Raw genomic sequence first — 56272 nt, 5'->3', positions numbered from 1 at the left:
CCCGCAACGGTTCGACGACGGTGAACTGACCGAGCAACCCCAGGAGGCCCGCGATGCCGCGTGAACGACTCGACGAGCCCGGCCTCGGCCTCGGTGGGATCGCCTGGCAGCGGGTGTCCGCGAAGCTCGTGTGGACCGAACTCATCGCCACGCTCGTGATCGGTGTCGTGCTCACCGCGGGCTGCGTGCTCATCGGGATCGTCACGGGCGGCTTCGGTTCCGGAGCCGGCACCGTGTGGCTCACCATCGGCATCGTGGTCGCGGTCGTCACGGCGATCACCGCTGCGCTCACACCCCGACGGGTCCGGGCCATCGGCTACGCGCTCCGCGACGACGACCTGGTCGTGCGCCGCGGGCTCATGTGGCAGCGGTTCACGGCGGTCCCGTACGGCCGGATGCAGCTCGTCGACGTCGCCCGCGGGCCGCTCGACCGGGCGCTCGGCATGAGCGAGCTGAAGTTCGTCACCGCCGCCGCCGCCACGAACGTCCGGATCCCGGGTGTCCCGGCAGCGGACGCCGACGAGCTGCGCGACCGCCTCGTCGAGCTCGCCGAGTCCCGTCGCGCCGGACTGTAGGGGTCGTCCGTGACCTTCCGACCGGGCACCCCGCCACCCGCTCCGCCCGCGCCGCCCACCCGGGGCAACGCGGCCGCCGCGGCACCCCTGACCGACGGCGAGTGGCACCGCCTGCACCCGCTCACCCCGCTGCTCAAGGGCGGGATCTTCCTCATCGTCATCCTCGGTTACGTGCTGAACAGCCTGCGTGACCGGCTCGTCGAGTTCTTCATCCCGGGCGAGCAGCAGGAGGACGGCGACCCGGTCCGGTACGTGTACGAGCACGGCGTCGTCGGCTGGGTCCTGCTCGGCATCGTGGTGCTGCTCGTGGTGCTGATCGGGCTGTTCTACCTGTCCTGGCGCATGCACGAGTTCCGCGTCACCGGCGAGATCGTCGAGGTGCGCTCGGGCGTGCTGTTCCGGAACCACCGGAAGGCCCGGCTCGACCGGATCCAGGGCATCAACATCCAGCGGCCGCTCGTGCCCCGGGTGTTCGGCACCGCCAAGCTCGAGATCGCGCAGGCCGGCAACGACGCCAACGTGCAGCTCGCCTACCTCGGGGCCCGTGCCGCCGACGACCTGCGGCAGCGGATCCTGGTGCTGGCGTCCGGCGCGAAGGACGACGACGGCCACGGTGGTCCGTCGCGGCAGTCGCACGGAGCACTGCAGGACCGCGTCGACGAGATGTTCTCGCCCGAGCTCGACCCGGCAGCCGTGCACGCCACCCGCATCGTCAAGGTGCGCCCCGGTCGCCTCATCGCGTCGATGCTGCTGTCCGGCACGACGCTGTTCCTCGTGCTCGTCATCACCGCGATGATCGTCAGCGTCGCCGTCACCGGCGAGTACGGCCTGCTGTTCGGGCTGTTCCCCGCCGTGCTCGGTGCCGGTGGCTACTACGTCCGCAAGTTCTCCCGCTCGTTGCAGTACACGATCGCCGAGACCCGCGACGGCATCCGGATCGGCTTCGGGCTGGTCTCGACGTCGAACGAGACGCTGCCGCCCGGCCGCATCCACGCCGTCAGCGTCGCGCAGCCGCTGCTGTGGCGTCCGTTCGGCTGGTGGGACATCCGCATCAACCGTGCGACGAGCGCCGGCAACGGGGCGTCGAGCAACCAGCAGGTGTCCTCGATCGTGCTGCCCGTGGGCACCACGGCGGACGTCCGCGAGGTCCTCGACATCATCCTGCCCGGGCTCGTCGGCGCCGTCGTCGCCGGCCCGGAAGCGTCGCAGGAAGCCCTGCGCGAGGGTGCGGCCGAAGCCGTGGACGTCGTCGACGACAGCCTCACTACCTCGGGCGACCGCGGCGGCTTCGTGCACTCCCCACGACGTGGCGCCTGGCTCCGTCCGTTCGCGTTCCGGCGCAACGGCTACCGGTTCGTGCAGGGTGCGGTGCTGCTGCGGCTCGGTGCCGTGTGGCGCTCGCTCGTCATCGTGCCGCTGCCCCGGGTGCAGAGCGTCAAGGTCGAGCAGGGTCCGCTCGAGCGTGCCCTGCGGCTCGCAGCCGTCCACGTCCACACCGTGGCCGGTCCGGTCTCGGCCCGTGTCGGCGCGCTCGACGCGCGTGACGCGCAGCGCCTGTGGTCGGAGACGACGCAGCGTGCCGTCCAGGCCGCAGCGGTCGACACGACACACCGCTGGCGCGAACGGGAGGCCCGTCCCGCGACGGCCACGCACGCTGCGGCCGACACCGTGCCCGGGTCCGGAGCCCCTGCCGGACCGACGGCGGACCACCGGTCCGGTGCCGTCCCTGCCGGCTGGGGCGACGTCCCCCCGACCGGAGCCGCACGATGAGGGCCGGGCGTCTCGGGGTCGGCATCGTCGGCGCCGGACGGGTCGGACCCGTCCTCGGAGCGGCTCTCGCGAACGCGGAGCACGCCGTCGTCGGGGTGACCGCCGTGTCCGACGAGAGCCGTGACCGCGCCGAGGCCATGCTGCCGGGCGCCCCGGTGCTCGCGACGCCGGACCTGGTGGAGCGGAGCGAACTCGTGCTGCTCGCGGTGCCGGACGACCAGCTCGCCTCGCTCGTGCAGGGTCTGGCGGACGCCGGGATCTGGCAGCCGGGGCAGCTCGTCGTGCACACCAGCCCGGACCACGGCGTCGGCATCCTCGCCCCGGCGATGGCTGCCGGTGCGATCCCGTTGGCGATCCACCCCGCGATGGCCTTCACAGGCACGAGCGTCGACCTGTCCCGGCTGCGCGACGCGTACTGCGCGGTGACCGCACCGGCGCCCGTCCTGCCGATCGCGCAGGCGCTCGTGGTCGAGATGGGCGCCGAACCGTTCGTCGTGGCCGAGGGCGACCGGCCCGCCTACGCCGATGCGGTGGGGGCCGCCGTGAGCTTCTCGACCGCGATCGTGGACCAGTCGGCGGGCACCCTGTCCGGCATCGGCGTCGAACACCCGGGTCGTGTCCTCGGTGCGCTCGTCCGCTCCGCCGTCGACAACGCGCTCACCGCCGCCGACGGGCAGTCGACGCTCTAGCGGTTCGGGGGCGGGCCGCGGCGCGGGGAGGAAGTCGGGGCCGGGCGCTCGAGAGGTCGCGACTCCCCGCTCAGTTCCGCCGAATGGTCACGACCTGTCGGCTGCGCGTGCTCAAGTCGACAGATTGTGACCGGTGGGCCTGACGCATGCGGGGAGTTGTGACCGCGGTCTCGGCTCCTGTTCCGGCGGGCTCGGGAACTCCGGCTGGTCAAGACTCCCCGCTCAGTTCGCCCGAGTGGTCACGACCTGTCGGTTGCGCGTGCTCAAGCCGACAGATTGTGACCGGTGGGCCTGACGCATGCGGAGAGTTGTGACCCCAGTCTCGGCTCCTGTTCCGGCGGGCTCGGGAACTCCGGCTGGTCAAGACTCCCCGCTCAGTCCGCCCGAGTGGTCGTGAAGTGTCGGTCGGGGGCGCTCCGGGCGGCGGATCGTGACCGGCGGGCGTGGTGCGGGCGGGGTGTCGTGACCGCGGTCTCGGCTCCGGCAGCCCGGCAGCCCGGCAGCCCGGCAGCCCGGCAGCCCGTAGCTCTGCAGCCCGGGGTGGTCGGGACCCACCGCTCAATTCAGCCGAGGGGGCGGGAACTGTGGGCCGGGCGGCCACGGTTCGGGGGCGGGACCGCGGCGCGGGTAGCATTTCCCCCGACCCCCACGACCATCGGAGCCGCACCCGCATGACCGACGAGACCGTCACCCCCGACACCGCGATCGCCGCCGCCGCCGCACTGGCCGAGCAGGAGACCAGCGAGCAGCGACAGGTCCGGCTCGACAAGCGGGCGAAGCTGCTGGAGTCGGGCATCGAGGCGTACCCCGCCGAGCTCCCCATCACCACGACGATCCCGGCCGTGCGCGAGCAGTACGCGCACCTGGAGACCGGCGAGGAGACCCAGGACGTCGTGGGCATCGCTGGTCGTGTGGTGTTCTCGCGCAACACCGGCAAGCTCTGCTTCGCGTCCCTGCAGTCGGGCGACGGCTCGCGCATCCAGGCGATGGTCTCCCTGGCCGAGGTGGGAGACGAGTCCCTCGCCCGCTGGAAGGAGTTCGTCGACCTGGGCGACCACGTGTTCGTGCACGGGCGGGTGATCTCCTCGCGCCGCGGCGAGCTGTCCATCATGGTCGACGACTGGGCGATCGCGGCGAAGGCGATCCTGCCGCTGCCGAACCTGCACAACGAGCTCAACGAGGAGACGCGGGTCCGCCAGCGCTACCTCGACCTCATCGTCCGCGACGAGGCCCGCGCCACCGTGCGTGCCCGCGCTGCCGTGATGGCCTCGCTCCGCCAGACCTTCACCGCGCACGAGTACCTCGAGGTCGAGACCCCGATGCTGCAGACCCAGCACGGCGGCGCCTCGGCCCGACCGTTCGTGACGCACTCGAACGCCTTCGACACCGAGCTGTTCCTGCGCATCGCACCCGAGCTGTTCCTGAAGCGTGCCGTCGTCGGTGGCATCGACCGGGTGTTCGAGATCAACCGCAACTTCCGGAACGAGGGCGCCGACTCGTCGCACTCGCCCGAGTTCGCGATGGTCGAGGCGTACCAGGCGTACGGCAACTACGAGCAGATGGCCGACTTGACGCAGGAGCTCGTGCAGAACGCGACCCGCGCGGTCACCGGTGGTGCGCTCGAGGTCACCCTGCCCGACGGCAGCACCTACGACCTGGGTGGCGAGTGGCCCCGCATCGACATGTACGGCTCGCTGTCCGAGGCCGCGGGGCGCGAGATCACCCCGGAGACCCCGCTGTCCGAGCTGCAGGCGCTCGCCGAGGCCGAGGGCGTCGAGGTCGCCCACGCCACGCACGGCAAGTACGTCGAGGAGCTCTGGGAGCACTTCGTCATCGACTCGCTCGACCGCCCGACCTTCGTGATGAACTTCCCGGTCGACACCTCGCCGCTCACCCGGCAGCACCGCACGCGTCCGGGCGTCGTCGAGAAGTGGGACCTGTACGTCCGCGGCTTCGAGCTCGGCACGGCGTACTCGGAGCTCGTCGACCCGGTCGTGCAGCGGGAGCGGTTCGTCGAGCAGGCGAAGCTCGCGGCCGGCGGTGACCTCGAGGCGATGCGCGTCGACGAGGACTTCCTGCGGGCACTGGAGCACGCGATGCCCCCGTCGGGCGGCATGGGCATGGGGATCGACCGCCTGCTCATGGCCATCACGGGCCTGGGCATCCGCGAGACGATCCTGTTCCCGCTGGTCAAGTAACTCCCGGTCCACCGGGGTACGATGCTCGGGTGCCTGAAGGAGTCGTAAGCGGGATCGTCTTCGCCCTGACGCCGACCATCGTCGTCGGCCTGATCTTCTGGTTCGTGATGCGCGCGATCATGCGTGCCGACCGGACCGAGCGTGCCGCGTACGCCAAGGTCGAGGCCGAGGAGCGTGCCCGCTTCGAGCGTGAGCACGGTCGCCCCGCGCCGGCTCCGACGTCGGCCGAGTAGCCACAGCCGCAGCACCTTGCTCCCCGCGCGCTGTCCGGCGCGCACGTCCTTTCGCTGACTTCACCCGGCGTTCACCGCGCGGTGTGACGCTGTCGCGCATGCCGACCTTCCCGGAACCCGTCGAGGACCTCGACGACCTCGACGACCTCGACGTGGAGGACGCTTTCGGGCACTCGGTGTCCCGCGCGTCCGGCCTGCCCGACGGTGCCGATCGAACCGACCGCGGAGCCGACGGCGGAGCCCCCGACGACGAGGGCGACGTCGACGACCTCGACGTCTGAGCGCCGACGGACCGTCACGCACCGTTCACCTCGCCGACGCGTGCCGGGGTGAGCATCGTCCGCATGGCAACCACCGCACATCCCTTCACGGGCCGCAGCCTCGTCGGCGACATCGAGAGCGAGTACGACGAGTTCGACCGAGACGCAGACCTCGAGGTCTCCAAGCGCCGGGACGGGTGGCTCGAACCCTCCTGGTGACCCCCACCCATTCGGTATTCGGGGTACGACGACCAGATCGCACTGATCCGGTCGGACGTACCCCTTTTGCATGTCCGGAGTACGCAGTCGCCTGGGGTACACGATCGGAAACGCTGGTGAAACACGCCTGCAACGCCGGAAACACGGCGTTATCCGCTTGAACTAGGGCCGAATGGGGGACCAGACTGTCGGTGGGCTGTACCCCGCGGGGGACGCTTTCGATGACGAAGCACGGAGAACCCTGAGAATCGCTCCGAACGATTTGTGGGGTACACCTCCGGGCCGCTTTACTCATCAGCACCCCCCGGCAACGCCCCACGAAGCCATCACCGTCGAACGCAGGGAGAAACACCATGACGATCGCAACGGCTGCACCCAGCACCACCCGCCGCACCGCCACCAAGAAGGCATCGGCATCGAAGACCGCGACCGCCGAGTCCGCCACCACCTCCCTCGACACCGAGGTCGAGGCCGACGAGCAGCTCGCCGGTGTCCGCGGCGCCTCGGTCGACCAGGTCGGCGACTACCTCCGTCACATCGGCCGTCTCTCGCTCCTCACCGCCGAGGAAGAAGCGCAGATCGCACGCCGCATCGAGGTCGGGCTCTTCGCCGAAGAGAAGCTCGCCACCGAGAAGGGTCTCGCGAAGACCCTGCAGCGTGAACTCCGCTGGCTCGTCCGTGACGGTGAGCGCGCCAAGGAGCGCATGATCACCTCGAACCTCCGCCTCGTCGTGAGCATCGCCAAGCGGTACTCGCAGCGCGGCCTGCCCTTCATGGACGTCATCCAGGAAGGCAACCTCGGCCTGGTCCGTGCGGTCGAGAAGTTCGACTTCACGCAGGGCTACAAGTTCTCGACCTACGCCACCTGGTGGATCCGCCAGGCCATCTCGCGTGGTCTCGCCGACAAGGCACGCACGATCCGCATCCCGGTGCACACCGTCGAGCTCATCAACAAGATCTCGCGCACCGAGCGTGACCTGACCGTCGACCTCGGCCGTGCGCCGATGCCGGAGGAAGTCGCCGCCGAGCTGAGCATGAGCGTCGAGGAGCTCGTCGACCTCAAGGGCCGCTCGCACGAGCCGGTCTCGATCCACACCGTGGTCGGCGACTCCGACGACAGCGAACTCGGTGACTTCATCGAGGACGAGGACGCCGCGAGCCCGAACGAGCTCACCGAGACGACGCTGCTGCACCGCGACATCCGCTCCATCGTCGCCGAGCTGCCCAGCGACGAGGCGAACGTCATCCGCATGCGCTACGGCCTGGACGACGACAAGCCGATGACCCTCGACGAGATCTCGAAGATCGTGCACACGACGCGCCAGGCCGTCAGCCGCGTGGAGTCGCGCGCCAAGCTGCGTCTGTTCGCCAAGGCGGTCTCGCAGGACATGCAGCTGTACCTGACCAACTAGGTCAGCGGACTTCGGCCGGTACGTTCACCCGTGCCGGCGCGGGGAAACCGGGTCGTTCTGTGGGAAGACGATCCGGTGGGGTGATGGGACGGCCCGCTCGAGCACTGCTCGAGCGGGCCATTCACGTCCCCGGGGCCCGGGCCGGTCCCAGGGCCAGGGCCAGGGCCAGCACCGACGCGGCGTCAGTCGTCGATCTCGCGCCGGAGCTTCTGCCGCAGGTCGCTCGGGATGAGCTCGACCAACTGGTCTGGCCGCACCGGCAGGTCGAGCAGGCTGAGCTTCACCCGCCCGGTACGCCCGTGCCGCTCGGCGTCGAGGCGCACCACACTGCCGGCGTCCTTGCGGAGCCGCATGTCGATCTGCGCCCCGGTGGCCACCTCGCCGACCACGAGCCCGTCGACCTCGAGCGCTGCGCTCCTGGTGCCCTCGGCGATGTCGAACCGGTAGCGCTCCCGCGCGGCGAGCACCACGGATCGGTCGATCCCGGCCATCGGCGCGACCGGCGTCACCACGGAGCCGGACAGTGCGGGGGAGAGCACGGGCCCACCGGCGGCGTAGTTGTACGCGGTCGAGCCGGCGGGGGTTGAGGCGACGATGGCGTCGGCCCGGTAGTACCCGTACCCGAGGCCCCCGACGCTGAGGTCGGCCGAGACCTGCCCGGCGCCGGGCCGCCGCACGATGGTCAGGTCGTTGAACGCCAGGTAGTCGGTGCGGGCACCGCCCCAGGACAACCTGGCCTCGAGCGCGTGGTGCGGCTCGAGCTGGTACTCGCCGGCGGACAGTCGTTCGAGCGCGCTCTCGAGCTCGGGCGGCTCGATCTCGACCAGGAACCCGACGTTGCCGTAGTTCACCCCGAGGACGGGCACCGGGCGCTTCGCCACGAGCCGCATCGCGCCGAGCATGGTGCCGTCGCCGCCGAGGGCCACGACCAGGTCGACGCGGTCGGTGAAGTCGTCGTCGTCGACCACGTCGACCCCGCCGCCGATGCGCTGGGCGTCCGCGCGGCGGGCGAGCAGCTCGCCCTGGCCGGACGCGTTCCAGCGCTGCAGGGTCGTCACGGACTCCTGCACGTTCTTGGTCGGGTGGACGACGAGGCCGACGACGGGCTGCTCCATGACCGGATCGTACCGAGCGGACCTCCGATGCGGGCGGGTCGTCCGCAGAGGCATGAGATATTCTGAATACATGCAGACCGCTCAGCTCTCCGTCGCCCTCCCTTCCGTCCGGCACGGCCGCGAGATCGTGCTGCTCGCCGACCTCGAATCCCACGAGTCCGGCTTCGGCTTCGTCGACGCCGAACACCTGCTGTTGGCCGCCGTCACGCTCTGCGCCGGCATGCCCCGTTTTCGGCCCGTCCTCGACGCTCACCGGATCACCCCCGACGCCGTCCGCTCCGGCATCCGCGCCTTCGTCGGCGCCCACACCACCTGCCCCGGAGAACACGACCGCGTCGCGTGCACGCCCGCTGCGATGCGCGTGCTCGCCCGCGCCGCGACGACCGCCGGGCGTTCGGAGCGCATCCGACCGCCGCACGTCGTCCTCGCCGTGCTCGACTCGGTCGACGATCCGCTCGCCGGATCGGCGCACGACGTCCTCGACGCCCTCGGCGTCGACGCGCGCCGTTTCCGACGTGACCTGCGTCGCGCGGTGCGGCGCGCCTGACCCAGCGCGACCGGCAAGCGGACTGGAGGCCCGTGGCGGGATCGCCACGGGCCTCCAGTCCGTCTCGTCGTTCGCTCACTGCGCACAAGACGCACCCTGGTCACGCCCACGGCGAACAGGGGCAGCCCCCGGGGGGAGCGCTGGTTACTCTCGAAGTACTTGGCCGGACTCACACGAGACCGGCACAGCGTCGGCTCCGCTCATCAGGGGCCAAGGGAGAGCACATGTTCGAGAGATTCACCGACCGGGCCCGTCGTGTTGTCGTCCTCGCTCAAGAAGAAGCGAAGATGCTCAACCACAACTACATCGGCACCGAGCACATCCTCCTCGGCCTCATCCACGAGGGCGAGGGCGTCGCCGCCAAGGCGCTGGAGTCGCTGGGCATCTCGCTCGATGCCGTGCGCGAGCAGGTCCAGGACATCATCGGGCAGGGCCAGCAGCAGCCGACCGGGCACATCCCGTTCACGCCGCGCGCCAAGAAGGTGCTCGAGCTGTCCCTGCGCGAGGCGCTGCAGCTCGGCCACAACTACATCGGCACGGAGCACATCCTGCTCGGCCTGATCCGCGAGGGCGAGGGTGTCGCAGCCCAGGTCCTCGTGAAGCTCGGCGCCGACCTGAACCGGGTGCGCCAGCAGGTCATCCAGCTCCTGTCCGGCTACCAGGGCAAGGAAGCGGTCGCCGTCGGCGGCGAGCAGCAGCAGAACGCGCAGCAGGGTTCGCAGGTCCTCGACCAGTTCGGCCGGAACCTCACCCAGGCCGCGCGCGACGGCAAGCTCGACCCCGTCATCGGGCGCGAGAAGGAGATGGAGCGGGTCATGCAGATCCTCTCCCGCCGCTCCAAGAACAACCCCGTCCTGATCGGTGAGCCCGGCGTCGGCAAGACCGCCGTCGTCGAGGGCCTCGCCCAGGCGATCGTCAAGGGCGACGTGCCCGAGACGCTGAAGGACAAGCAGCTCTACTCGCTCGACCTCGGGTCGCTCATCGCCGGGTCCCGCTACCGCGGTGACTTCGAGGAGCGCCTGAAGAAGGTCACGAAGGAGATCCGCACCCGCGGCGACATCATCGTCTTCATCGACGAGATCCACACGCTCGTCGGTGCCGGTGCAGCCGAGGGCGCGATCGACGCGGCCTCGATCCTCAAGCCGCTCCTCGCCCGCGGTGAGCTCCAGACCATCGGTGCCACCACGCTCGACGAGTACCGCAAGCACTTCGAGAAGGACGCCGCACTCGAGCGTCGCTTCCAGCCGGTGCAGGTCAACGAGCCGTCGCTGCCCCACGCGATCAACATCCTCAAGGGCCTGCGCGACAAGTACGAGGCGTTCCACAAGGTGTCCATCACCGACGGTGCGATCGTCGCCGCGGCGAACCTGGCGGACCGTTACGTGCAGGACCGCTTCCTGCCGGACAAGGCCATCGACCTGATCGACGAGGCCGGCGCTCGCCTGCGTCTGTCGATCCTGTCGGCGCCGCCGGAGCTCCGCGAGTTCGACGAGAAGATCTCGACGGTCCGCGGGTCGAAGGAAGCCGCCATCGAGGAGCAGGACTTCGAGAAGGCCGCGAGCCTGCGCGACGAGGAGAAGAAGCTCCTCGGCGAGCGTCTCCGCCTCGAGAAGCAGTGGCGTGCGGGTGACGTCGCCGCGTCCGGCACCGTCGACGAGGGCATCATCGCCGAGGTCCTGGCCCAGGCCACGGGCATCCCGGTGTTCAAGCTCACCGAAGAGGAGACCTCGCGTCTCGTCTTCATGGAGAAGGCACTGCACGAGCGCGTCATCGGTCAGGAAGAGGCCATCTCGGCCCTGTCCAAGACCATCCGTCGTACCCGTGCCGGCCTGAAGGACCCGAACCGTCCCTCCGGCTCGTTCATCTTCGCCGGCCCCACGGGCGTCGGGAAGACCGAGCTCGCCAAGGCCCTCGCCGAGTTCCTGTTCGACGACGAGGGTGCGCTGATCTCCCTCGACATGTCGGAGTTCGGTGAGAAGCACACCGTGTCCCGCCTGTTCGGTGCCCCTCCCGGGTTCGTCGGGTTCGAGGAGGGCGGCCAGCTCACCGAGAAGGTGCGCCGCAAGCCGTTCTCCGTGGTCCTGTTCGACGAGATCGAGAAGGCCCACCCGGACATCTTCAACTCGCTGCTGCAGGTGCTCGAGGAAGGCCGTCTGACCGATGGTCAGGGCCGCGTGGTCGACTTCAAGAACACCGTCATCATCATGACCACGAACCTCGGTTCGCAGGGCATCGCCGGTGGCCCGGTGGGCTTCCAGGTCGAGGGTGACTCGGCCGTCGGCTACGACCGCATGCGCGGCAAGGTCAACGAGGAGCTCAAGAAGCACTTCAAGCCCGAGTTCCTGAACCGTGTCGACGACACGATCGTGTTCCCGCAGCTGTCGCAGCCCGAGCTGCTGCAGATCGTGGACCTGTTCGTGAAGCGTCTGGCCGACCGCCTGCTCGACCGCGACATGACCGTCGAGCTCACGCTGCCGGCCAAGGAGCAGCTCATCAAGGTCGGGTTCGACCCGTCCCTCGGTGCTCGGCCCCTGCGTCGCGCGATGCAGCACGAGGTCGAGGACCAGCTGTCCGAGCACATCCTGCAGGGTGAGCTCAACGCCGGTGACCACGTGAAGGTCGACTTCGTCGACGGTGCGTTCCACTTCGAGACCGGGCGTCAGCCGGGCCGTGAAGAGGTCCTCGCCGGTGCAGCCGCGGTCGAGGCCGCGACCGACACGCCCCAGGGCGAGATCGAGTCCTAGGACCTGACACTCCACGGACAGGAGGCTCGGTGCCAGCTGGCACCGGGCCTCCTGTCCGTTCGCGGGTCGCGTTCAGATCCCGCATCACCGATCTGCGCGTCCTTGCGGGCACGGACCCCCGTCCGGGGGTACTGTGATGGTCACGCGCGAGACGTTCCCCCCAACTCCTCGCGCGTCGCGCTCGATCGGTTCCCCCCAACGGATCGAGACGCAGCCGGCCCCGGTCTGTTCGCAGACCGGGGCCGTTGCACGTCCGGGGTGGAGCCGCGTCAGGAGGCGTCGGGCAGCTGTCCGGCGAAGTCGCGGACTGCGCGCTCCCAGCGCTCCGGGTCCTCGTTCCACTCGAGCGTGTGCGGTGCCGTGCGGAACGTGACCGTGGTGGCGCCCTGCTGTGCCCCGACGGCGGCGACGTCGTCGACCGCGACCAGGGCGTCGGCCTCGGAGTGGATCAGCAGCGTCGGCGTCGACGAGGCCTGCCAGGTGGTCGTCGTCACGGGAGTCGGGGCCCCGGCGAGCCGTGACAGCACGTTCGTGGTCGCGATGCGGGCGGCGACCGTGCCGATGAACGCGGGCAGGCGCGCCCCACGGACGGCCCCGCGGAGTGCCGAGGCGACGTCAAGCAGGGGCGAGACGGCCACGAGTCCGTCGACGTCGACGCGCGCGGCGGCGACGGAGCAGGCGAGCGCGCCGGCGGACCAGCCCTGCAGCACGACGCGCTGAGCACCGCGGGCCCGGGCGGCGCGGACGGCGGCGACGATGCGGTCCGCTGCCCCGGCGTCGAGGGAGCGGAGCGGCAGGTCGGTGGTGTCGACGACCTCGGACGAGGCGCCGAGCGACCGCCAGACCCCGACACCGCGCAGGACCTGGCGCGGCCCGAGGGACTGCCCGTGCACGTGGACCACGTGGGTCGTGGCGGCCTCGGGCTCGGTGCCGGGCACGTCGTCCGGTCCGTCGTACCGCAGGGCGTCCCAGCCCCAGTCACCGGTCGCCACGGTGCCGGTGACGCCGCGGCGGACGGTGTCGCCGTCGCTGCCGGCCCCGGTCGCGGCGACGATCGGGCCGACCTGCACCCGGGTGTCGTCTCGCTGCAGGTCGTAGGTGCCCGGCAGGCGGGTGTCGCGGGTGGCGGTCAGCTCGACCTCGGTGTCCGTGGCGCTGCGGACCGTGGCGGTCGCCGCGTACGGCGTCGGGAACAGCAGCCGCCGTGCGACGAAGGCGCCGAGTCCGAGCGTGCCGACCGCCCCCGCCGCGGTGCCGAGTGCCGTGATGCGTGCGCCGGTCATGTGATCTCCCTGAGTCGTGCCGTGGTGAGCGTCGCAGCGGCCGGAATGTCCTGCCCGGCCTCGCGCGCGCGGTCTTCGATCTCGACGGAGAGCCGGTGCTGCCGACTCCGCCACTGGCGACGCTGCCACACGATCGTGAAGTAGAGCCCGGTGTTGCCCGATGCCGTCTCGAGCCGCCGGAGTTCCGGTTCGAGCGCCCGGAACCGGCGTCGGGCGGCCCGCCAGTCGCGGAACTCCCGTGCGGCGTCGGGCAGCACGCCGCCGGCCGCGCCGATTGCGAGCAGGACCATCGAGCCGAGGAACACCGGGGTGTAGAGCTTCGACAGGACCCCGACCGCTTCGTCGGCGCCGGCGACGTGCACGGCGTCGAGGGCGATCGCGATGCCGGCGAGCAGCACGAGGCCGGCGGCACCGACGACGAAGAGCCAGTACAGGCGGCCGAGTCCGTCGTCGCTCCGGAACCCGCGCAGCACGGCGACGGCCGACCGGGCGATCACGATGGCGATGTAGGTCATCTCGACCGCCGAGTACAGCGCGGTCGGCACCTGGTCGCCGTAGACCACCATGAACTGCGCCGTCGGGGTCGGTGCGTCGATCAGGCCGAACAGCACGACGAGGGCGATGAGCACGAGCACGCAGCCGATGATGCGGCTGGCGCGCAGGAGCTTGGCCGAGCGTGCGGCGGCCTCGACCGACTGCGCGAGGGCGAACATGCCGCACACCATCAGGCAGCGGCCGATCAGGTCGGCGATATTCGGCACGTGCGTCACACCGGCGAGGAACGTCGTGACGTCGGGCTGGTTGATCGTGAGCCCGACGGCGACGCAGCTGCAGCAGACCATCAGCCAGGTGACGCTGGCCGACTGGGTGCGCACCAGGATCAGCCGGACGACCAGCGCCGCCAGGATCAGCCAGACCGGGATCGACCCCCAGACGTGCAGCGTCACCGCGTCACCGGAAGATCCCGGGCTGGCCCTCGGGGTCGAGCAGGCCGATCCGCAGCGCGAGCTGATCGGCGACGAGTTCGACGGCCTGCTCGTGCGGGGTGTCGAGCGAGCGGGTGAACGCCGTCCGGCCGGTGAGCAGCCCCGTGTACGCCTGGTGGTCGCAGCCGGTGTCGTCCATGAACACGTGGGCGAGCTCGTGCAGCACGCAGGCCACCCTGGAGCGCTCGGACAGGCCGGGGCGGGTCTCGAGCAGGGCGTGGTCGATGCGCTGGATGAGCCGCGCGGACAGGTCGCCCGGCAGCTCGGTGGTGCGCACGTGGATCGGCTTGCCGAGTGCCGCCTCGGCCCGCGCGGTCAGCTCCGGCAGGGACAGGCGGCGGGGGAGTCCGAGGCGCTGCACGCGGCGACGGGCCTCGGTCTGCCGACGCAGGGCGCCGAACCGGTCGCGGTACCCGCTCACGATGTGCCGCCCGACTCGTCCAGGCGACGCAGGTGGTCGGTGAACTCGCGGATCTCGTCCGCCGAGGCGAACTCGCCCAGACGCCGGGTGGCGAACGCCACGACCTCGCGCTTGCGGAGTTCGAGCACGAGCTCCAGCTGCGCCTGCACCCGCTCCGGCACGTCCGTGTTGCCGGCCGCGTCGGTCAGGTACTCGGCCGGGACGCCGAAGTAGGCCGCCAGGGCCGCCAGGAGTCGCTGGTCACGGACGGCCGGACCGTTGCCACCGAGCATGTAGCCCCAGCGCGGGCGGCTCATCGACGCGCCCTGCGCCTCGATCTCGGCGGCGATCTCCTTGTACGGGGGCCGGTGGCCGGAGTTGGCCTCGACGACGTCCATCAGGAGCTGCAGTTTGCGCGACAGTTCCCGACGGTGCGCGTCGTCGTCGTTGTACTCGATCACGTGTCCCCACTCTCACATCTGTCTCAGACATGATAAAACTGACCCAGCGCGTCGGCCGGTGTCACCACTCTGCCAGGCTCGCGCTCGCTCGTCAGGTCGGCATTTCGATGGGGGGATGCCGAACGGGGGACGAACGAACGGGAGGCGCGGTGCCGACTGGCACCGCGCCTCCCGTCCGTCGTGTGGTGCGGACTACGCCTGCACGTCGCCGCGCCAGCCCGGCTGGGTCGGCGCGTTCTCGACGCGCTCCTTGTAGTTCTGCAGGTCCTTCTTGACGGCGTGGCCGCCGACGCCCACGGCGGAGCCGAGCTTCTCGAGGATGCCGGAGGGCTCCCAGTCGATCTGCACGGTCACGCGCGTCTCGGTGTCGGAGAGCTTGTGGAAGGTGACCACACCGGCGTGCTCGGTCTCGCCGTCCTTCACGGTCCAGGCGACACGCTCGTCGGGGTGCTGCTCCGTGATGAGGGCGCGGAACTGGCGCTCCTGGCCGGCGACCTTGACGGTCCAGTCGGTGGTCTTGTCGTCCACCTGGACGATCTTCTCGACCTCGTCGAGGAAGTGCGGGAACTCCTCGAAACGGGTCCACTGGTCGTAGGCCGGGCGGACGGGGACGTTGACGTCGACGGTTTCGATGATCTGAGGCATGCACCGGACGGTAGGCCGATCGACCTGGGCGGCACTCAGCAGCGCTGTCCCCCTGCGGTACCGTCCGGGCGTCGTCGCGGACGGCGTGCGCGTCCGGCGTCGCGCAGTAGTGTGGGGCGGATGACAGAGCACGGGAAGCACGCGTTCCACGAGCGCGACGACCACGGGATCCTCGTGCGTCCGGCGCTCGCCTCGGACGTCCCGCACATCCAGCGGCTCATCGCCCCCTACGTCGACCGGCGCATCCTGCTCGGCAAGGAGAACGTCGCCCTGTACGGCTCGATCCAGCAGTTCCGGATCGCCGAAGGGCCCGACGGCACCCCCATCGGGTGCGGCGCGCTCGCCGTCTTCTGGGACGACATCGCCGAGGTGCGCACGCTCGCCCTGGACGAGCAGTGGATCCACAAGCGCGTCGGGCACCGGATGCTCGAAGCGCTCGAGCACGACGCCCGTGAACTCGGGGTCGCCCGGATCTTCTGCCTGACCTTCGAGGTCGACTTCTTCGCGAAGCACGGGTACCTGGAGATCGGCGAGAGCGTCGTCCCGCCGGATGTCTACGCCGAACTGGTCCGCTCGTCGGACGAAGGGGTCGCGGAGTTCCTCGACCTCGCCCGGGTCAAGCCGAACACCCTCGGCAACACCCGCATGCTGAAGAACCTCTGACGCTTTCTCGTGCCGACCGGCGGGGTGGCCGTGTGCGGCCCGCACCGTTGTCTACCCTGTGCGCATGTCGTCGTTGCGTCACCCCGTCGGGCCCGAGAAGCCGGTCGTCTACTGGCGTCGCCGTGCGCTCGTGCTCGGGGCGCTGCTGGTCGTCGTCCTGGTCGTGGTGCTCATCGTCGTCGGGCGGGGGAGCGGGGCCACGTCGGCGGCGCCGAGTGCGTCGGCCTCTGCTGCTGCGGGGTCTGGTGCCGGTGCATCGTCTGCCGGTTCTGAGTCCTCGCGGTCTGCTGCGCCGAGGCCGTCGGGTTCCGCCTCGGCTTCTGCGTCGAAGCCCGCTGCTGCCGACGGCTCGACCTGCACGAAGGACCAGATCGTCCTGACCCCGGTGCTCGACAAGTCGGCCTACGGCCCCACCGAGGACCCGAAGATCGCGATGTCGATCAAGAACTCCGGCACGAACTCGTGCCACCTGGACCTCGGATCGGCGCAGCAGGTGCTGACCATCAGCTCGGGCCAGGAGCAGTACTGGTCGTCGAAGGACTGCCAGACCGGCGGCACGAACCAGGACGTCACGATCAAGTCCGGTCAGACGCTCACGACCCCGGCGATCGCCTGGGACCGGACCCGCTCGTCCACGTCGACGTGCGACTCGTCACGGCCGGCGGTCACCGCCGGGGGAGCGAGCTACCACCTGCAGGTCGCCGTCGGGAACCTCGAGTCGAAGACCTCGGTGCAGTTCATCCTGCAGTAACCGGGTTCTCGGTTCTGATCCGCTCCGGCTGCGCTGTGCCTGGCAGGGTGCCGGGAACAGCAACAGGCCCCGTCGTCCGAAGACGACGGGGCCTGTTCAAGCTGATGTGATCAGCCGAGGACGGTGATGTTCTCCGCCTGCGGGCCCTTGCGGCCCTCGGTGATGTCGAACTCCACCTTCTGGTTCTCCTCGAGCGACTTGTAGCCGTTGCCAGCAATCGCAGAGAAGTGCGCGAAGACGTCAGCGCTGCCGTCGTCCGGGGCGATGAAGCCGAAGCCCTTTTCGTTGTTGAACCACTTGACGGTACCGGTAGATGCCATGATGGCGTTTCCTTAGCTTTCTTGCTTCCGCCAAGGTGCAGATGCACCGACGGAGACCCCGACGTACGTCGACGGGGGTGATGCGCCACGCGGGCAGGTGCCGGCGGGACGGGTTCGGGGTCAGGCCTGTCGGCCAGTGACCCTGGGGCCCGGGTTGAGGGGCAAACCACCTCGCCCGGACGTTGAGCGCCGCCGAAGCGGTCCCATCAGGCTAGCGTGCTCTGGGCCGACTGGCTACCCGTGCGTCACGGAACGACGAAAATCTGGTGGAATTGAGCTGATGGCAGACAAGGAACAGCGCTTCCGGAGCGAACAGCTCGAGGAAGCCCTCGCGGAGCAGGACGTCGCTGCGGTGGCGTTCGCGCTCCGCCACGACATCGTGATCGTCCCCCGACTCGTCACCGGCAAGAAGGACATGCAGGTGCGGGTGTTCGGCCGTGAGGGGTCGGACAAGCGCATCCTGCTGCTGTTCTCGTCGGCGGACGCCTACACGGCGATGGTGCCGGACGAGAAGATCCGGCAGGTCATGGTCTACGACGGGCCGCGGCTCGAGGAGTTCCTGGCCGCCCACCTCGACATGCTCGAGGGCGTGTTCTTCGACATCGCCGGCCCGCACACCATGCAGGCCGCGCCGGCCGACCTGCTGGCCGCTTTGCGCGCGTAGCGCCTCAGAACGCGCGGTCGAGTTCGCGTTCGCGCGGGGACTGCGTCATCGAGAACGCCACACGCAGGGCTTCGCGCAGGTGCCCGGAGTCCGAGCCGAGCACCGTCGTGAACCCGAGGCGGGTGGCCTCGTTCACGCGCTGCTTCGTGCCCGTGGCCGGACGGATCTCGCCGGCGAGGCTGATCTCACCGACGGCCGCGAGCGTGTGCGGATACGGACGGTCTCGTGCGGCGCTCGCGAGGGCCAGCGCGATCGCCAGGTCGGCGCCGGGCTCGGTGAGCTTCATGCCGCCCACCGTGGAGACGTAGACGTCGGCGTCGGACAGTTTGAGGCCGGCACGGCGTTCGAGGACCGCGAGCAGCATCGCGACACGCGACGCATCGACGCCGTTCACGACCCGGCGGGGCTGCGGCGCCGAGCTCGGGACGATGAGGGCCTGCACCTCGACCGGCAGCGCGCGACGCCCTTCGAGTGCGACGGTGACGCAGGTACCGGACACCGGGGTGGCGTTCTTCGACATGAAGAGGCCGCTCGGGTCGGGGACCTCGTGGATGCCGTCGCCGCCCATGTCGAAGCACCCGACCTCGTCGGTGGGGCCGAAGCGGTTCTTGAGCGCCCGGACGAAGCGCAGGGCGGTCTGCCGATCGCCCTCGAAGTGGCAGACGACGTCGACCAGGTGCTCCAGGAGCCGCGGGCCGGCGATCGTGCCGTCCTTCGTGACGTGACCGACGATGAGGACGGGCAGGGCGCGGTCCTTCGCGATGCGGATCAGGGTCGAGGCGACCTCGCGCACCTGGGACGTGCCACCCGCGATGCCGTCGATCGAGCTCGACGAGATGGTCTGCACGGAGTCGGCGATGAGCAGGTCGGGCTGCACCTGGTCGATCTGGCCGATGATGACGCCGAGGTCCACCTCGCTCGCCAGGTACAGGTCGTCGTGCATCGCCCCGGTGCGTTCGGCACGGAGCCGGACCTGGTCGACGGACTCTTCGGCGCTGACGTAGAGGACGCGCTTGCCCGAGGCTGCGGCTCGCGAAGCGACCTCGAGCAGCAGGGTCGACTTGCCGACGCCGGGCTCGCCGCTCAGCAGGACCGCCGCGCCTGGCACCACGCCGCCGCCGAGGACACGGTCGAACTCGCCGATGCCGGTCTGCCAGCGCTGCACGGAAGTGCCGCGGGCTTCGGTGATGGGTCGCGCGGCCCGGGCGCCGGTGACGGCGACCGCCGAGGTACCCCGGGTGCTCGCCGACGCCGCCGAGCTGTCTTCGACGGTGCCCCAGGTCTGGCACTCACCGCACCGGCCGACCCACTTGATGCTGGTCCAGCCGCACTCGGTGCAACGGTAGAGGGACTGCGGGCGCGCCATGTCGTCGAGGCTAGGCCGTACGGCCGACATCACCGGCGTGGTCGCCCGGCTCGTCCGACTCGTCCGTCTGGTCTCGTTCGTCGGGCAGCGCGATCGACCCGGTCATCCGGTGGCGCAGGCGCTCGACCGGCCCCGGACCCTGGCGCGAGGCGTGGTCGAGTGCCTCGGCCCCGTCGGTGTCCTGCTCGGCGCGGGCGTTCGCCACCGCCCCGGCGTCACGACCGAGGTTCTCGGCCTCGCGCACGGACAGGTAGTGCCGGATCGCCGCCACCGTGTCGACCCGCGCGTCGACCGCGGGCTCGAACGCGCTCGCCCAGATCTCGTAGCCGCGGTCGTTCGGGTGGAACAGGTCGCCGTAGCTGTTGAAGAAGGTGCGGCGGAGGCCGACCCGCTTGGTGATGGTGTGCAGCGGCGCCACCGTCAGTCCGAACTCGTCGGCAACCCGGTGCACGATCTCGTTCGCCACCGCAACCTTGCGCTCCCGGTCCGGCACGAACATGCACGGCAGTTCGGCCACCACGGCGTGCGAGGGGACCGCACCGTAGATCGCCCGGATGTTCCGCTCGAACTTGTCCGGGTCGAAGTCGGCGATGTCGTTCGCCCCGATCGACACCGTGCAGATGTCGGGCGCGTAGTGCCGGAGCTTCGGCAGCTGATCACGCTTCGCGCCCCACGTGGTCGAACCGGACACGCTGAGGTTCACCACCCGGACCGACATGTGGGAACGGTGCCGGATGCGCCGCGCGAGCAGCCCCACGTAGCCACGCCCGGGTGCGGTCGCACCGACGCCTTGCGCTGCCGAGTCACCGATCGCCACGTAGAGCAGCTGCCCCTCGTGTTGCTGTCGTTCGCGCCACCAGTCGGCGTGGATCGGGAGCATGTCGACGACCCGTTGCGCCGCTGCCCGTTGGCCCTTCACGCCGGCGCGGGCACCGACGGCTGCGGCACCGACGACGCCGAGGCTGCCGACGACGGAGGTGAGGAGTGCGATGAGCGAGCGGGTTCTCATGCCGTGGACGGTACGCCCGCCGGTCTTGCCGGAGACGAGGAGGACCTGTGGGTGTGGGGAGAGCCCTGCAGGTGACGGCCTGTGGAGGGAGAGCCGACCCGCGGTGTCATCACGGGCCTCCCGGATCGTGTAAACTCTTTCCCGGTACCGTGTCCGAGCGGCCGAAGGATCATGTCTCGAAAACATGTGTGGGGGCAACTCCACCGTGGGTTCAAATCCCACCGGTACCGCCAGCAACACGATGAAGAGCCCCCGGCTTGGACCGGGGGCTCTTCTCGTTCCCCGAGGATCAACGACGCGATCTCGCCAGTTCTACCGTGCGGGAGCAGCGTTGCGCTCCCTCCGTCCGGCCGAGGCATCCGCCCGGAACGCCCAGGTGTTCGAGTTGCCCTGGATGAGTGAACCCCTTCAGTGGGCTGCCGCGTAGGCGTCGAACACGTGCTTCGGGAGTCGACCTCGGACGCCCACTTCGAGCCCGGCCGAGACTGCCCACGCTCGGACGGCCGACGGAGACGCTGCGTTCAGCGGGTCGGATGTCGAGACCGGGCTGGGCGAGGCCTTCGCGGTGGCCGTCGCCGAGCTGGACACTGCGGGCTGGAGGTGCCGCAACAACACCTCGAACGTGTCCGGGTGCACGCGACGCGTGTCGAGTTCTGTCGCCTTGGCGAACTTCCCGCCGGAGAAGGACCCGTCCGTGACCAGCATGGCCGTCAGCCGAGACACTGCACCGACGACCCGAACGCCGAGCTCCTCGGATCGCTGCTCGAGTCGCGCACGTTGCCGTTCGTCGCATCCGGTGAAGACGACCTTGTCCCCGACGCGGAGCGGTTCCCCGTGTGGCCACGGGGCGGGCAGCGCGCCCAAGCCTGCGCTCAACCGGGCATGACGAGCGGCATCAGCGCGGTCGAGGACTCGCTTCACCTTCGTTTCCGCGACGCCCAGCAGCGAGGCGATGGTCCTCAGCTCACGGCGCTCGTCGTGAGAGACACGTCCGTCGTCGACCGCCCGGTGCGCCAGCGCCAGGAGAAACGCTTCATGCGCCGCGCTGGTGTCTGCTGGGGACAGCTCGTACTCGGCGCACAGCTCGTGCAGGGCCACTGACTCAGCGTCGGAGATGTCGCCGTCCTCGAGGGCGTCGAAGAGCATCTCGAGGTACGCCGTCGACCCAACGGGTGCCCCTTCCTCGAGTACTTCGAGGAGGGACATCGCGGTGAGCTGTTCGAGCAACGGGGGAGCGGTGGGGCGGGGCGAGGTGATTCGTGCAGGACGTCCGCTGGCGGGCATCCTGCCGGCGCGCGGGCCCGCGACGGACGCTGAAGCAGACCGCGACGGCGACCGCGACGGACCTGACGGCCACCTCGTGCTCCTGGCGAGGTCCTGCGCTTCGGTCAGCACAGGATCCGGACCACCGTTCAGCCCGACGTAGGCACCGAGCAGCCCCGCGGCGGCTCGCGCATCGCCGAGCGCAGAGTGCGCGTCGTCAAGCCGGACGCCCACCGCCCAGCAGCAGTCGGCGAGTCGGCGCCGGTCCATGTCCGGCAGGTACGCGTAGCTGGCATCGAGCGTGCAGTACGCGGCGATCCACGGGACGTCCCACCCGGCGCTCTTCAACTCGTTCCGAAGGAATGCCAGGTCGAACTTGGCGTTGTGCGCGACGACGGCGAGTCCCGAGAGACGTGCGACGATCGTGCCCGCGACGTCAGCGAAACGCGGTCGCCCGACGACGTCGGCCTGCCTGATGCCGTGGATGTGGATTGCCCCGACCGGTCCTTCAGGGTCGATTCGGGTCACCCATTCGTCAACGACTGCACCTGTTGCGTCGAGCCGCACGATCGCAACCTCGAGGACGCGGTCCCGCTGTGGTGACAGCCCGGTCGTCTCCACGTCGACGACTGCGAACGCGGGCGCACCGTAGCTCACTGTCGTCTCTGCAGACGCTGGCGCTACCGGGTGCTTGGCCGGGCGCGCCCGACGTCCGAACAGCCAGTTGAACAGTCCCACCGATGCCTTCTTCCACCCCGCCGCGACGGATGCTCGCGGGGAACGGGAGCGCCGCGGTCTTCCATCTCACGCTAGAAGACAGCCGCCGGCGCGGGGGGCGATCGGGCGTCCCCAGAAGAGGGGCCAGTGTTCGGCCTGGCTGTTCCGGAGGGATCCGAAGGTGGGCCCGCATCGTCAGAACTGCCGGTTCGTCACATCCGCCCGGTGCGACACCGCCAGTATGTCCCGCAGCCGCTCCGCGGGCAACGGTGCTCCCTGATCGGCCAGGTAGTCCGCCGCGAACCCCTCGGCACTCGCCGCGTAGATCCCCGTGTACGCCCCGGACTCCGGCTCGAAGCGCCACGAGTCGGCGAGGCTCCCGGCGTCCACGGTGTCGAACCCGAGCAGCTGCACGAGCTCGGCGACCACGGCCTTGGCCTGCTCGTCGTCGCCCGCGATCGGCAGCGCCGTGCGGGGCGTGGAGCCGGCGAGGTTCGGGATGTGGTGGGCGACGATGTTGTTGAACGCCTTGACGACCCGCGTGCCGGGCAGGAGTGTCTGCTCGTACTCCGCCGTGGTCGTCGCGAGGGTGTCGAGCTGCTCGATCCGGCCGTCGCGACCGGGGTAGTAGTTGCCCGTCGACAGCACGGTCCGCCCGGCGAAGGCGTCGAGGTCGGGGGCGAGTGCCGGGTAGGCGGTGAGCGGGATGGCGAGCACGGGCACGTCGCCGAACTCGACGGCCTGTCGCACGGTGCCGGCCTGGGCCCGCGGGCCGTGCTCGACGACGAGGTCCTGCAGCGACTCGGGGCCGCGCGAGTTCGCGATGAGGACGTCGAGGTCGGCGGCGACGGCCAGGCGTGCGATCGCGGTGCCGATGGCTCCGCTGCCGATGATGCCGATGCGGTTCATGTGGTGCCCTTTCCGGGAGGTGAATGTCAAGGAAGAGGCGGGGCTTCCCAGCCGCGCCGGGCCAGGGCGGAGAGTGCGGCGGACGACGAGTCGTCGGCCATCGCGGCGCCCCGGACCCAGCTGGTGGCCAACGCGGCGAGGAACAGGTCCCGCGCGCGGACGTCGGCACGCGCACGACCGGAACGCTGCGCGGCGCGGAGGAACTCGTCCGTGGTGGTGATGAACCCCTGGCACGTCAGGGCGAGCGGCGACGAGTCGGACGACGCGGCGGCGCGGAGTGGTTCGGGCAGTCCGTCGAACGTGCCGGCCCACTCGGTGACCGCGTCGAGCCAGCCGTGCAGGGCGTCGCCGGTGTCCACGGAGCCGTCGCGCAGTGCTTCACGACGCGCCACCAGGTGCTCGTCGCGGGCGGCGAGGAGCTCGGCGATCAGGGCCTCGCGAGTGGGGAAGTGCCGGTAGAGGGTGCCGGCGCCGACGCCGGCCTGCTTCGCGATCGCGTCGAGCGAGCCGGTCACGCCGTGCTCGGCGAAGGCGCGCTCCGCGACCTGCAGGATGTGGTCCCGGTTCCGCAGCGCGTCAGCGCGCGGGGCGCGCCCGGCGGGAGCGGTCTGCTCGGGCATGGCGGGCCTCCAGGCTGTGGCGTCGGGAAACGGAGAAGCTCTCCGGACTCACCACAGTACAGGAGACCCTCTCCGTTTCGACGCTGAAGCGCGACGCCCGGGCGTCAGGACTCCTCGGCAGCCTCCGCCGCGTCCGCCAGGTCCGTCCTCGTGTTCGCGTGGATCGGTTCGCTGTGCCCGAAGGTCTTCGCGGCGGCGCGCAGCCGCCCGACGAACTCCCCGTTGTCCATCTCGAGTTCGTCCTCTTCCGCGTCCTCGATGACGATCTCGCTCGAGGGCCCGATGAGGATCTTCGTGGTGGTCATCGTCCCGTCGTCGGCGACGGCGGGCACGTCGACGGTGTCGGCCCGGTCGCCCCCGGCGAGAGCCGCGGCGTACTCGATCACGGCGTCGGCGACGTCGTCTCCGACCAGGATCGTGGTGGCGTCGTAGTGGATGTGCTTCATCGCGTACTCCTTCCCGAACCCATACAAACGCGCGGCGCGGGAACCGGCTTCAGGATGACCGCTGTGCGCGGTGGTCCGGGGCCGGCGCGGGCAGGGCGTTCCACACGTCGCCCCAGATGAGTTCGAAGTCGACGGGGCGGATGCGGTCGGCCCGGAGCGCCTGTTCCAGGATCGACAGCGCGTCCAGGGAGCCGGTGAGCAGGCGTTCGTCGCCGTGGACCTCGCGGCGGCCGTCGCCCAGGAACGTCGTCACGGTGACGGACCGCACCCGTGGCCGCAGCGCGCGGGTGGCGCGGGCGAGGACCGCGAAGCCGCCGCCGTAGAGGAGCAGCGCGGTGGTCGTGCCGACGGCGGGGACCGAGACGGCGAGCACCAGGGCAGCGAGGGCGACGACCGCCCCGACGGCCGGCCAGACGTGCCAGGCGCGCAGCAGCAGGCGCTCGCCGGTGGTCGTGCCGGGCGGGAACACGACGAGGGTCCGCGAGCTCCACAGTGTTCGGCCGACGGGCCGGACCGTGTACCGGCCCCACAGGTGGGCGCCGTCGAGCAGCCGGGTGCGGACCGGCAGCGCGACGGTCATCGATCCACCGGCGCGAGTTCCGCCCGGACCGGTTCGACGACGTCGCGGTGCCGGACGGTCGCCAGGCACGGGAAGCAGACCAGGTCGCCTTCGCGGACGTCGGCGGGCAACGGAGCCGGGAGGCGGTGGAACGGACCGTCGGCCTGACCGTCACAGCGGGTGACGACGTACATCGGGGAGAGGGGAGCGGTGCTCCGGCGTCCGATCAGGCGCACCTGGTCGAGCACGGCGCAGGTCGGCAGGACCGCGTCCAGTTCCAGGAGCACCACCCCGGTGAGCGGTCGCCGCACACGGGTGACCGCCGCGACGGCGACGCTCACGTCGCGGGGTGTCCAGCCGCGCGGGCGGTACCGGGGCGGGGACTGCTCGGCGGTGTGCACGGTCGGGGTGCCGGTGAGGTCGGCGAGCCGGACCATCGAGATCGCCGAGACCAGCAGGTCGTCGGTGGTCGCTGTGGTGTGGGCCGGCCAGAGGAACGGGTCCATCGGATCGGGGAGCGACGCGCGGAGCGTCGGCATGATCGCAGTCAGTGTCACGACCACACGCTCTCGCGCGCTCGAACGGCGCGGAAGGCCTCCTGACGGAACCCCTACGGCCGGCGCCGGAGTCCTGACGGAGCGCTCACCGGCGGGTGGCCGAGCGCAGGGCTGCGGTCCACCCGAGGGAGATCACGCCGGCGCCGATCAGGGTCTTCACCACACCACCGAGGACGAACGGGTACAGCCCGTACTGCAGGGTCTGCTGCAGGTCGAGGCCGAGTGCCACCGCGAGCCAGGCCATCCCGGCGACGAAGGTGACGACGGTGCCGAGGGCGAAGGACAGCAGCGCGTTCCGCAGCGGGCGGTCGCCGAAGCGCTCGGCGACCCAGCCGACCAGGGCCGCGGCGGCGACGAAGCCGACGATGTACCCGCCTGAGGGGCCGACGAGCACGCCGACCCCGGCCGAACCGTCCGCGAAGACCGGCAGCCCGACGACGCCGAGCAGCGCGTAGACGAGCATCGACAGGGCACCGCGACGGGCACCGAGGGCACTGCCGACGAGCAGCACGGCCAGGGTCTGCCCGGTGATCGGGACGGGCCAGATCGGCACGGACACCTGCGCGGCACCGGCGGTCAGCAGCGCGCCGCCGAGGACCAGGGCGGTGCTGACGACGGCGGTGCGGGGGAGCAGCGCGTCGGCGAGCGGACGGTGTGCGGCGGGGGTGATCGTGGTCATGGTGTTCCTCGCTGGGGGAAGGAGCCGGGGGAGAAGGAGCTGCGGGAGAAAGGGACGGGGTCAGACCGCGACGGCGGCCAGCAGGGACTCGGCGTCGCGCCGGGCCCCCTCCACGGCGGCGGTGTCGAGGCCGCACGCGCGCAGGCAGGTCGCGACGAGGGCGTCGCGGTCGGCGTCCTGCACGGGGCCGGACCGGCGGAGCTGGATGACGGTCTCGGTGATCTGGATGAGCACGGCACCGAGGCGCGACGGCGCGACACCGGCGGCGACGTCCGGGGTGGCAGCGCGCGAGCCGAGGCGCCCGTAGGCCTCCTGCAGTTCGACGCGCTCGGCCCGGAACCCGTCGTAGCGCTCGCCCTGCACCTCGGGCAGCAGGTACAGCGTGCCGATGTTGTGCGGGGTGCGGGCGAGGGTGTCCACGTCGGCGACGACCAGCGCGGCGAGGGCACCGGCTGCCGAGGCCGACTCCGGCACGAGCTGCTCGAGGCCGCGAACCAGCTCGAGGCTCGGGCGCACCGAGGTCGTGAGCAGCTCGACGAGCAGGTCGTCCTTGCCGGCGAAGTGGTAGTACAGCGAGGCCTGCCGGATCCCGACCCGTTCGGCGATCGCCCGGGTCGAGGTCGCGCTGATGCCGTTCTCGACGAACAGCGCGGCGGCGGCGTCGAGGATCTGGTCACGCGGGCTCATCGCGGAGTCGGCGTTCGGCACGACCCGCGGTCGGCCGGGGCGCACGGGCCGGTCGTCGGGGGACATGCCCCCATCCTGACAGCCGGTGTCCGTCACGACTGTTCCCGGTACGCGCGCCAGCCGCCGTGGTGGGTGATGTCCTCGGCCCCCTGGACCGCGAACGGCTCGACCAGGAACCCGGTGACCTCGGTACCGTCGTCGAGCGCCACGGTGCCGATCGCCATCGGTGCCGGCAGGGCCGCGACGAAGGTGCCGAAGCCGGCGGCGGGCAGGCGCCAGACCTCCCCGACGATGCCCGACCCCGGCGCAGCAGCGCCGGACGCGACCGGACCCACGCGGACCAGCCCGGGCTTGGGCGGCACCGTGTCGAGTGCGTACAGCCGGTAGTCGGGCGCGGTGCGGGCCTCCCGGAGGAACGATCCGCCGGACGCGACCAGCTGCCCGTTCAGCGGCTGCCCGCGCAGATGCGCCCCGACGACCAGCAGGTCGACGGTCGGGGCGGCGAACGCGGCCGCCAACGCCGCCAGACGGCGGTCGCTGAACGCGGGACCGGTGAGCATGACGCCGAACGGCAGGCCGTCGACGAGCCCGGCGGGCACGGCGAGCGAGGCCATGTCGAGCAGGTTCGCGAAGTTCGTGTAGCGACCCATCCGGCTGTTCGCGCCGATCGGGTCGGCCGCGACCTGCTCGAGCGTCGGGTGCCACGTCGTCGTCGGGGTGAGCAGGGCGGTGGTGCCCTCGAGTGCGGCGCGACCGGCTGCCCCGAACGCGTCGAGCCGTTCCTGGTCGGCGAAGAGCTCCGCGGCGGTCGGTCGTGCACCACCGAGCACGATCGCGGCGACCGACGGGTCGAGGTCGGCACCGATCTCGTCGCGGTGGGCCTCGATGTGGGCGCCGACGGCCGCGTACCGTTCGGCGACGAAGGCGCCGTCGTAGAGCAGCGACGCGGCGTCGAGCAGGGGTGCGATGTCGACCTCGACCACCTGGTGTCCGAGCGCGCGGAACCGGTCGACGGCCGCGGCGAACGCCTCGGCCCAGCCGGGTGCGAGCCCCTCGAGCTGTGACGGCAGCGGCACCGCGATGCGCGGGACGGCGGGCAGGTCGGCGAGGGCGCGGTCGGGCCGTGCGAGCGGGTCGACGCCGTCCGGACCGGCCATCAGCTCGGCCGCCGTGCGCGCGAGGTCGAGCGACCGGGCGAACACCGTGACGCAGTCCTGCGAGCGGCAGGCGGGGACGACGCCGGTGTTCGGCACGAGCCCCTTCGTCGGCTTGACCCCGACCAGGTTGCCGAGCGCGGCGGGCACCCGGCCGGACCCGGCGGTGTCGGTGCCGAGCGCGAAGTCGACGATGCCCAGGGCGACCGCCGTGGCGGAACCGCTCGACGAGCCGCCGGAGATCCGCGTGGGGTCCCAGGCGTTCCGGACCGCGCCGAAGGGCGAGCGGGTGCCGACCAGGCCGGTGGCGAACTGGTCGAGGTTCGTCTTGCCGACGACGACGGCGCCGGCGGCGCGGAGCCGGGCGACGGCGGTGGCGTCGGCGGCGGGGTCGTGGGCGTAGGAGCGGGCGGCTGCGGTGGTGGGCAGGCCGGCGACGTCGATGTTGTCCTTCACGGCGAAGAGCAGGCCGGCCAGGGGCAGATTCGGGTCGACGGCCTCGGCCTCGGCCAGCACGTCGGTGCGGTCGCGCAGCGTGATCCAGACCTCGGGCCGGTCGACGGCGTCGATGCGGGCGAAGGCGTCGCGGACGCGGGCCGAGGCGAACGTCGTGGCGGCCGAGCCGGCGCTCGTGCCGGCACTCGCCGCGCTGATCCCGCTCACGCTGCCGCTCCGATCGCGGCGAGGACCTGCCCCGGCGCGACCTGGTCGCCCGGCTTGATGTACACCTCGAGCACGTGGCCCGGCACCGGTGCGTGCACCATCGACTCCATCTTCATCGCCTCCACGGCCAGCAGCTTCTGCCCCTCGTCCACGCGGTCTCCCGGTCGGACGTCCACCTGCCACACGGTCGAGGTGAAGGGGGCGTACACGGCGGTCGACCCCTCGGGCACGGTCACGGCGTCGGCCACCACGGCGGCCGGTTCGTCACGGACGTCGAACTCGCCCGATGCCCGCCACCGCTCCTTCTCCTCGCCGAACGCCTGCGCCTGCTGCGCCCGGAAGCCCGCGATGGACCCGGCGTTGTCGGACAGGAAGCGGTTGTACGACGCGATCGAGAACTCGCCCTCGACGGTCTCGAACGAGCCCCGCCCGGCGTCGGTCTCGGCGCGCAACTCGAGCAGCTCGTCGGCACCGACCGGGTACCACTCGATCCGGTCGAAGAACCGCAGCGCCCACGGGTTCTCCTGGAACAGCCCACCGCGGCGGAACCGGTTCCAGATCTGCACCGTGCGGCCGACGAACTGGTAGCCGCCGGGTCCCTCCATGCCGTAGATGCACAGGTACGCGCCACCGATGCCGACGGAGTTCTCGGCGGTCCAGGTGCGGGCCGGGTTGTACTTCGTCGTGACCAGGCGGTGCCGGGGGTCGAGCGGGGTCGCGACCGGGGCGCCGAGGTACACGTCGCCGAGGCCGAGCACCAGGTAGCTCGCGTCGAACACGGTCCGGAAGACGTCGTCGACGCTCTCGAGCCCGTTGATGCGACGGATGAACTCGATGTTCCACGGGGTCCACGGGGCGTCGTTCCGCACGCCGTTCATGTACCGCTCGATCGCCAGCCGGGTGGCCGGGTCGTCCCACGACAGCGGCAGCTTGACGGTGCGCGACGGCACGACGAGCTGGTCGGTCGGCGGGATCTCGTCCTCGAGCTCGCGGAGCAACCCCGCCACGTCGCGCGCCTTGAGCACGGACGCGTCGGTGTGCACCTGCAGCGAGCGGATGCCCGGCGTGATGTCGAGGATCCCCTTCGGCGTGTGCTCCTGCAGCTTCGTCATGAGCGCGTGCACGCGCATCCGCAGAGCGATGTCGAGGGTCATGTCGCCGTACTCGACGAGCACGTTGTCGTCGCCGTCGCGTCGGTACGCGACGCTCGGCCGCACGTCGGTCGCGTCCAGGTGGGCGATCACACCGTCGTCGCCGTCGCCTCCGGTGCGCGGCACCGTCCTGGAGGCCCGGTGTGCGTCGAGCGCGGCGGCGTCGGCTTCGCGGACCGGGACGAACCGGACCGTGTCACCCGGTCGGAGCTGGCCCAGCTTCCAGAGGTCGCCGCTGGCGACCACGGCGGGGCAGACGAAGCCGCCGAGCGACGGCCCGTCCGGTCCGAGGATGATCGGGGTGTCCCCGGTGAAGTCGATCGCACCGACGGCGTACGGGGTGTCGTGGATGTTCGAGGGGTGCAGACCGGCCTCGCCACCGTCGGTCCGCGCCCACTCCGGCCGCGGGCCGATGAGCCGGATGCCGGTGCGCGCCGAGTTGTGGTGCACGGCGTAGTCGGTGGCGTAGAAGACGTCGAGGTCGGCGCGGGTGAAGAAGTCCGGCGCCGCGTGCGGCCCCTCGGTGACGGCGATCTCCCACGCGTCGGTGAGCGCGGTGCGGCGGTCGGCCGGGGTCGGGCCGCCCACCAGGCCCAGACGGGTTCCGGACGGGAACGCCGGGTGCGGGGCGTCCGAGTCCGGGGAGCCCGGGCGCAGGACGTCGCCGGCGAGCAGGGCCCGCCCGGCGTGGCCGCCGAAGCCACCGAGCGTGAAGGTCGCGGTCGAGCCGAGGTAGGTCGGCACGTCGAAGCCGCCCCGGACCGCCAGGTAGGTGCGGAGGCCCGGACCGGGGGCCGTGCCGATCGCCAGGGTCTGGCCGGCGCCGACCTCGACCGGCTCCCACAGCGCCACGGGTTCGCCGTCGAGGGTGACCGGCGCCGGCGCACCCGTGAGCGCGACCACCGCGGCGGCCGAGAACCGGAGCGTCGGGCCGGTGGCGGTGACCTCGAGCGCGGGGGCGCCGTCCGGGTTGCCCACGGCGCGGTTCGCCTCGGCGAAGGAGGCCGCGTCGAACGGGCCGCTCGGCGGGACGCCCACCTGCCAGTACCCGACCCGGCCGGGCAGGTCCTGGATCATCGTCATGGTGCCGGGCGCGACGACGTCGATGCGCGGGTCCGGGTCCTCGGTCGCGTCGAGCGTCGAGGTGGAGTGCGTGGCGGTGCGGAGCTCGAGGTCGTCGGTCAGCGCGCGGAGGAGCCCGGCGTTCGTGACGATGCCGTCGATGCGGGTGGTCGCGAGTCCGTCGCGCAGCAGGTCGAGGGCGTCGTCGCGGGTCTCCCCGGTGGCGATCACCTTGGCGAGCATCGGGTCGTAGAACGTGGACACCTCGGAGCCGGTCTCGACCCAGCCGTCGACGCGGATGCCGGTGCGCTCGCCGGATGCCGTGGTCGCGCTCGGGAACACGGCCTGGGTGACGAGGCCGCTGGAGGGCAGCGAGCCCTTCGCCGGGTCCTCGGCGTAGACGCGGGCCTCGACGGCGTGGCCGTTCGGGGTCCAGGTGCGGTCGAACACGTCGGGGTCGATGCCGACCGCGCCGTCTCGGGCCAGGCGGAGCATGAGCTCGACGAGGTCGACGCCGAACACTTCCTCGGTGACCGGGTGCTCGACCTGCAGGCGGGTGTTCACCTCGAGGAACGACGCCTCTTCGCGCACCGGGTCGTAGACGAACTCGACGGTGCCGGCGCTGCGGTACCCGACGCTCTCGGCCAGGCGGCGGGCCGATGCGTGCAGCTCGGCGCGGACGTGCTCGGGGAGCGCCGGTGCCGGGGCCTCCTCGATGACCTTCTGGTTGCGGCGCTGCAGGGAGCAGTCGCGGTCGCCGATCACCGCGACGCGGCCCTCGCCGTCACCGAAGAGCTGGACCTCGACGTGCCGGGCCGGCCGGACCAGCCGCTCGAGGAAGATGCCGGCCGACCCGAAGTTCGCGGTCGCCAGGCGGACGACGCTCGTGTACGCCTCGCGGACCTCGTCGAGGGTCGAGCAGGCCTGCATGCCGATCCCGCCGCCACCCCCGGTGGCCTTGAGCATGACGGGCAGCCCGATGCGCTCGGCCTGGGCCACGGCGTCGTCGACGCTGGCGAGCAGCCCGGTGCCGGCGAGCATCGGGACCCCCGCGGCGGCGGCCAGCTCGCGGGCGGTGTGCTTCGCGCCGAACCGGACGATCTGGTCGGCGGTCGGCCCGACGAACCGGATGCCGGCGTCCTCGCAGGCCCGGGCGAAGTCGGTGTTCTCGGACAGGAACCCGTAGCCGGGGTGCACGAGTCCGGCGCCGGTGTCCTTCGCGGCCTGCACCACCGCGTCGATGCGCAGGTACGAGTCGCGGGCGGGGGCGGGACCGAGCCGGACCGCGGTGTCGGCCTCGCGGACGTGGGGTGCCGCGCGGTCGGCGTCCGAGTAGACGGCGACGGTGCGCATGCCGAGCGCCTTCGCGGACCGGATGATGCGGCGGGCGATCTCACCGCGGTTCGCGACGAGGACGGTGTCGGTGCGAAGGGTGGGGGTCTGGTTCACGGTGGCGGTCCCGGTGGGGTCGGGCGCGGCGGTCACGGCTGGACCACGATCATGCGCAGCGGTGTGCAGGAGAAGTCGTTGCAGGGGTTGTTCATCTGCGGGCAGTTCGAGACGACGACGAGCACGTCCCGCTCGGCCCGGATCGCGACCCGCTTGCCGGGGGCGCTCATGCCGTCGACGATCCCCAGGGCGCCGTCGGCCTCGACCGGCACGTTCATGAACCAGTTGAGGTTCGACACGATGTCGCGGGCGCCGAGTCCGTGGCGGCCGGCCTCGGCCAGGAAGTTCTCGCGGCAGCCGTGCTGGTACCGGGTGTGGTGCCCGTACCGCAGGGTGTTCGACTCCTTCGAGCACGCGCCGCCGATGGTGTCCTGCCGGTCGATCTCGTTCGCGACGACGGTCATCAGCGGGCGGCCCTCGTTCGACATCAGCACGGTGCCGGTCCGGACGTACGCGTTGCCCTGCGCGGCGAGGGTGTCCGGCACGCTGTACCGCTCGTCGGGGTCGTGGGCGTCGTAGAGCAGGCAGTCGGCGCTCTGGTTGCCGCCGACGTCGACGATGGTGAGGACCTCGCCGGCGCGGACCACGGCGGACCACGGCGCGAGCGGGGCGACCCGGTCGTCGCGGACCACGGTGCCCGGCACCAGGGACTCGCTCCAGTCGAGGGCGACGTCCGGGTCGTGGACGGCTCCGACCGGGACGGTCGAGGCGGGGGTGTGGGTCGTCGTGTCGGTCATCACAGGCCTCGGGCTTCCGCGTGGTCGATCGAGTTCAGGTAGGCGCGGGTGAGCTCCGGCGTCGCGGTGAACCGCTCGTCGGCCGCGGTCGTCGGGGCCCCGCGCCAGGCGTGCACCCGCAGTGGTCCGACCAGGTAGTCCGGGCGCGGGTCGATCGGGTGCGCGACGTTCGCGACCAGCACGAGCAGCGGCAGCTCGGCGACGAGCGTGACGTGGGTGCCCGCGCCGGCCGAACCGGTGAAGGTCATCGCCCCCTCTGCGTCGATCCGCACGCCCTGGAAGAACGAGATGCTCGGCGGCAGGTCCCGCTTGGTGAGCCCGTGCTTGGCGGCGGCCTTCGCGAACAGCGACCGACCGCTCGGGGTGCGCCCCTCGGGTGCCGCGTCGCCGTACTTCCGCTCGTTCCAGGCGTCGGACGAGGTGCCGCAGAACGCGTCGTGGTGCCCCGAGGTGTCCTCGAGCACGGTCGCGAGTGCCCGGCCGTCCCCGCTCAGCAGGGGCGAGCCCTGGCCCAGGTACGCCTGCCACGGGATCTTCTGGGTGTCGGCGACGTTGAGTCGCTCCCACGGTTCGAGCGCGTTGAACACCAGGACGTTGGCGCAGGCCTGACCCGTCGGGTCGTCGAACCGCAGCCGTGATCCGCGGGCCAGCACCTTGTGCGTGTAGCCGCCCGGCGCCACCGTCTCGGCCCAGACGAGCTGCGCGGGGTCGACGCCCTCGGGGGCGAATGGTGACGACGACGCCGGCAGGTACGGCATGTACTCGGACTGCGAGCCGGCCTGGGCACGTGCGTCGGATCGGGAGGCGAGCACGCTGTCGGTCTGGTGGAGGTCGCGCATGGGGTTCCTTCCGGATCAGGCTTCGACGGAGGCGGCGGTCGGGCTCGCCGCAGTCGCGGCTGCGGGGACGGGGACCGCCGCGGTGGTGGGGACCTCGGCCAGGGTGATCGGCCCGTGCGTCCGGTGACGCCAGCTCGACCACGCCCAGCCGACGAGCAGCACGCCGCCGATGAACAGCAGGGCGCTGTACTGCAGCCACCACGAGGTGCCGGTCAGGTCGTAGATCTCCGGCCGGGGCCAGATGAGGTTGATCGCCATGCCGATCTGGAACGCCACGGCCAGGGCGTTGAGCGGGATGCCCCAGCGACCGAGGGTGAACAGCGGCTTGCCGTCCTCGTCCACCCCGGTCGGCAGCCCCGTGCGCCGGAGCTTGATCCGCTGGACCAGCAGCGGCCCGGTGACCCCGAGGTAGGCCAGGTAGAGCATCGCGATGCACAGGCTCGACAGGGCGGTGAAGATCGCGGACTGCCCGATGTTGACGGCGAGGGCCAGCCCGGCGCCGACCCCGACGACGATCGACGCGGCGATCGGGGTGCCGGTGCGGGGCGAGACCCGGGCGAGGGTGCGGTGGAAGGGCAGTGCCTTCTCGCGGGCCATCGAGTAGACCATCCGGGCTCCGGCGGTCTGCACGGCGAGGGTGCACGCGAAGACCGCGACGGCGACGGTGCAGAGCAGGAGCCGACCGAGGACGTCGCCGAGGGTCGAGGTGATCACCCAGGCGAGACCCTGCGTGGCGAGCTTGCCGTCGGTCAGGCTCGGGGCGGCGACGAGGGCGCCGATGATGAGCAGCCCGCCGCCGAGGCCGGAGACCGTGAGCGCCCGGACGATCGTCTTCGGAGTGGTCCGGCGCGGGTTGTGGGTCTCCTCGGCGAGCTCACCGGCCGAGTCGAAGCCGACCATCACGTACGCGGCCATCAGCGACGACGCCAGGAACGCCCACACGTACGGCTCGGTGCTCGTCGACCCGGTGGTCGTGAACACCACGGACGCGCTGCGGTGCGGCAGGAGGAACAGGGCGCCGATGAGCACGACCACGCCGACGATCTCGATGAGCACGCCGAAGCTCGTCACGCGGGCCATCAGCCGGACGCTCGTGATGTTCACGATCGTCGTCACGGCGAGCATCACCAGACCGAGGACCACCGCGTTCGCGGCACCGGTCGGCGACGCGACGGACGGGTCCGCGCCCGGACCGCCGACGACCTGGAACCCGTCCCAGATCGCGGGGAGCACGGCCTGCACGGCGATGGCCGCCACCGCGACGGTGAGGATCTGGCCGATGATCATCGTCCAGCCGGTGAACCACCCGAACCGGGCTCCGGCCAGGCGGCTCGACCACTGGAAGATCGCGCCGGAGATGGGCCAGCGGGCCGCGAGCTGCGCGAAGTTCAGCGCGACGAGCAGCTGCCCGCCGAAGACGAGCGGCCACGCCCAGAAGAACGCGGCACCGCCGAGCCCGAAGCCGAGTCCGAACAGCTGGAAGACCGTGGTGAGGATCGAGACGAAGGAGAAGCCCGCCGCGAAGGAGGAGAACGAGCCGACCCCGCGGTGGAGTTCCTGCTCGTAGCCGAGGCGGGCGAGCCCCTGGGTGTCGACGTCGGACGTGGCGCGCGGTGCGTGGAGCGGTGCTTGCGGAGAACGCATGACTGCAGACCTTTCGCGGAGTACCTGTCGGGTGACAGGTAGTGCGACAAGTGTCTTGCGGCCCTGTGTCGTCGCCGTTGCCCGTCTGTTTCGAGTGCGTGACGGCAGGCCTCGGCGTGTAAACGTTCCGAGTCGGCGGGCGGATCAGCGGCGGGGGATCACCGGTGGGGGATCACTCGACGTCGACGTCCCGCTTGCCGCGGCGGACGATGAGCGGGTCCGGCTTGCCGATGACGTCGGTGTCCTTGTCCGGGTAGTCGAACTGCGTCAGGAAGTACCGCATCGCATTGAGCCGCGCGCGCTTCTTGTCGTTCGACCGCACGATCGTCCACGGCGCGTAGCGCTTGCTCGTCCGGGTGAACATCGCCGTCTTCGCCTCGGTGTAGTCCTCCCACCGGTCGAGCGACAGCAGGTCGATGTCGGACAGCTTCCACCGCCGCACCGGGTCGAGCTGCCGCATCGCGAACCGTGTCCGCTGCTCGCGCCGGGTCACCGAGAACCAGAACTTCGTCAGGTGGATGCCGGAGTCGACGAGCATCCGCTCGAACTGCGGCACCTGGGTCATGAACGACTCGTACTCGTCGTCGCTGCAGAAGCCCATCACCCGTTCGACGCCGGCACGGTTGTACCAGGAGCGGTCGAACAGGACCATCTCACCGGCGGCCGGCAGGTGCTGCACGTACCGCTGGAAGTACCACTCACCACGCTCGCGCTCGGTCGGCTTGCTCAGTGCCACGACCCGCGAGGTCCGGGGGTTGAGGTGCTCCGTGAACCGCTTGATCGTGCCGCCCTTGCCCGCGGCGTCACGCCCCTCGAAGAGCACGACGACCTTCTGGCCGGTGTCCTCGAGCCAGTACTGGCACTTCAGCAGCTCGATCTGCAGCAGGTACTTCTGGTACTCGTACTCGTCCCGCGGCAGGCGCTCCGAGTACGGGTAGTCGTCCTGCCAGGTGAGCACCGGGTTGCCGTGCGGGTCGATCAGCTCCGGGTCGGCCGTCTGGCCGTCCGCGACGCTGTACCCCTCGGTCCGCAGCTGTTCGATGTACTCCCGCAACGGCTGCGAGTACGGCGCTGTGTCCACGGTGTCCTCCCTCTGCGAGCCGATCGGCTGTCGGCCCCAGGCCATCCTGGCCCGGCCACCCGCACGACCGCCCCATGCCTCGCCCTGGACGCGACCCGACGACGGCCTGGAGGCACGGTGCGGGCCCGCCCCGTGCCTCCCGACCGCATGTGCCCTGTCTCAGGCCATGATGGTGCCATGACGGACCAGGCCGAGATGATCCACCCCGAGATCGCACCGAGCGGAGACGGGTGCGTCGAGTGCGACGCGACCGGCTCGTGGTGGGTGCACCTGCGCCGCTGCGCGGCGTGCGGCCACGTCGGCTGCTGCGACGACTCCCTCAACACGCACGCGACGCGGCACTGGGAGGAGACCGGGCACGCGGTCATCCAGAGCTACGAGCCCGGCGAGACCTGGGCGTGGGACTACCGCGACGACACCCGCTCCGAGGGGCTCGAGCTCGCAGCACCCACCAGCCACCCCGTGACGCAGGCAGTCCCCGGGCCGGCGGATCGCCTTCCCGGGGACTGGTTGGAACTGCTCGGCGGATCACGCTGATCCGCGGCGGTCGTCAGGTCAGACGGCCGCGGTCGCCTCGTCACGGTGCGGGAGCTTCCAGCCCGGACGCACGAAGTGGCAGGTGTAGCCGTGCGGGTTCTTCTCGAGGTAGTCCTGGTGCTCGTCCTCGGCCTCCCAGAACGGGCCGGCCGCGGTGACCTCGGTGACGACCTTGCCGGGCCAGATGCCCGACGCGTCGACGTCCGCGATGGTGTCGAGTGCGACCTGCTTCTGCTCGTCCGAGGTGGTGAAGATGGCCGAACGGTAGCTGCGGCCGATGTCGTTGCCCTGGCGGTCCTTCGTCGACGGGTCGTGGATCTGGAAGAAGAACTCCAGCAGGTCCCGGTACGAGATCTGGGACGGGTCGAAGACGATCTCGACCGACTCGGCGTGGTCGCCGTGGTTGCGGTAGGTCGCGTTCGGCACGTCGCCGCCGGAGTAGCCGACGCGGGTGCTGACGATGCCGGGACGACGACGGAGGAGCTGCTGCGCTCCCCAGAAGCATCCGCCGGCGAGGATGGCGGTCTCGGTGGTGGTCATGGTGGCCTCCTGGGCTCTCGTGTCACTGGCTGCGACACCGTGTGGTGCAACCGGCAACAGGGACGATCTGTTCCCGTCGTCAGGCCCGCTGTGGGGCACGGACCCACCCGGGTGTGCGGTCGGTACGACTCGACCCTACGAGCGGGACCTCGGTGCCAGCTCCCTATTGGTTCCACGCTGCAACTGTCGACCCCTTTGGCCCTTGCTGGTGGTGGTGTCGCAGCAGACGCCTGCGCAAGCTGAGGTGACCGGTGCGGCTCCCGAATGCTGGTGCCGTCGCGCGTGGCGTGATCGCACCCCGGAAGTCGATCGGCTGCCGGACTGGGTTGGAAGGCTGTGCGCATCTATCTACTGACCGGGCCCGAGCCCTATCGGTGCCTGCTATATCGGGTCGGTGCAGCTTGATTCGACCCCCTCATGTGAGGGTGCGGGTGGGGAGGTAGTTCCGTAGCGTGACTTTCTGGTTGCTCGGCGACGGCATGGGGGCGTCATCGCTGGTTGCGGCCTGTTGAGGGGTTCTGCGCGTGTTCGCATCGTCGCTGTCGTCTGTTCGTTCTCGTTGGGTGTTTCTCGCGGTCGTCACGTTGGTGGCGGTGTTCGGGTCGCTGTTGGCGGTGGTGAGCCCGCCTGCTCCAGCGCAGGCGGTGGTGACGGGGGATGGTGGTCAGTTCGTCACGACCACCGGCCGCGTGTTGGACACGCGTGATGGCACGGGTGGGTACTCGACGCCGATGGCGGCGAACAAGAGCCGTACGGTGCAGGTCACTGGCAAGTTCGGTATCCCCGCTGATGCTTCCGCGGTGGTGCTCGCTGCGACGGTGGTGCACCCGGCGAGTCAGGGGCAGCTGTTCGGCCGCGCGGACGCCGATACGCCTGGTGCGTCGCTGATGATGGTGTACGGCGGTGGCGGCCTGGACACCTCGACGAACTCGTCGACCCTCGCGATCGGCGCGGGTGGCAAGGTCACGGTCACGACGGAAACGTCTGTGGACCTGGTCTTGGACGTGCAGGGCTACTACACGTCGACCGACAGTGGTGTCGCGGCCGGTGGGTTCGTGGCCGGGGACGGTTCCTCGCTGGCGAGTTCGGTGTCGGGGTCGCAGATCCCGAAGGCGCAGATCGGGCCGGGCAAGACGGTTCAGATTCAGGTCACCGGCCGGAATGGTGTTCCGGCGGGTGCGTCCGCGGTCGCAGTGAACTTCCTCGTCCTGAGCCGCAATCAGACCAACGGGTACATCACCCCGTACGCCACGGGTGGCACGGTGGGGTCGACGGCGATGAACTACCCGGCGGCGGTGACGTCGTCGATGTCGATGCAGGTGCCGTTGAGCGCGGACGGCAAGATGAGTGTCTACAACCGGGACGGCACGATCGACATGGTCGTCGCGCTGCAGGGCTACTTCACCAAGAGCAACCCGGGTGGCGTGTTCACCCCGGCGGCGGACCGTCTCTACGAATCGAAGAGCACCACTGCTGGGTCCTACGCGGCGAAGGAGACCCGCATCATCAAGATCGCGGGCGTGAAGAGCGTCCCGGAGAACGGCACCGGTGTGTCCGCGGTCGCGGTGACGCTGACCGCGATCCACCCGGGTGCCAATGGCGGTACGGCCACACTGTGGCCGACCGGGGTGAGCCGGCCGAGTTCGATGTACTCGATCACGTTCCCGAAGAACACGATCCGCTCGAACACCGCGATCGTGCCGCTCGGCGCCGATGGCAACATTCAGCTGTATTCCAACGGTCCAGACACGGCGGACTACATCATCGACCTGCAGGGCTACTACAACGCCCTCCCGACGGGGCCGGCGGACACGAACCAGACCGGGCAGCGGACGTCCGCGACCACGCTGCCGTTCCCGATCACCGACCAGACCAACGCCAGCGTCGATGTCGGCACCGGCAACCTGCTCGTGACGACGTCGGCGATGTCGCTGCCGGGTGTGACGCAGAACAGCACGATCGGTGCTGCGTACAACTCGCGGGCGAAGAACGTCGCGGACAGCACCACGATGAACGCCAACCGGTGGCAGTACGCCCTCGCCGGTGCCGGGAATCTCACCTCCAACGGTGACGGTGTGGTCTACACCGACGCCGTTGGCACGGCGTGGCAGTTCAGCCCCGGAACGACGGTCGGCACGTACACGTCCCCGGCGGGGCTGCAGCAGACCCTCACGAAGGTCGACAACAGTACGACGCATGAGTACACGTTGAAGGGGTGGACGTCGAACTCGACCACGCACTTCAACCTCGCCGGGCAGCCGACCTCGATCGTGGATCGGAACCAGAACCAGGTCAGCTTCAACACTTCCGACGGGTACGCGCTCACCTCGCTCGTCTCCACCGCGGGCACGACCGGTGCGCGGACGGCGAACTCGTCCTACGCCAACGGGGTGCAGACCTTCTCGCAGACCAGCGGCTCGAGCACGCGGAGCGTGTCGTGGGCGAAGAGCGCCGCGGGCGACATCACCACGTACACGGACGCGACGGGTGCGAAGACGACCTTCGCGTACACGAACGGCGACCTGGCCTCGATCACGGCGCCGACGGGCGGGGTGACGACGTTCACGTACGACTCGTCCGACCGGGTCACGCAGGTCCAGCAGCGCAACACCACTGCTGGCTCGCCGGGTACCGCGGTCACCCGGTTCTCCTACGCGGATGACACGACGACGCAGGTCGCTGACCCGCGGTCGGATCAGTCGGCGACGGTCGCTGCCGCGAAGCACACGACGTACACGCTCGATGGCAACGACCTCGTAACAAAGGCCGTTGACCCGGCAAAGCGTGAGCGTTCCAAGACGTACAACCCGGCGAACAACGGGGTCGCGACGTCGCAGGTCGGCGCTGACGGAGCTGCCGGTACCGGCACGACGACGAACAAGTATGACAAGAACGACGGCCAATCGCTGACGCAGTCCCAGTCCAGCTCCGGATCGACATCGACAACGGACTACGCATCAGGCGCGGCGACGGCGTACCTGCCGTCGAAGGTGACCTCGAGCTCGAAGACGTCGACCAGCATCGGCTACGACGGTGTCGGCAACCAGACGTCCTCGCAGTCCGGTAGTGATCCCGCGGCCATGGCCGAGGTGACGTACAACAAGAAGGACGACGGCGACAAGTACGCGTGGGGTGCGGTGAAGACCGCGACCGCCCCAGGCAACAGCGGCAACCCGACGGTGTACGCGTACGACACGAACAACCAGCTCGGCTCGATCACCCCGCCCACCGGCACCAGCCTCGGGGCGCAGAAGTACGCCTACGACGACTTTGGCCGGGTGAAGAACCACACCGACGGTGGCGGTGGCGTCACCACGTACACGTACGACAACGACGACCGGCTCCTGACGACGGAGTTCGACGACGGCACCGCGACGGTGACGAACACGTACGACGGCAACGGGAACCGTCTCACCGAATCCTCCGCGACGGGGACGGTCACGAACACGTACGACCAGCGGAACCGGCTCACCTCCACGGTGAACACCGCGGGCGGCGGCACCGTGTCCTACGGCTACGACCTCGCCGGGAACACTGTCAAGGTCACCGATGAACAGGGCACCGTGACGCACGAGTACGACGCATCCGAGGTGCTCAACGCGACGACGTACCCGACGAACTCCGGCACGGCGAAGCAGCTGTACAAGACCGATGACCACGGCCGCCGCACGGATACCTGGCTCAACGCGACGCCGAACGCGGACCCGGCGAAGGACCCCGAGGTGTGGGCGGTGCACCAGAAGTTGACCTACGACAAGTCCAGCAAGGTCACCCGTGTCCAGGCGTCAGCCGACAGTTCCGCTCCGAAGGTCATTGTCGACACCACGTACTGCTACCTCGAGGGTGTCGGCGTCGGTTCGGCGTGCACGGCGACGGATGGGAAGAACGACCGCGATCGGCTGCAGTGGCTGAAGGACAACATCAGCGAGCAGACCACCGAATACGACTACACCACCAAAGCCTCAGACGGCACCACTTCAAACACGACCCGTCTGCAGAAGGCGACCCAGGCCGGCGGCGACACGAACAGCACCTGGACGTACACGTACGACTCAGCGGGAAACCGGCTCACCGAGACCGTGACCGGGGACCGCAGCACGTCGCAGGCGTTGAAGTTCAACGCGGTCGGGCAGATCACCAACGATGGGTACTCCTACGACGGCACCGGCAACATGACCACCGCACCGGGTGCCACGTTTACGTACAACGGCGCCCAGCAGATGACGTCGTCAACGAAGGACGGGAAGAAGACCACCTACACATACGCCGGCGCGGACATGACGCGCCTCCTGTCGCAGCGAACCGAAGACGGCGCCGAGTACCGGTACACGTACGGCAAGGGCCTCACCTCCCGCGAAGTCGTTGATAGCGGCGTTGCCTCAGTGCTCGCCGACCCGACAACCGGGCAGCCGCTGAACCTGCGGACCACGGACGGCACCACGTCGATGTGGGTTCTCGACGGCATCGGTAACCCTGCTGCTGCGATCGCTGACACCGGGGAGAAGGCGTACACCGTCAGCTACGACCCGTACGGGACAGAAGTAGTGACGTCCGGCGAGACCACTCAGCAGTGGAAGCAGAACCCTTTCGGCTTCAAGGGCGGCATCCGCGCCGGCGAGGACAACAGCCTCACCAAGTTCGGCTATCGCTGGCAGACGGCGACGACAGGTGGTTGGACGCAGCGCGATACCCTCGATGCACCCCTCGACCCAAGCAATGCCAACCGCTACGCATACGCAGCAGACGATCCAATCAACGGCAGCGATCCTTCCGGTCGCGCCTGGGTTGGGCCTTCGTTCAACGTCTGTGCTTTCATCTGCGGCAACGTTGGCGTCAGTTTCAACGACAAGGGCATCGGCGTGACCTATGGTTGGGGACTCGGCCCGCGTGCATCGGCATCCTTCAGTGTTCAGGGTGGCCCCGGCGGGAACACTAATAGCGACAGCACTTCCATCAGTGCAGACGCCGCGTATGGTGGGGGCATCGTCGGCAACGCAAGCCATGAGACCGGTTCTAGTTTGGGCTCGGGCTGGAGCGGATCCGGTGGGATCGAGGTCGGCGCAGGCTGGGGTATCTCGGTAGGGCGTCAGTACCAAACACAGTTTGACATTGGATAAGTATGTGGATACCAGGGTTTTTTCTCGGTCCGGCAGTAATCATCGTTGGGATTGTATTGCTTGTAATCCCGAGCAAAGCAGCACAATTCTTCCAGTCCGCCTCACGCCTTAACAGGGATGCGCATCCTGAGCGATTCTCCCCTGGAGTGCTCATTGCGCCGGCAATTGGTGCGATTCTGATTGGAATTGCGGTGCTTCTGATTACGATTTTCCTCAAGCCGAGCTAATCGCTGAAGTATTCTCAAGGGAGAGCGCCTCGTATTAAAGGGGCACTCTCCCTTGACCTCGCTAGTTGCGAAGTCATCGGCGGCATCGGCGGCATCGACCGGTACAAGAACGGACTCCGCTCCAGCAACACCGACACCGGGCTCACCAAATTTGGCTACCGCTGGCAATCCAGCACCACTGGTGGATGGATCGACCGCGACACCCTCGACGCACCCCTCAGCCCTTCCAACGCCAACCGATACGCGTTCGCAGGAGCGGACCCGATCAACTCCTCGGATCCCTCAGGTAGGTCTGTCGCCGGTGCCGCTGCTAGTGGTGTGGTGAACGGTCTCGGCGTGGCTGCCGGCGCGGTAATCTGTGCGTCTACTGGCGGGCTCGGGTGCCTTCTTGGGGGCGTTGCGGTGGGGGTCGCCTTTGGTGCGGCTGGGGGTGTTGCATCCGAAGCTGTTGAAGGTGGTTCGAATTACGGCCAGAGCGCGCTCGAGGGAGCGGTGGAAGGTGGAGTATCGGGTCTCGTCGGAGGCGGACTCGGAGTTGCTGCGACACGTTTCCTACCCACGAGGCTCTAGGGAGATATTGCCGTGAACGTGACCCTGTTCTGGTTGATCTGGGCAGCATTGGTAGTTGTGGCTGTGTTTGGCCTGTTCCTAATTCTGCTCAGCGCGAGGCACACTGTACGAGCTGAGGGCTTTGGGCGAGTCAGGATGCATCGCGGGCCGGGTGCTTCCGCTTATTGGTCAGGAATGGCGATCCTGGTCGCCGATGTGGTTCTCATATTCGTATTCGCTTACGCATTCTCTGCGTGAACGAGCACCTCCCCGATCCCTCTAACGGTGCAGGGAAGGGTGCAGGCGCATGGAGTCGCATCTCGTGAGTCTACGGTTACGAGGCGTCTCGTCCGTGCTGTGGTCGAACGCGTCAGACCGGTGGGGTTCCGTAGCAATGCGATCTCGCAACTGTGTGTCGCAAGCCGCTCGCTCGATTGTTGTGTTCGACGTTGGTTGCGAGACAGGACCCGTTATGGGCTGAAGCTGATCGGGTACGCGGAGCGACCAGGCGGCACGAAGCAGCTCGCCAGGAACGGTGCGAACGCACGACGGGTGAGGCTCGCCCGTGATTCGGCATGTGCCGACCGGAGGCGCGGTACCAGTGGGCACCGCGCCTCCAGTCCGGGGTGGGCCGGTGTCAGCTCGCGGTGTCCTCGAGCGCGGCGAGCGCGGCCACGTCCTCGGCGGCGAGCACGAAGTCGACGTCGGCGTTCTCGGCGATGCGCGCCGGGGTCGTGGACTTCGGCAGGGGCAGGACGTCCTTCTCGAGCAGGTAGCGGATCGCGACCTGGGCGACGGTCTTGTCGTACTTCGCGGCGATCTCGGCGATCTGCTCGTTCTCGAGCAGGCCACCGGTGGCGAGCGGGGAGTAGCCCTCGGTCAGGATGTCGTGCTCGCGGTCGAAGGCGGTCGTCTCGTCCTGGGTGTTGCCGATGAACCAGCGGATCTGGTTGGCGTGCGGGACGACGTCCGTGCGGCCGAGCAGGTCCTCGAGGTCGGCGACGGCGAAGTTCGAGACACCGATGCTCTTGGTGCGGCCGGCGTCGTAGAGCTCCTCGAAGACCTTCCAGACCTCGACGTTGCCGTCGCGGTGGTCGGAGCCCATGTCGCTCCACGGCCACGGCGCGTGGATCAGGTACAGGTCGACGTGTCCGAGGTCGAGGTTGTTGCTCGACTCCTCGAAGGCGTCGCGGGCGCCCGAGGCCGTCTTGATCTCGGCCGGCAGCTTCGTGGTGATGAAGAGTTCGTCGCGGGGGATGCCGCTGTCGCGGACGGCCTCGCCGACGCTCGCCTCGTTGCCGTACGCCAGGGCGGTGTCGATGTGGCGGTAGCCGAGGTCGAGGGCGGTCTTCGTCGCGTCGTACGCGTCGGAGCCGGACGGGATCTGCCACGTGCCGAAGCCGATCTTCGGGATGTGCAGACCGTTGGACAGTGTGAACGTGTCGATGAGTGCGGGCATGCAGCGGACAGTACGCCGCAACCACACAGCGTTCCGAGGGGCTGCCGGGTTGCATGGCGCCCACCTCGAACGGACGGAAGGACGCCCCCATGCCCCTGAACCCCACCGTGCACGACCGGAAGACCGGTGTCACCCCGCCCGGAGCAGCCGGCGGCTTCGAGCTCGCCCTGCTCGACCGCGGTGCCGATCTGCTGCAGACCTCGGCGCCGCTGCGGGGCTTCGACGTCTACGTGGTCGGCTTCCACTGCGTGAAGGGCGAGCCCGACGTGCAGATGGAGGCGCACCACTTCTGCAAGGTGGTGAACGCCGAGATGCTGCAGTGCGTGCTCTTCGACGGCAACACCGCCGACGCGAACCTGATCGGCATCGAGTACATCGTGTCCGAGCGGCTGTTCGACTCCCTGCCCGAGGACGAGCAGGCGTCGTGGCACCCGCACAACCACGAGGTGTTCTCCGGCGAACTCGTCGCTCCGGGCCTGCCGATCGCGGTGGAGACCGAGCTGATGGGGCACCTGGTGAACTCGTACGGCAAGACGTGGCACACCTGGCACAGCACCCCGATGGGATCGCAGCCCGCACACGACCTGCCGATCGGCGATCCGATGCTCATGTGGTCGTTCAACCGCGAGGGGGAGGTGGACAGCGCACTGCAGCAGGACCGGAACCAGGCGATGCGCACCGATCCGGAACCGCGCAAGGAGTCGCGGGCGAAGTACCTGGACCGCGCCCACCCGCAGCGCGGTGTCGGCGCGATGCGCGACGCCTTCACCGGCACGACCCCGACCCCGGGTGTCGTCGACGCTGACGACGGACGCCCCTGACGACGGACGGGAGGCCCGTGGCGGTGTCGCCACGGGCCTCCCGTCCGGTGTGTGCTGTGGTTCAGCGCGCGGTGCGCGTCCCGATCCGCGGCAGGACGAAGCCGAGCACGATCATCGCGACCGCGAGGAACGCGTGCAGGACGTTGTCGGCGCTGTTGAGCGGCACGAAGTTGGCGGGGTCTGCCATGCCGGCGGTGAACAGGCCGTAGACGAAGAGCACCAGGTAGACGATGCCGCCGACGAGCAGGTACAGGCGGGCGGAGGCGGCGCGGCGGGCGGCGACCAGGCCGACGATGCCGAAGAGCAGGTGCACGATGTTGTGCAGGACGGACACCTGGAACGTGCCCAGGAGCAGGGCCATCGAGCTGTGGCCGGCCATCGACATCGAGCCCATGTCCATGGTGAGGCCGGGGATGAAGCCGGCGATGCCGACGATCAGGAAGACGACACCGAAGACGAACGCGCCCCGCTGGGTCCACGTCGAACCGGAGGCGGTGCGTGCGGTTGCTGCGCTGCTGGTCATGATCAGCCCTCTTTTCTGTACACGCCGCACTGTGCGGCACACATGACATTCGGAGCGCTTCCGCGGTCGGTTTGCAGTCTCGTGCGCTGATGCGTTCGGGGGACAGTGACCCTGTGCCTCCGTGCACGAGCGCTGCCTACCGTCCACGGCACACCACGACGAGAGGAAACACCATGGCAAGTGGAGTCGCAGCAGTCTGGGTCCCGGTCAGCGACATGGAGCGCGCCGTCGCGTTCTACCGCGACACGCTCGGTCTCACCGTCAAGGACCAGTCCGACGACTGGAGCGAGATCGACGCCGGCGGCCTGATGATCGGCCTGAACGGGCGCGAGTCCGCCAGCCAGGCGAGCGACGGCGGCGCCGTCGTGTCGTTCCAGCCGGACGGCAGCATCGAGGACGAGGTCGCCGCGCTCAAGGAGCGCGGCGCGGACATCCAGGGCGAGATCAGCGAGCACCCGTGGGGCAAGATCATCCCCTTCAAGGACAGCGAGGGCAACGACCTGCAGCTCTACTCGCCCCCGCAGGGCTGACCCAGCCGGGTGCGGGACGCACCCATGGACGGACGGGAGGCCCGTGGCGACGCCGCCACGGGCCTCCCGTGGCGTTCCGTGGCCGGCTACGCGGACCCGCGCCAGACGACCTCCGTCGGCAACAGCAGACCGCGTGGACCGTCGTCGGTGCCGCCGATCTGCTCGAGGACCTGGTGCGCCGCCTGCTCGCCGAGCAGGCGCGCCGGCTGCCGCACCGTCGACAGCTGCGGGTCGCACCGCAGCGCCCAGGCACTGTCGTCGAAGCCGACCACGCCGACGTCGCCGGGGACACTCCGGCCGTTGCGCTGCAGCACGTCCATGGCACCGGCGGCGACCGCGTCGGACGCGGCGAACACCCCGTCGATGTCCGGGGCTCGCTCGAGCAGCTCGCGCATGCCCTCGGCGCCGGCGGTGTAGCTGAACAGGGGGTTCCGGGCGACGAGGTCGGGGTCGAAGCGCTCGCCGAGTGCCGCGGTGAACCCCGCCAGACGGTCCTGGCCGGAGTCGCGGTCGAGTCCCGAGGCGAGCATCCCGATCCGTCGTCGACCGGTGTCGATCAGGCGCCGGGTGATCTGCTCGGCTGCGGCGCGGTTGTCGATGCCGATGTACGAGATGTTCGCGGCGTCGGACGGGTGCCCGACGAAGCACGCGGGCATGCCGATCTCCTCGATCGCGCCGGTGATCGGGTCGCCGTCGCGGGCGGACAGCACGATGGCGCCGTCGACGAACCCGCCGCGCAGGTACTCGACCACGCGTTCGCTGTCGCGGGCGGAGTCGACCATGATCGTGACGAGCTGCTGGTCGGCGTCGGACAGCACGGCGTTCGTGCCGATCAGGATGTTGCCGATGTTGGGGTCGTCGAGCACCACGACAGAGGGTTCGTGGACGATGAGCGCGATCGCCCCGGATCGCCGGGTGACCAGGCTGCGGGCTGCGGCGCTGCGCACGTAGCCGACGCGTCGGACGGCGTCCTGCACGGCCTCGCGCGCCTTGGGCGACACGTACGGCTCGTCGTTCAGCACCCGTGAGACGGTGCCGCGCGACATCCCCGCTTCGTCGGCGACGTCCTGGATCGTGGCGCGCTGACGAGCGGATCGGACCTCGGACATGGGGCAACCATATCCGGCGCCGAGGAGCCCTCGGAACGCCTCGCAGTTGACAGGGTGCAGCCGCTGGTGTTTGATCTGGGAGCGCTCCCAGAAATCTCCGGCCCCGATCGTCCGGTGCGGACTGGGAGCGCTCCCAGAACACTGGGTGGCCTTCGCCGTCGAAGGGGTCGCACGCGACCGAGGCGGCCGGGGTCGCCCCGATCAGCGAGGATCCCCGTGATGACCACCACCCTGCCGACGACCGCCACCGGCGCGCTCGGCCTCGGCTCGACGGGCCTCGCGTTCGGGTGCGACTACAACCCCGAGCAGTGGGACCCCGAGGTGTGGGTCGAGGACGTCCGGCTCATGCGTACGGCCGGCGTGAACCTCGTCGCGATCAACGTCTTCGGCTGGTCGCACGTCGAGCCCCGGCAGGGTGAGTACGACTTCGCCGCGCTCGACACCGTCATCGAGCTGCTGCACGGCGCAGGCATCGGGATCGACCTGGGCACCGGCACCGCCTCGACGCCGCCGTGGCTCACCACCCGGTACCCCGAGGTCCTGCCCGTCGTCGCCGACGGCACCACCCGCTGGCCCGGTGGCCGCCAGGCGTTCTGCCCGAGTTCCCCGGTCTACCGCGAGCACGCCCTCGCCCTGGTCCGCGCGACCGCCGAGCGCTACGGCGACCACCCCGCCGTGCGGCTCTGGCACGTGTCGAACGAGCTCGGCTGCCACAACGCGCACTGCTACTGCGACGTCTCCGCCCAGGCCTTCCGCGGCTGGTTGCAGGCCCGGTACGGCACGGTCGACGCACTCAACGCCGCCTGGGGCACCTCGTTCTGGAGCCAGCGCTACTCCGCGTGGGAGCAGGTGCTGCCGCCCCGCGCGACGCTGTCGTTCACGAACCCCGCGCAGACCATCGACTTCGACCGGTTCTCGTCCGACGAGCTCCTCGGTCACCACCGTGCCGAGGCCGCCGTCCTGCGCGAGCTGAGCGACAAGCCCGTCACGACGAACTTCATGGTCGCCGCGCACATCACGGCGCTCGACTACTGGTCGTGGGCCGGCGACATGGACGTCATCGCGAACGACCACTACCTGGACCACCGCCTGCCCCGGCCGCACGTCGAGCTCGCCTTCGCCGCCGACACCACCCGTGGCCTGGCCGGCGGCGCCCCCTGGCTGCTCATGGAGCACTCGACGGGTGCCGTCAACTGGCAGCCGCACAACGTCGCGAAGGCCCCGGGCGAGATGCTCCGGAACACGGCGGCGCACATCGCCCGCGGTGCCGACGGCGTCTGCTTCTTCCAGTGGCGTGCGTCGGTGCAGGGCAGCGAGAAGTTCCATTCCGCGCTGCTGCCGCACGCCGGCACCGAGTCGCGCACGTGGCACGACGTGGTCGCGCTCGGCGCCCTGGTCGAGCGGCTCGGCGAACTGCGCGGGTCCCGCGTGGTCGCCGACGTCGCGCTCGTGTTCAGCTGGGAGAACCAGTGGGCGGCCGACCTCGAGGCCCACCCAAGCACCGCGCTCCGCTACCTGGAGCAGGTCCACGCGTTCCACGCCGCGCTCTGGGACCTCGGCGTGACCGTCGACGTCGTCGCCCCCGGGGCACCGCTCGACGGGTACGCGCTCGTCGTCGTCCCCGAGCTGTACCTGGTCCGCGACGAGCACGCGGCCGTCATCGCCGACCACGTCGCCGGCGGCGGGCACGCGATCGTCAGCTGCTTCAGCGGCATCGTCGACGAGCGCGACCGGGTCCGCACCGGCGGCTACCCGGGCGCCTTCCGCGACCTGCTCGGCGTGCGGGTGGACGAGTTCCTCCCGCTCGCCGCGGACGCCACGATCGCGCTGTCCGACGGCACGACCGGCAGCGTCTGGTCGGAGCCGGTCGAGCTGCGCGGTGCGACGAGCGTCGTCGACTACGCCGAGGGCTCGCTCGCCGGCCGCCCGGCCGTCACCCGCAACGAGCACGGCGCCGGGACCGCCTGGTACACGTCCACGGTGCTCGACGCCGGTGCGCTGGGCGGCTTCGTCCACCGCGTCCTCGACGAGGCCGGGGTGCGCGCCGACCCCGCCGTCCGCCCCGGACTCGAGGTCGTGCGTCGCCGGGACGACACCCACGAGTGGGTCTTCCTGCTGAACCACTCCGACCGCACCGTCGAGCACCACGAGGTCGGCCACGAGCTCGTCGCCGACCGCCCCGTCACCGGGACCACCGCCATCGCCCCCGGCGGGACCCAGATCATCCGCACCGACAGGAACCGCTCATGACCACCACCGCACAGTCGCCCAGCGCGACCCGACGACGCCGGGGCGGCGGGTTCCGCTACCGCCGCGCGATCGCGATCTTCGTCCTGCCGTTCGCCGTCCTGTTCACGGCGTTCTACCTGGTCCCCATCCTCTACGCCGTGTGGGAGTCGCTGCAGAAGATCGAGCGGCAGGGCACGTTCGGCGCCCCGACGCAGGTCTTCGGCGGTCTGAGCCAGTACGCCCTGGTGTTCCAGGACGGCGAGTTCTGGAGCTCGGTGCTCCGCGTGCTGCTGTTCGGTGTCGTGCAGGTGCCGGTGATGCTCGGGCTCGCGCTCCTGTTCGCCCTGCTGCTCGACTCCCCGCTGCTGCGCGGCAAGCGGTTCTTCCGCCTGGCGTTCTTCGCGCCGTACGCGGTGCCCGGCGTCATCGCCGCGATCATGTGGGGCTACCTCTACGCCCCCGACCTGTCGCCGTTCTCCGCGGTGACCTCGCGGGTCGACCTGCTGGGCGGCAGCACCGTGCTGTGGGCCGTCGCCAACGTCGTGACCTGGGTCTACGTCGGCTACAACATGCTCATCATCTACTCGTCGCTCCTCGCGATCCCCGCCGAGGTGTACGAGGCGGCGAAGCTCGACGGTGCGTCCCAGCTCCGGATCGCCCTGTCGATCAAGATCCCGCTCGTGGTGCCGGCCATCGTCCTCACCGCGGTGTTCTCCGTCATCGGCACGCTGCAGCTGCTGACCGAGCCGACCGTGTTCCGCCAGTTCACCTCGACCATCTCGTCGACCTTCACGCCGAACATGCTCGTCTACTCGACGTCCTCGGTGCCGAACTTCAACCTCGCCGCGGCGTTCTCGGTCGTCCTCGCCGTCGCCACGTTCGTCCTGTCGATCGGGTTCCTCCGACTGCCCCAGCGGAAGGCCGCCGAATGACCGTCAACGCCCCGTCCCCAGGTGACCTCGTCCGCGACGTCGGCCGACCGCTCGAGCCGAACCGGGCCTCCCGTCCCCACCAGCGCGGAGCGCGCGGTCCCCGTGAGAGCGTCATCTCGCGCAGCGCCGCGATGATCGTGATGGGGGTCTTCACCCTCTACTTCCTGCTGCCGATCTTCTGGCTGCTGGTCTCGTCCACCAAGACCGCCGCGAACTTCAACTCGACGTTCTCGCTGTGGTTCAGCGCCACCTCGGTGCAGGACTTCTCCGGCAACCTCGTCGAGCTGTTCACGCGGCAGGACGGCATCTACCTGCGCTGGCTGCTGAACAGCATCGCCTACGCGGGGGTCGCCGGCCTGCTCGGCACCGTGCTCTCCGCGATGTGCGGGTACGCCCTGGCCAAGTACCGGTTCCGCGGCCGCGAGGTGCTGTTCAACGTGTTCCTCGGCGGCGTGCTCGTGCCGGCGACCGCCCTGGCCCTGCCGCTGTTCCTCATCTTCAGCCAGGTCGACCTGACCGACACGTTCTGGTCGGTGTTCCTGCCGAGCATCGTCAGCCCGTTCGGCGTCTACCTGTCGCGGTTGTTCGCGGCGTCGAGCGTGCCGGACGAGATCATCGAGGCCGCCCGCATCGACGGCTCCGGCGAGGTCCGGACGTTCTTCACCGTGGCGGTGCGGCTCATGTCGCCCGCGCTCGTGACGATCTTCCTGTTCCAGTTCGTCGCCGTCTGGAACAACTTCTTCCTGCCGCTCGTGATGCTCCGCGACTCGTCGCTGTTCCCCGTCACCCTCGGCCTCTACACGTGGAACTCGAGCGTGAACCAGTACCCGGACCTGCGCACCCTCGTGCTCATCGGGTCGTTCGTCTCGATCATCCCGCTGCTCATCGCCTTCCTGAGCCTGCAGCGCTTCTGGCGCTCCGGCCTCGGCTCCGGCGGCCTGAAGTAGCCCCTCGACCCGCACCCCTTCCCGCACCAGTTCTCCCCACACCACATCCGAACGGAAACAGCATGAAGACAACGAAGTTCCTCAGCGTCGCCGCGATCGCCGTGGCCGCCACCGTGGCCCTCGTCGGCTGCAGCACCGGCGGCAGCAGCAGCGGCGGCGGCGGATCCGACACCGCGGCCGCCAGCTGCAAGCCCTCGGACGGCAAGGTCACCCTCGACTTCACGACCTGGGTGCCGAACATGGACAAGGTCGTCGCGATCTGGAACAAGGCCAACCCGGACATCCAGGTCAAGGTCTCGATCGTCGCGAACGGCAACAGCGGCACCTACCAGAACTTCTTCAACCAGCTGAAGGCCAAGCAGGCGCCGGACATCGGCCAGGTCGAGTACGACACCCTGCCGGCGTTCCGCGTGCAGGGCGGCCTCGAGGACATCGGCGCGTGCGCCGGCATCAGCGACGCGAAGAAGGACTTCTCCGACGGCCTGTGGAACCAGGTGACCTTCGGTGAGTCGAAGTCGGTCTACGCGGTGCCGCAGGACTCCGGTCCGATGGCGCTGTACTACCGCAAGGACCTGTTCGAGAAGGCCGGTCTCGACGCCCCGAAGACGTGGGAGGAGTACGCCGAGGACGCCGTCAAGATCAAGGCGCTCGGCGGCAACATCACCAACTTCGCCAAGGGTGACGTCAACCAGTTCGCGGGGCTCGTCTCGCAGGCCGGTGGCCAGTGGTTCGAGAACTCGGGCCAGGACTGGAAGGTCAACCTGAACGACGACGCGTCGAAGAAGGTCGCCGACTACTGGCAGGACCTGATCGACAAGAAGCTCGTCAACACCCTGCCGAGCTTCACCGACCAGTGGAACAGCGCCTACGACAGCGGCAAGGACTGGACCTGGGTCTCCGCGGTCTGGGGTGCGAACACCATCTCGAGCGGTGCGCCGTCGACCTCGGGCAAGTGGGCCGTCGCGCCGATGCCGCAGTGGGAGTCCGGCGAGACCAAGTCAGCCGCCTGGGGCGGTTCGTCGAACGTCGTCTTCGCGGGCAGCGAGCACCCGGCCGAGGCGTCGAAGTTCCTGGTCTGGCTGAACACCTCGACCGAGGCGCTCTCCGCACTGAACAAGGAGGCCAACCTGTACCCGGCCTCGACCACCGGCGCCGACCTGCCGGCCCTGACCGAGGGGCTCGACTTCTACGGCGGCCAGAAGATCTACGAGGAGTTCGCCACCGCGGCGAAGGACATCCAGCCCTTCACCTGGGGCCCGACGATGACGCAGACCTACTCGGACGTGTCCGACGGCTTCGGGCAGGCGGCGTCCGGCTCGGGCACGTTGGCCGAGGCGCTCGAGTCGGGCCAGTCCAAGACCATCGCGGCGCTCAAGGCGCAGTCGATCCCGGTCAAGGGCTGACGGACGGCGGCTGACGTCGCGCGGTCCACGCGCTGACAGCGGACAGGAGGCCCGTGGCGGGATCGCCACGGGCCTCCTGTCGCGTCTCGGGTCGGTTCCAGCCCTACGCGACCGCGATCTCGTTGGGCACGCCCGGCAGTTCGTCGCTCGAGGCGATGACCTTGCCGGTGGTCAGGTCGACCGCGTGGACCTTCTGCTCGGCGGTGTCGGTGACGTAGGCGACGTCGCCCTCGACCTTCAGGGCCGGGTGGGCGTCCTGCCACTCGGCCGGGCCCTCCCACGCGTCGATCACCGGGTACGACTCCAGCTGCTCGCCGGTGGTCTCGTCGAAGGTGTGCAGCGCGCCGTCGGAGCCGAGCACGACGGCCTCGTCGCCGGGGCCGCGGGCCAGGTCGCGGAAGGTGAAGCCGACGCCGTCGGGCATGTCGGCGACGGTGTACTCGCCCGAGGCCGCGTCGATCAGGGCGATCTGGTCGAGCAGGTAGCCCTCGCTGTCGGGGTCGTCGTTGTAGTCGCCGACCGCGACGGACGAGTCCTCGGTGGTGAACAGGTTGCCGGTGCGGCCGTACTCGGTCGGGGCGTCGATCTTCTCGAACGCGCCGTCGTCGTAGACCAGGGCGCCGTCGGTGCAGCCGAACACCGCGACCTCACCCGTGACCGCACCTTCGCCGTGCACGTCGGGGCACTCCTCGGACCGGGCGATCTCCTCGCCGTCGGCGTCCAGGGCGCGCACGCCGGACCGGCTCTCCTCGGTGCCGATGGTCGTCAGGAGCGTGCCGTCCTCGAGCTCGATCGCGACGCCGTGGTGGGCGGCCTCGGACTTCGTCGTCTCGACCTCGGGCAGGTCGGCGCCGTCGAGCTCGGTGTGGTCGAACGTCGTCACGTCGCCGGTGCCGTCGGCGAACAGTGCGGTGGTGTCGCCGTGGACGACCGCGTGGCCGCCGGTGTCGGCGGGGAACACCGCGTTGGTCAGGGCCGGCTCGGCCTGCGTGTCGAGGACCCGGAAGCCCTCGGGCACGGTGACGAGCACGTGGCGTCCGTCACCGGCCGGGTTGACCCGGGTGAAGCCGTCGATCGCGTCGTCGGCCACGACCTGCAGGTCCTGGTCGAGGACGAGGAGGCCACCGTCGTAGGTCAGGGTGATGCGGGTCCCGTCGGCCTTCGGGGTCGCAGTGTCGTCGGACCCGGCGTCGGCGGTGTTCGTCGCGCAACCGGTCAGGGCCAGGGCGGCGGCGCCGAGCAGGGCGGCGGGCCACACGGCCCGGAGCGTCTTCGTGTTCGTCATGCCGGTCACTGTATTGATTCTCATTCTCAATTACCAGTCGACAGGCCGTCGACGATGGCCTCGGTGTTCGAGCGCATCATGCCGAGGTAGGTGGAGGCGTCGCCGTCCTCGGTGAGGGACTCCGTCGCCAGCGGGCGGATCTCGACGTGCAGGTCGACCTCTTCCGCGAGCACCGCGGCCAGTCGCGCGGGCTGCGAGGCGTCGGCGAAGATCGTCCGGACTCCCGCCCCGTCGATCGCGGCGACCAGGTCGCGCAGGTCGGCGGCGCTCGGGGAGGCCAGGGTGGTCCCGCTCGGGATCACCGCCCCGACGACCCGGAACCCGTAGTGGTCGGCCAGGTAGCCGAACACGTGGTGGTTCGTGACGAGCGCCCGGCGTTCCTCGGGGACGGCACGGAACGCGGTCGTCATCGTGTCGTCCAGGTCGCGGAGCTCGTCCAGGTAGGCGTCGGTGCCGGTCGGCTCGATCCCGGCGTCGCGCAGGTCCTGGTCCAGGGCCTCGACCACGTCGACCATCCGGGCGGGGTCGGTCCAGAAGTGCGGGTCGGGCCCGCTGTCGTCCTCGGTGGTCCACTCCAGCGGGTCGAACGCGTCTCCGGCGGTGGAGACCGGCACGCCGTCCTCGGCCGCCGCCGCGACGTGGCGGGCGACCCCTTCTTCGAGCCCGAGCCCGTTCTCGACCACCAGGTCGGCGCTCCGCAGCCGGGCGGCTTCCTGCGCGGAGACCTCGAACGAGTGGGGGTCGGCGCCCGGGGGCATGAGGACCATGACGTCGGCCTGGTCCCCGACGACTTCGCGGACGACGTCGCCGAGGATGTTCGTGGTGACCGCGACGAGGGGGCGGTCGGAGCCGGTGGTGGTGCACCCGGTGGCGACGAGGGCGACGGTCGCGGCGACGAGGCCCGCGACCAGGGTGCGCCGTGCGGCTCTGGTGGTCCTGGTGGCCCTGGTGCCCGTCACAGCCCGACCTCGGCGAAGGCGACGGGGGCGACGGGGAGCTCGATCGTGCGGGCGACCCGGGCGCCGTCGGCGAAGTCGATCTCGTGCACGGTGCCGTCCGCGGGGTCGGCCAGGTAGGCACGCTGGGCGTCGACCTGCAGCAGCGGTGCGGGGTCGTCGGGGCCGGCCTCGAACAGCGGCTCGGTCGTGGCGACCTTCCCCGTCGAGGCGGTCACGACGACCACCCGCCCGGAGTCGTCGACCCCGACCACGTGCTCGTCCTCGTCGTCCACCGCGACCACGGTGCGCAGGGGCCGATCGGTCGGCACGAGGCGCCAGGAGCCCTGTCGCACGTCGAGCAACCAGAACCCGGTGGTGTCCGCCAGGCCGGCGACGGTGGGCCGGCCGGCGCGTGCGTCGAAGGCCGGCGGGCGCTCGGCGCCGCCGGGCAGGTCGACGAACGAGGTCTCGCCGGCGTCGTCCACCACGACCGCTCCGTCGGCGCAGCCCACGACGGCACCGGCGCGGGTGACGATCCCGCCGGCGGGGTCGGTGCAGGTCTGCGCGGTGTCGGCGGCGTCGGTCGCGTCGCCGTCCGG

The 56272-nt window shown here is 70.2% G+C and carries 53 protein-coding genes and 1 tRNA gene (2 of these 54 running past the window's edge); 24 read left to right on the top strand and 30 right to left on the bottom strand.

Features of this window, described 5'->3' with window-relative positions:
* From DEJ35_RS08275 to DEJ35_RS08240, 9 genes are all read left to right on the top strand, one after another.
* Positions 1-29, top strand: partial view of a DUF3180 domain-containing protein gene (locus DEJ35_RS08275; protein ID WP_111192547.1) — the 3' portion only. The gene continues 463 nt to the left of window position 1, outside the view; 29 of the gene's 492 nt are visible here — the last part of the coding sequence; its start codon lies off the left edge, out of view; the stop codon is at positions 27-29.
* Between the two features lie 24 nt (positions 30-53).
* A complete protein-coding gene (locus tag DEJ35_RS08270) occupies positions 54-575 on the top strand; it encodes a PH domain-containing protein (protein ID WP_110858512.1) in 522 nt (173 codons plus the stop codon).
* Positions 576-584: 9 nt separating this feature from the next.
* Complete coding sequence (locus DEJ35_RS08265) at positions 585-2345, top strand: PH domain-containing protein (RefSeq protein WP_111192546.1); 1761 nt, start codon at positions 585-587, stop codon at positions 2343-2345.
* Positions 2342-3034: a Rossmann-like and DUF2520 domain-containing protein gene (locus DEJ35_RS08260; RefSeq protein WP_181430124.1), complete on the top strand. Its 693-nt coding sequence runs from the start codon at positions 2342-2344 to the stop codon at positions 3032-3034. Before DEJ35_RS08265 ends, DEJ35_RS08260 begins: the two co-directional genes overlap by 4 nt.
* 671 nt (positions 3035-3705) lie before the next feature.
* On the top strand, positions 3706-5232 hold the full coding sequence (gene lysS, locus DEJ35_RS08255; RefSeq protein ID WP_110858514.1) for a lysine--tRNA ligase: 1527 nt from the start codon (positions 3706-3708) through the stop codon (positions 5230-5232).
* Positions 5233-5261: 29 nt separating this feature from the next.
* Positions 5262-5465 carry a hypothetical protein gene (locus DEJ35_RS08250; protein WP_071245264.1) on the top strand — a complete coding sequence of 68 codons (204 nt, stop codon included), beginning with the start codon at positions 5262-5264 and terminating at the stop codon, positions 5463-5465.
* Between the two features lie 98 nt (positions 5466-5563).
* A complete protein-coding gene (locus DEJ35_RS08245; protein WP_146244767.1) occupies positions 5564-5746 on the top strand; it encodes a hypothetical protein in 183 nt (60 codons plus the stop codon).
* Positions 5747-5809: 63 nt separating this feature from the next.
* A complete protein-coding gene (locus DEJ35_RS17560; RefSeq protein WP_258320880.1) occupies positions 5810-5944 on the top strand; it encodes a hypothetical protein in 135 nt (44 codons plus the stop codon).
* Positions 5945-6297: 353 nt separating this feature from the next.
* Complete coding sequence (locus tag DEJ35_RS08240) at positions 6298-7356, top strand: sigma-70 family RNA polymerase sigma factor (protein ID WP_111090750.1); 1059 nt, start codon at positions 6298-6300, stop codon at positions 7354-7356.
* Positions 7357-7538: 182 nt separating this feature from the next.
* Here DEJ35_RS08240 and DEJ35_RS08235 read toward each other — a convergent pair whose 3' ends face one another.
* Positions 7539-8471 (bottom strand): NAD(+)/NADH kinase, encoded by a 933-nt coding sequence (locus DEJ35_RS08235; RefSeq protein WP_110858517.1) that lies wholly within the window; start codon positions 8469-8471, stop codon positions 7539-7541.
* A 70-nt stretch (positions 8472-8541) separates the two neighbouring features.
* Here DEJ35_RS08235 and DEJ35_RS08230 point away from each other — a divergent pair, with 70 nt between their 5' ends.
* The gene (locus DEJ35_RS08230; protein WP_181419930.1) at positions 8542-9018 is read left to right on the top strand and encodes a Clp protease N-terminal domain-containing protein; all 477 of its coding nucleotides are present in this window, start codon (positions 8542-8544) and stop codon (positions 9016-9018) included.
* Between the two features lie 224 nt (positions 9019-9242).
* Positions 9243-11762 (top strand): ATP-dependent Clp protease ATP-binding subunit, encoded by a 2520-nt coding sequence (locus DEJ35_RS08225; RefSeq protein ID WP_027467068.1) that lies wholly within the window; start codon positions 9243-9245, stop codon positions 11760-11762.
* A gap of 269 nt (positions 11763-12031) precedes the next feature.
* Here the strand turns inward: DEJ35_RS08225 and DEJ35_RS08220 are convergent, their stop codons facing one another.
* The 5 genes from DEJ35_RS08220 to DEJ35_RS08200 form a co-directional block, all read right to left on the bottom strand.
* On the bottom strand, positions 12032-13045 hold the full coding sequence (locus tag DEJ35_RS08220) for a hypothetical protein (protein WP_111192544.1): 1014 nt from the start codon (positions 13043-13045) through the stop codon (positions 12032-12034).
* Positions 13042-13992 carry a hypothetical protein gene (locus tag DEJ35_RS08215; protein ID WP_111192543.1) on the bottom strand — a complete coding sequence of 317 codons (951 nt, stop codon included), beginning with the start codon at positions 13990-13992 and terminating at the stop codon, positions 13042-13044. Before DEJ35_RS08215 ends, DEJ35_RS08220 begins: the two co-directional genes overlap by 4 nt.
* Positions 13993-13996: 4 nt before the next feature.
* A complete protein-coding gene (locus tag DEJ35_RS08210; RefSeq protein ID WP_110858521.1) occupies positions 13997-14452 on the bottom strand; it encodes a hypothetical protein in 456 nt (151 codons plus the stop codon).
* The gene (locus DEJ35_RS08205; protein WP_111192542.1) at positions 14449-14892 is read right to left on the bottom strand and encodes a hypothetical protein; all 444 of its coding nucleotides are present in this window, start codon (positions 14890-14892) and stop codon (positions 14449-14451) included. The genes DEJ35_RS08210 and DEJ35_RS08205 overlap by 4 nt, the downstream gene beginning before the upstream one ends.
* A 192-nt stretch (positions 14893-15084) precedes the next feature.
* Positions 15085-15537, bottom strand: a complete 453-nt coding sequence (locus DEJ35_RS08200) for an SRPBCC family protein (protein WP_110858523.1) — start codon at positions 15535-15537, stop codon at positions 15085-15087.
* 120 nt (positions 15538-15657) lie between these two features.
* Between DEJ35_RS08200 and DEJ35_RS08195 the strand changes: the two genes are divergently transcribed.
* Together DEJ35_RS08195 and DEJ35_RS08190 are read left to right on the top strand one after the other, a co-directional pair.
* A complete protein-coding gene (locus DEJ35_RS08195; protein ID WP_181419931.1) occupies positions 15658-16200 on the top strand; it encodes an amino-acid N-acetyltransferase in 543 nt (180 codons plus the stop codon).
* A 64-nt stretch (positions 16201-16264) separates the two neighbouring features.
* The gene (locus tag DEJ35_RS08190; RefSeq protein ID WP_111192541.1) at positions 16265-16951 is read left to right on the top strand and encodes a hypothetical protein; all 687 of its coding nucleotides are present in this window, start codon (positions 16265-16267) and stop codon (positions 16949-16951) included.
* A gap of 110 nt (positions 16952-17061) precedes the next feature.
* Here DEJ35_RS08190 and DEJ35_RS08185 read toward each other — a convergent pair whose 3' ends face one another.
* The gene (locus DEJ35_RS08185; RefSeq protein ID WP_017887662.1) at positions 17062-17271 is read right to left on the bottom strand and encodes a cold-shock protein; all 210 of its coding nucleotides are present in this window, start codon (positions 17269-17271) and stop codon (positions 17062-17064) included.
* Between the two features lie 280 nt (positions 17272-17551).
* On the opposite strand from DEJ35_RS08185, the gene DEJ35_RS08180 reads away from it, so the two are divergent.
* Complete coding sequence (locus DEJ35_RS08180; protein ID WP_111192540.1) at positions 17552-17935, top strand: SseB family protein; 384 nt, start codon at positions 17552-17554, stop codon at positions 17933-17935.
* A 4-nt stretch (positions 17936-17939) separates the two neighbouring features.
* Here the strand turns inward: DEJ35_RS08180 and radA are convergent, their stop codons facing one another.
* On the bottom strand, positions 17940-19301 hold the full coding sequence (gene radA / locus DEJ35_RS08175; protein WP_027467076.1) for a DNA repair protein RadA: 1362 nt from the start codon (positions 19299-19301) through the stop codon (positions 17940-17942).
* Positions 19302-19311: 10 nt separating this feature from the next.
* The gene (locus tag DEJ35_RS08170; RefSeq protein WP_111192539.1) at positions 19312-20310 is read right to left on the bottom strand and encodes an SGNH/GDSL hydrolase family protein; all 999 of its coding nucleotides are present in this window, start codon (positions 20308-20310) and stop codon (positions 19312-19314) included.
* Positions 20311-20453: 143 nt separating this feature from the next.
* Between DEJ35_RS08170 and DEJ35_RS08165 the strand changes: the two genes are divergently transcribed.
* A tRNA-Ser gene (locus DEJ35_RS08165) sits at positions 20454-20543 on the top strand.
* Between the two features lie 175 nt (positions 20544-20718).
* On the opposite strand, the gene DEJ35_RS08160 is transcribed toward DEJ35_RS08165, so the two are convergent.
* The 14 genes from DEJ35_RS08160 to ppk2 form a co-directional block, all read right to left on the bottom strand.
* Entirely contained in the window at positions 20719-22311 is a 1593-nt protein-coding gene (locus tag DEJ35_RS08160; RefSeq protein ID WP_111192538.1) for a histone-like nucleoid-structuring protein Lsr2, read from the bottom strand.
* Between the two features lie 174 nt (positions 22312-22485).
* Positions 22486-23199, bottom strand: coding sequence for an NADPH-dependent F420 reductase (locus DEJ35_RS08155; protein ID WP_111192537.1), 714 nt, complete (start codon positions 23197-23199; stop codon positions 22486-22488).
* 26 nt (positions 23200-23225) lie between these two features.
* Positions 23226-23819: a TetR/AcrR family transcriptional regulator gene (locus DEJ35_RS08150; protein WP_111192536.1), complete on the bottom strand. Its 594-nt coding sequence runs from the start codon at positions 23817-23819 to the stop codon at positions 23226-23228.
* A 104-nt stretch (positions 23820-23923) separates the two neighbouring features.
* Positions 23924-24265, bottom strand: coding sequence for a hypothetical protein (locus DEJ35_RS08145; RefSeq protein WP_051597132.1), 342 nt, complete (start codon positions 24263-24265; stop codon positions 23924-23926).
* A gap of 49 nt (positions 24266-24314) precedes the next feature.
* Positions 24315-24845 (bottom strand): DUF6611 family protein, encoded by a 531-nt coding sequence (locus tag DEJ35_RS08140; protein ID WP_110858534.1) that lies wholly within the window; start codon positions 24843-24845, stop codon positions 24315-24317.
* Positions 24842-25381, bottom strand: a complete 540-nt coding sequence (locus tag DEJ35_RS08135; RefSeq protein ID WP_146238458.1) for a hypothetical protein — start codon at positions 25379-25381, stop codon at positions 24842-24844. Before DEJ35_RS08135 ends, DEJ35_RS08140 begins: the two co-directional genes overlap by 4 nt.
* Positions 25382-25466: 85 nt before the next feature.
* Positions 25467-26060, bottom strand: a complete 594-nt coding sequence (locus tag DEJ35_RS08130; protein WP_071245214.1) for a biotin transporter BioY — start codon at positions 26058-26060, stop codon at positions 25467-25469.
* Positions 26061-26120: 60 nt separating this feature from the next.
* A complete protein-coding gene (locus DEJ35_RS08125; protein WP_111192535.1) occupies positions 26121-26813 on the bottom strand; it encodes a TetR/AcrR family transcriptional regulator in 693 nt (230 codons plus the stop codon).
* 26 nt (positions 26814-26839) lie between these two features.
* Positions 26840-28564 (bottom strand): allophanate hydrolase, encoded by a 1725-nt coding sequence (gene atzF, locus DEJ35_RS08120; protein WP_258378451.1) that lies wholly within the window; start codon positions 28562-28564, stop codon positions 26840-26842.
* On the bottom strand, positions 28561-32262 hold the full coding sequence (uca, locus tag DEJ35_RS08115) for an urea carboxylase (RefSeq protein WP_258378450.1): 3702 nt from the start codon (positions 32260-32262) through the stop codon (positions 28561-28563). Before uca ends, atzF begins: the two co-directional genes overlap by 4 nt.
* Positions 32259-32963 (bottom strand): urea amidolyase associated protein UAAP2, encoded by a 705-nt coding sequence (locus DEJ35_RS08110; protein WP_110858537.1) that lies wholly within the window; start codon positions 32961-32963, stop codon positions 32259-32261. The genes uca and DEJ35_RS08110 overlap by 4 nt, the downstream gene beginning before the upstream one ends.
* The gene (locus tag DEJ35_RS08105; protein WP_111090098.1) at positions 32963-33802 is read right to left on the bottom strand and encodes an urea amidolyase associated protein UAAP1; all 840 of its coding nucleotides are present in this window, start codon (positions 33800-33802) and stop codon (positions 32963-32965) included. Before DEJ35_RS08105 ends, DEJ35_RS08110 begins: the two co-directional genes overlap by 1 nt.
* Before the next feature lie 15 nt (positions 33803-33817).
* Entirely contained in the window at positions 33818-35446 is a 1629-nt protein-coding gene (locus tag DEJ35_RS08100; RefSeq protein WP_111090099.1) for an APC family permease, read from the bottom strand.
* Between the two features lie 172 nt (positions 35447-35618).
* Positions 35619-36572 carry a polyphosphate kinase 2 gene (gene ppk2 / locus DEJ35_RS08095; protein WP_110858540.1) on the bottom strand — a complete coding sequence of 318 codons (954 nt, stop codon included), beginning with the start codon at positions 36570-36572 and terminating at the stop codon, positions 35619-35621.
* A 132-nt stretch (positions 36573-36704) separates the two neighbouring features.
* Between ppk2 and DEJ35_RS08090 the strand changes: the two genes are divergently transcribed.
* On the top strand, positions 36705-37064 hold the full coding sequence (locus DEJ35_RS08090) for a UBP-type zinc finger domain-containing protein (RefSeq protein ID WP_071404761.1): 360 nt from the start codon (positions 36705-36707) through the stop codon (positions 37062-37064).
* Positions 37065-37082: 18 nt separating this feature from the next.
* Here the strand turns inward: DEJ35_RS08090 and msrA are convergent, their stop codons facing one another.
* Entirely contained in the window at positions 37083-37604 is a 522-nt protein-coding gene (gene msrA / locus DEJ35_RS08085) for a peptide-methionine (S)-S-oxide reductase MsrA (RefSeq protein ID WP_110858541.1), read from the bottom strand.
* 692 nt (positions 37605-38296) lie between these two features.
* On the opposite strand from msrA, the gene DEJ35_RS08080 reads away from it, so the two are divergent.
* Together DEJ35_RS08080 and DEJ35_RS17705 are read left to right on the top strand one after the other, a co-directional pair.
* On the top strand, positions 38297-42721 hold the full coding sequence (locus DEJ35_RS08080; protein ID WP_146244766.1) for an RHS repeat domain-containing protein: 4425 nt from the start codon (positions 38297-38299) through the stop codon (positions 42719-42721).
* 230 nt (positions 42722-42951) lie between these two features.
* Positions 42952-43518, top strand: a complete 567-nt coding sequence (locus DEJ35_RS17705) for an RHS repeat-associated core domain-containing protein (protein WP_111192556.1) — start codon at positions 42952-42954, stop codon at positions 43516-43518.
* A 616-nt stretch (positions 43519-44134) separates the two neighbouring features.
* Here the strand turns inward: DEJ35_RS17705 and DEJ35_RS08070 are convergent.
* Positions 44135-44956, bottom strand: coding sequence for an aldo/keto reductase (locus tag DEJ35_RS08070; protein ID WP_111090104.1), 822 nt, complete (start codon positions 44954-44956; stop codon positions 44135-44137).
* 89 nt (positions 44957-45045) lie between these two features.
* Between DEJ35_RS08070 and DEJ35_RS08065 the strand changes: the two genes are divergently transcribed.
* Complete coding sequence (locus tag DEJ35_RS08065) at positions 45046-45777, top strand: OBAP family protein (RefSeq protein WP_110858544.1); 732 nt, start codon at positions 45046-45048, stop codon at positions 45775-45777.
* Between the two features lie 61 nt (positions 45778-45838).
* Here DEJ35_RS08065 and DEJ35_RS08060 read toward each other — a convergent pair whose 3' ends face one another.
* Positions 45839-46300 carry a DUF4383 domain-containing protein gene (locus tag DEJ35_RS08060; RefSeq protein ID WP_110863530.1) on the bottom strand — a complete coding sequence of 154 codons (462 nt, stop codon included), beginning with the start codon at positions 46298-46300 and terminating at the stop codon, positions 45839-45841.
* Positions 46301-46473: 173 nt separating this feature from the next.
* Between DEJ35_RS08060 and DEJ35_RS08055 the strand changes: the two genes are divergently transcribed.
* Entirely contained in the window at positions 46474-46830 is a 357-nt protein-coding gene (locus tag DEJ35_RS08055) for a VOC family protein (RefSeq protein ID WP_027467232.1), read from the top strand.
* 86 nt (positions 46831-46916) lie between these two features.
* Here the strand turns inward: DEJ35_RS08055 and DEJ35_RS08050 are convergent, their stop codons facing one another.
* Positions 46917-47939 (bottom strand): LacI family DNA-binding transcriptional regulator, encoded by a 1023-nt coding sequence (locus DEJ35_RS08050; protein ID WP_111192533.1) that lies wholly within the window; start codon positions 47937-47939, stop codon positions 46917-46919.
* 219 nt (positions 47940-48158) lie between these two features.
* On the opposite strand from DEJ35_RS08050, the gene DEJ35_RS08045 reads away from it, so the two are divergent.
* The 4 genes from DEJ35_RS08045 to DEJ35_RS08030 all read left to right on the top strand — a co-directional run bounded on the left by DEJ35_RS08045 (position 48159) and on the right by DEJ35_RS08030 (position 53450).
* Positions 48159-50189, top strand: a complete 2031-nt coding sequence (locus DEJ35_RS08045; protein WP_258378449.1) for a beta-galactosidase — start codon at positions 48159-48161, stop codon at positions 50187-50189.
* A complete protein-coding gene (locus DEJ35_RS08040) occupies positions 50186-51100 on the top strand; it encodes a carbohydrate ABC transporter permease (RefSeq protein ID WP_111192531.1) in 915 nt (304 codons plus the stop codon). The genes DEJ35_RS08045 and DEJ35_RS08040 overlap by 4 nt, the downstream gene beginning before the upstream one ends.
* Positions 51097-52047 carry a carbohydrate ABC transporter permease gene (locus tag DEJ35_RS08035; RefSeq protein WP_258370265.1) on the top strand — a complete coding sequence of 317 codons (951 nt, stop codon included), beginning with the start codon at positions 51097-51099 and terminating at the stop codon, positions 52045-52047. The genes DEJ35_RS08040 and DEJ35_RS08035 overlap by 4 nt, the downstream gene beginning before the upstream one ends.
* Positions 52048-52109: 62 nt before the next feature.
* Positions 52110-53450, top strand: a complete 1341-nt coding sequence (locus DEJ35_RS08030) for an ABC transporter substrate-binding protein (RefSeq protein ID WP_111192530.1) — start codon at positions 52110-52112, stop codon at positions 53448-53450.
* A 103-nt stretch (positions 53451-53553) separates the two neighbouring features.
* Here DEJ35_RS08030 and DEJ35_RS08025 read toward each other — a convergent pair whose 3' ends face one another.
* The 3 genes in view from DEJ35_RS08025 to DEJ35_RS08015 are tightly spaced (at most 26 nt apart) and all read right to left on the bottom strand, a layout consistent with a single transcriptional unit that may run on beyond the window.
* On the bottom strand, positions 53554-54735 hold the full coding sequence (locus DEJ35_RS08025) for a hypothetical protein (protein WP_181435544.1): 1182 nt from the start codon (positions 54733-54735) through the stop codon (positions 53554-53556).
* Positions 54736-54761: 26 nt separating this feature from the next.
* Positions 54762-55694, bottom strand: coding sequence for a metal ABC transporter substrate-binding protein (locus DEJ35_RS08020; RefSeq protein WP_111192528.1), 933 nt, complete (start codon positions 55692-55694; stop codon positions 54762-54764).
* A protein-coding gene (locus DEJ35_RS08015; RefSeq protein ID WP_111192527.1) for an ABC transporter crosses the window boundary here: on the bottom strand, positions 55691-56272 show its final stretch. The gene runs 618 nt beyond the window's last position; only the last 582 of its 1200 coding nucleotides appear in the window; the start codon falls outside the window, past its right edge — the gene reads right to left on this strand; it ends in the stop codon at positions 55691-55693. Before DEJ35_RS08015 ends, DEJ35_RS08020 begins: the two co-directional genes overlap by 4 nt.

This window comes from Curtobacterium sp. MCPF17_051, from assembly GCF_003234595.1.
In the GTDB taxonomy this organism is placed as follows: Bacteria; Actinomycetota; Actinomycetes; order Actinomycetales; family Microbacteriaceae; genus Curtobacterium; species Curtobacterium flaccumfaciens.
This window is presented reverse-complemented; position numbering and strand designations above follow the sequence as displayed.

What these genes read in the sequence shown, in the direction of transcription:
- DEJ35_RS08270 (WP_110858512.1), top strand. Translation starts at nt 54, where the DNA reads ATGCCGCGTGAACGACTCGACGAGCCCGGCCTCGGCCTCGGTGGGATC.
- DEJ35_RS08260 (WP_181430124.1), top strand. Translation starts at nt 2,342, where the DNA reads ATGAGGGCCGGGCGTCTCGGGGTCGGCATCGTCGGCGCCGGACGGGTC.
- lysS (WP_110858514.1), top strand. Translation starts at nt 3,706, where the DNA reads ATGACCGACGAGACCGTCACCCCCGACACCGCGATCGCCGCCGCCGCC.
- DEJ35_RS08245 (WP_146244767.1), top strand. Translation starts at nt 5,564, where the DNA reads ATGCCGACCTTCCCGGAACCCGTCGAGGACCTCGACGACCTCGACGAC.
- DEJ35_RS17560 (WP_258320880.1), top strand. Translation starts at nt 5,810, where the DNA reads ATGGCAACCACCGCACATCCCTTCACGGGCCGCAGCCTCGTCGGCGAC.
- DEJ35_RS08240 (WP_111090750.1), top strand. Translation starts at nt 6,298, where the DNA reads ATGACGATCGCAACGGCTGCACCCAGCACCACCCGCCGCACCGCCACC.
- DEJ35_RS08235 (WP_110858517.1), bottom strand. Translation starts at nt 8,471, where the DNA reads ATGGAGCAGCCCGTCGTCGGCCTCGTCGTCCACCCGACCAAGAACGTG.
- DEJ35_RS08230 (WP_181419930.1), top strand. Translation starts at nt 8,542, where the DNA reads ATGCAGACCGCTCAGCTCTCCGTCGCCCTCCCTTCCGTCCGGCACGGC.
- DEJ35_RS08225 (WP_027467068.1), top strand. Translation starts at nt 9,243, where the DNA reads ATGTTCGAGAGATTCACCGACCGGGCCCGTCGTGTTGTCGTCCTCGCT.
- DEJ35_RS08220 (WP_111192544.1), bottom strand. Translation starts at nt 13,045, where the DNA reads ATGACCGGCGCACGCATCACGGCACTCGGCACCGCGGCGGGGGCGGTC.
- DEJ35_RS08200 (WP_110858523.1), bottom strand. Translation starts at nt 15,537, where the DNA reads ATGCCTCAGATCATCGAAACCGTCGACGTCAACGTCCCCGTCCGCCCG.
- DEJ35_RS08195 (WP_181419931.1), top strand. Translation starts at nt 15,658, where the DNA reads ATGACAGAGCACGGGAAGCACGCGTTCCACGAGCGCGACGACCACGGG.
- DEJ35_RS08190 (WP_111192541.1), top strand. Translation starts at nt 16,265, where the DNA reads ATGTCGTCGTTGCGTCACCCCGTCGGGCCCGAGAAGCCGGTCGTCTAC.
- DEJ35_RS08185 (WP_017887662.1), bottom strand. Translation starts at nt 17,271, where the DNA reads ATGGCATCTACCGGTACCGTCAAGTGGTTCAACAACGAAAAGGGCTTC.
- DEJ35_RS08180 (WP_111192540.1), top strand. Translation starts at nt 17,552, where the DNA reads ATGGCAGACAAGGAACAGCGCTTCCGGAGCGAACAGCTCGAGGAAGCC.
- radA (WP_027467076.1), bottom strand. Translation starts at nt 19,301, where the DNA reads ATGGCGCGCCCGCAGTCCCTCTACCGTTGCACCGAGTGCGGCTGGACC.
- DEJ35_RS08170 (WP_111192539.1), bottom strand. Translation starts at nt 20,310, where the DNA reads ATGAGAACCCGCTCGCTCATCGCACTCCTCACCTCCGTCGTCGGCAGC.
- DEJ35_RS08155 (WP_111192537.1), bottom strand. Translation starts at nt 23,199, where the DNA reads ATGAACCGCATCGGCATCATCGGCAGCGGAGCCATCGGCACCGCGATC.
- DEJ35_RS08150 (WP_111192536.1), bottom strand. Translation starts at nt 23,819, where the DNA reads ATGCCCGAGCAGACCGCTCCCGCCGGGCGCGCCCCGCGCGCTGACGCG.
- DEJ35_RS08145 (WP_051597132.1), bottom strand. Translation starts at nt 24,265, where the DNA reads ATGAAGCACATCCACTACGACGCCACCACGATCCTGGTCGGAGACGAC.
- DEJ35_RS08140 (WP_110858534.1), bottom strand. Translation starts at nt 24,845, where the DNA reads ATGACCGTCGCGCTGCCGGTCCGCACCCGGCTGCTCGACGGCGCCCAC.
- DEJ35_RS08130 (WP_071245214.1), bottom strand. Translation starts at nt 26,060, where the DNA reads ATGACCACGATCACCCCCGCCGCACACCGTCCGCTCGCCGACGCGCTG.
- DEJ35_RS08125 (WP_111192535.1), bottom strand. Translation starts at nt 26,813, where the DNA reads ATGTCCCCCGACGACCGGCCCGTGCGCCCCGGCCGACCGCGGGTCGTG.
- DEJ35_RS08110 (WP_110858537.1), bottom strand. Translation starts at nt 32,963, where the DNA reads ATGACCGACACGACGACCCACACCCCCGCCTCGACCGTCCCGGTCGGA.
- DEJ35_RS08105 (WP_111090098.1), bottom strand. Translation starts at nt 33,802, where the DNA reads ATGCGCGACCTCCACCAGACCGACAGCGTGCTCGCCTCCCGATCCGAC.
- DEJ35_RS08100 (WP_111090099.1), bottom strand. Translation starts at nt 35,446, where the DNA reads ATGCGTTCTCCGCAAGCACCGCTCCACGCACCGCGCGCCACGTCCGAC.
- ppk2 (WP_110858540.1), bottom strand. Translation starts at nt 36,572, where the DNA reads ATGGCCTGGGGCCGACAGCCGATCGGCTCGCAGAGGGAGGACACCGTG.
- DEJ35_RS08090 (WP_071404761.1), top strand. Translation starts at nt 36,705, where the DNA reads ATGACGGACCAGGCCGAGATGATCCACCCCGAGATCGCACCGAGCGGA.
- msrA (WP_110858541.1), bottom strand. Translation starts at nt 37,604, where the DNA reads ATGACCACCACCGAGACCGCCATCCTCGCCGGCGGATGCTTCTGGGGA.
- DEJ35_RS08070 (WP_111090104.1), bottom strand. Translation starts at nt 44,956, where the DNA reads ATGCCCGCACTCATCGACACGTTCACACTGTCCAACGGTCTGCACATC.
- DEJ35_RS08065 (WP_110858544.1), top strand. Translation starts at nt 45,046, where the DNA reads ATGCCCCTGAACCCCACCGTGCACGACCGGAAGACCGGTGTCACCCCG.
- DEJ35_RS08060 (WP_110863530.1), bottom strand. Translation starts at nt 46,300, where the DNA reads ATGACCAGCAGCGCAGCAACCGCACGCACCGCCTCCGGTTCGACGTGG.
- DEJ35_RS08055 (WP_027467232.1), top strand. Translation starts at nt 46,474, where the DNA reads ATGGCAAGTGGAGTCGCAGCAGTCTGGGTCCCGGTCAGCGACATGGAG.
- DEJ35_RS08050 (WP_111192533.1), bottom strand. Translation starts at nt 47,939, where the DNA reads ATGTCCGAGGTCCGATCCGCTCGTCAGCGCGCCACGATCCAGGACGTC.
- DEJ35_RS08045 (WP_258378449.1), top strand. Translation starts at nt 48,159, where the DNA reads ATGACCACCACCCTGCCGACGACCGCCACCGGCGCGCTCGGCCTCGGC.
- DEJ35_RS08040 (WP_111192531.1), top strand. Translation starts at nt 50,186, where the DNA reads ATGACCACCACCGCACAGTCGCCCAGCGCGACCCGACGACGCCGGGGC.
- DEJ35_RS08035 (WP_258370265.1), top strand. Translation starts at nt 51,097, where the DNA reads ATGACCGTCAACGCCCCGTCCCCAGGTGACCTCGTCCGCGACGTCGGC.
- DEJ35_RS08030 (WP_111192530.1), top strand. Translation starts at nt 52,110, where the DNA reads ATGAAGACAACGAAGTTCCTCAGCGTCGCCGCGATCGCCGTGGCCGCC.
- DEJ35_RS08025 (WP_181435544.1), bottom strand. Translation starts at nt 54,735, where the DNA reads ATGACGAACACGAAGACGCTCCGGGCCGTGTGGCCCGCCGCCCTGCTC.